General features: G+C 69.2%; 44 protein-coding genes (2 of these 44 only partly in view). 18 read left to right on the top strand and 26 right to left on the bottom strand.

The window, feature by feature from the left end; all coding sequences use genetic code 11:
- The 3 genes in view from ACWGE0_RS04745 to ACWGE0_RS04735 are tightly spaced (at most 30 nt apart) and all read left to right on the top strand, a layout consistent with a single transcriptional unit that may run on beyond the window.
- Positions 1-791 carry the 3' portion of an Nramp family divalent metal transporter gene (locus tag ACWGE0_RS04745; RefSeq protein WP_452259549.1) on the top strand. It extends 703 nt beyond the left edge of the window, so only the last 791 of its 1,494 coding nucleotides appear in the window; its start codon lies off the left edge, out of view; the stop codon is at positions 789-791.
- A 1-nt stretch (position 792) separates the two neighbouring features.
- Positions 793-1,227 (top strand): hypothetical protein, encoded by a 435-nt coding sequence (locus ACWGE0_RS04740; protein ID WP_452259548.1) that lies wholly within the window; start codon positions 793-795, stop codon positions 1,225-1,227.
- 30 nt (positions 1,228-1,257) lie between these two features.
- A complete protein-coding gene (locus tag ACWGE0_RS04735) occupies positions 1,258-2,271 on the top strand; it encodes a TerC family protein (protein ID WP_452259855.1) in 1,014 nt (337 codons plus the stop codon).
- On the opposite strand, the gene ACWGE0_RS04730 is transcribed toward ACWGE0_RS04735, so the two are convergent.
- Together ACWGE0_RS04730 and ACWGE0_RS04725 are read right to left on the bottom strand one after the other, a co-directional pair.
- Positions 2,262-2,462: a hypothetical protein gene (locus ACWGE0_RS04730; RefSeq protein WP_452259547.1), complete on the bottom strand. Its 201-nt coding sequence runs from the start codon at positions 2,460-2,462 to the stop codon at positions 2,262-2,264. The genes ACWGE0_RS04735 and ACWGE0_RS04730 overlap by 10 nt on opposite strands.
- A 270-nt stretch (positions 2,463-2,732) precedes the next feature.
- The gene (locus ACWGE0_RS04725; protein ID WP_452259546.1) at positions 2,733-3,458 is read right to left on the bottom strand and encodes a GntR family transcriptional regulator; all 726 of its coding nucleotides are present in this window, start codon (positions 3,456-3,458) and stop codon (positions 2,733-2,735) included.
- 97 nt (positions 3,459-3,555) lie between these two features.
- Here ACWGE0_RS04725 and ACWGE0_RS04720 point away from each other — a divergent pair, with 97 nt between their 5' ends.
- From ACWGE0_RS04720 to ACWGE0_RS04705, 4 genes are read left to right on the top strand one after another with little or no spacing between them, the layout of a single operon-like run.
- The gene (locus ACWGE0_RS04720; protein WP_452259545.1) at positions 3,556-4,533 is read left to right on the top strand and encodes a 2-dehydropantoate 2-reductase; all 978 of its coding nucleotides are present in this window, start codon (positions 3,556-3,558) and stop codon (positions 4,531-4,533) included.
- Between the two features lies 1 nt (position 4,534).
- On the top strand, positions 4,535-5,452 hold the full coding sequence (locus ACWGE0_RS04715) for a LysR family transcriptional regulator (protein ID WP_452259544.1): 918 nt from the start codon (positions 4,535-4,537) through the stop codon (positions 5,450-5,452).
- 56 nt (positions 5,453-5,508) lie between these two features.
- Complete coding sequence (locus ACWGE0_RS04710) at positions 5,509-6,666, top strand: NAD-dependent formate dehydrogenase (protein WP_452259543.1); 1,158 nt, start codon at positions 5,509-5,511, stop codon at positions 6,664-6,666.
- A 48-nt stretch (positions 6,667-6,714) separates the two neighbouring features.
- Positions 6,715-7,350: a hypothetical protein gene (locus tag ACWGE0_RS04705; RefSeq protein WP_452259542.1), complete on the top strand. Its 636-nt coding sequence runs from the start codon at positions 6,715-6,717 to the stop codon at positions 7,348-7,350.
- A gap of 3 nt (positions 7,351-7,353) precedes the next feature.
- On the opposite strand, the gene ACWGE0_RS04700 is transcribed toward ACWGE0_RS04705, so the two are convergent.
- Positions 7,354-8,244, bottom strand: a complete 891-nt coding sequence (locus tag ACWGE0_RS04700; RefSeq protein ID WP_452259541.1) for an AraC family transcriptional regulator — start codon at positions 8,242-8,244, stop codon at positions 7,354-7,356.
- Between the two features lie 112 nt (positions 8,245-8,356).
- On the opposite strand from ACWGE0_RS04700, the gene ACWGE0_RS04695 reads away from it, so the two are divergent.
- The 8 genes from ACWGE0_RS04695 (at position 8,357) to ACWGE0_RS04660 (ending at position 18,669) form a co-directional block, all read left to right on the top strand.
- On the top strand, positions 8,357-9,424 hold the full coding sequence (locus tag ACWGE0_RS04695) for an aldo/keto reductase (RefSeq protein WP_452259540.1): 1,068 nt from the start codon (positions 8,357-8,359) through the stop codon (positions 9,422-9,424).
- Between the two features lie 2 nt (positions 9,425-9,426).
- On the top strand, positions 9,427-11,010 hold the full coding sequence (locus ACWGE0_RS04690; protein WP_452259539.1) for a CocE/NonD family hydrolase: 1,584 nt from the start codon (positions 9,427-9,429) through the stop codon (positions 11,008-11,010).
- Positions 11,011-11,167: 157 nt separating this feature from the next.
- Positions 11,168-13,105, top strand: coding sequence for a molybdopterin oxidoreductase family protein (locus ACWGE0_RS04685; protein WP_452259538.1), 1,938 nt, complete (start codon positions 11,168-11,170; stop codon positions 13,103-13,105).
- Positions 13,106-14,890, top strand: coding sequence for an NAD(P)H-dependent oxidoreductase subunit E (locus ACWGE0_RS04680; RefSeq protein WP_452259537.1), 1,785 nt, complete (start codon positions 13,106-13,108; stop codon positions 14,888-14,890).
- Entirely contained in the window at positions 14,887-15,810 is a 924-nt protein-coding gene (locus ACWGE0_RS04675; RefSeq protein WP_452259536.1) for a 2Fe-2S iron-sulfur cluster-binding protein, read from the top strand. Before ACWGE0_RS04680 ends, ACWGE0_RS04675 begins: the two co-directional genes overlap by 4 nt.
- Before the next feature lie 24 nt (positions 15,811-15,834).
- On the top strand, positions 15,835-17,376 hold the full coding sequence (locus tag ACWGE0_RS04670) for an aldehyde dehydrogenase family protein (RefSeq protein ID WP_452259535.1): 1,542 nt from the start codon (positions 15,835-15,837) through the stop codon (positions 17,374-17,376).
- A gap of 14 nt (positions 17,377-17,390) precedes the next feature.
- On the top strand, positions 17,391-18,359 hold the full coding sequence (locus tag ACWGE0_RS04665) for an acyl-CoA dehydrogenase family protein (RefSeq protein ID WP_452259534.1): 969 nt from the start codon (positions 17,391-17,393) through the stop codon (positions 18,357-18,359).
- 25 nt (positions 18,360-18,384) lie between these two features.
- Positions 18,385-18,669: a hypothetical protein gene (locus tag ACWGE0_RS04660; RefSeq protein ID WP_452259533.1), complete on the top strand. Its 285-nt coding sequence runs from the start codon at positions 18,385-18,387 to the stop codon at positions 18,667-18,669.
- Positions 18,670-18,685: 16 nt separating this feature from the next.
- On the opposite strand, the gene ACWGE0_RS04655 is transcribed toward ACWGE0_RS04660, so the two are convergent.
- Positions 18,686-21,370: a BTAD domain-containing putative transcriptional regulator gene (locus tag ACWGE0_RS04655; protein ID WP_452259532.1), complete on the bottom strand. Its 2,685-nt coding sequence runs from the start codon at positions 21,368-21,370 to the stop codon at positions 18,686-18,688.
- Between the two features lie 310 nt (positions 21,371-21,680).
- Positions 21,681-22,400, bottom strand: coding sequence for a YqjF family protein (locus ACWGE0_RS04650; RefSeq protein WP_452259531.1), 720 nt, complete (start codon positions 22,398-22,400; stop codon positions 21,681-21,683).
- A gap of 73 nt (positions 22,401-22,473) precedes the next feature.
- Between ACWGE0_RS04650 and ACWGE0_RS04645 the strand changes: the two genes are divergently transcribed.
- A complete protein-coding gene (locus ACWGE0_RS04645; RefSeq protein WP_452259530.1) occupies positions 22,474-23,772 on the top strand; it encodes a nucleobase:cation symporter-2 family protein in 1,299 nt (432 codons plus the stop codon).
- Here the strand turns inward: ACWGE0_RS04645 and ACWGE0_RS04640 are convergent.
- From ACWGE0_RS04640 to ACWGE0_RS04630, 3 genes are read right to left on the bottom strand one after another with little or no spacing between them, the layout of a single operon-like run.
- Positions 23,744-24,028: a PASTA domain-containing protein gene (locus ACWGE0_RS04640; protein WP_452259529.1), complete on the bottom strand. Its 285-nt coding sequence runs from the start codon at positions 24,026-24,028 to the stop codon at positions 23,744-23,746. The two genes, ACWGE0_RS04645 and ACWGE0_RS04640, sit on opposite strands and share 29 nt — an antisense overlap.
- Positions 24,029-24,034: 6 nt before the next feature.
- The gene (locus ACWGE0_RS04635; protein WP_452259528.1) at positions 24,035-24,670 is read right to left on the bottom strand and encodes a TetR/AcrR family transcriptional regulator; all 636 of its coding nucleotides are present in this window, start codon (positions 24,668-24,670) and stop codon (positions 24,035-24,037) included.
- A gap of 8 nt (positions 24,671-24,678) precedes the next feature.
- Positions 24,679-27,006 carry a glycoside hydrolase family 3 C-terminal domain-containing protein gene (locus ACWGE0_RS04630; RefSeq protein ID WP_452259527.1) on the bottom strand — a complete coding sequence of 776 codons (2,328 nt, stop codon included), beginning with the start codon at positions 27,004-27,006 and terminating at the stop codon, positions 24,679-24,681.
- Positions 27,007-27,157: 151 nt separating this feature from the next.
- Between ACWGE0_RS04630 and ACWGE0_RS04625 the strand changes: the two genes are divergently transcribed.
- The gene (locus ACWGE0_RS04625; RefSeq protein WP_452259526.1) at positions 27,158-27,859 is read left to right on the top strand and encodes an AfsR/SARP family transcriptional regulator; all 702 of its coding nucleotides are present in this window, start codon (positions 27,158-27,160) and stop codon (positions 27,857-27,859) included.
- A gap of 352 nt (positions 27,860-28,211) precedes the next feature.
- On the opposite strand, the gene ACWGE0_RS04620 is transcribed toward ACWGE0_RS04625, so the two are convergent.
- From ACWGE0_RS04620 to ACWGE0_RS04590, 7 genes are all read right to left on the bottom strand, one after another.
- Positions 28,212-30,422, bottom strand: a complete 2,211-nt coding sequence (locus ACWGE0_RS04620) for a hypothetical protein (protein ID WP_452259525.1) — start codon at positions 30,420-30,422, stop codon at positions 28,212-28,214.
- A 143-nt stretch (positions 30,423-30,565) separates the two neighbouring features.
- On the bottom strand, positions 30,566-30,931 hold the full coding sequence (locus ACWGE0_RS04615; RefSeq protein WP_452259524.1) for a hypothetical protein: 366 nt from the start codon (positions 30,929-30,931) through the stop codon (positions 30,566-30,568).
- A 10-nt stretch (positions 30,932-30,941) separates the two neighbouring features.
- Entirely contained in the window at positions 30,942-31,595 is a 654-nt protein-coding gene (locus tag ACWGE0_RS04610) for a hypothetical protein (RefSeq protein WP_452259523.1), read from the bottom strand.
- A 69-nt stretch (positions 31,596-31,664) separates the two neighbouring features.
- Positions 31,665-32,249, bottom strand: coding sequence for a hypothetical protein (locus ACWGE0_RS04605; RefSeq protein ID WP_452259522.1), 585 nt, complete (start codon positions 32,247-32,249; stop codon positions 31,665-31,667).
- Positions 32,236-33,843 (bottom strand): substrate-binding domain-containing protein, encoded by a 1,608-nt coding sequence (locus ACWGE0_RS04600; protein ID WP_452259521.1) that lies wholly within the window; start codon positions 33,841-33,843, stop codon positions 32,236-32,238. Before ACWGE0_RS04600 ends, ACWGE0_RS04605 begins: the two co-directional genes overlap by 14 nt.
- A 23-nt stretch (positions 33,844-33,866) precedes the next feature.
- Positions 33,867-35,009 carry a toxic anion resistance protein gene (locus tag ACWGE0_RS04595; RefSeq protein ID WP_452259520.1) on the bottom strand — a complete coding sequence of 381 codons (1,143 nt, stop codon included), beginning with the start codon at positions 35,007-35,009 and terminating at the stop codon, positions 33,867-33,869.
- A gap of 1 nt (position 35,010) precedes the next feature.
- Positions 35,011-36,084, bottom strand: coding sequence for a hypothetical protein (locus tag ACWGE0_RS04590; protein WP_452259519.1), 1,074 nt, complete (start codon positions 36,082-36,084; stop codon positions 35,011-35,013).
- 187 nt (positions 36,085-36,271) lie between these two features.
- Between ACWGE0_RS04590 and ACWGE0_RS04585 the strand changes: the two genes are divergently transcribed.
- Entirely contained in the window at positions 36,272-36,598 is a 327-nt protein-coding gene (locus ACWGE0_RS04585; protein WP_452259518.1) for a YciI family protein, read from the top strand.
- On the opposite strand, the gene ACWGE0_RS04580 is transcribed toward ACWGE0_RS04585, so the two are convergent.
- The 11 genes from ACWGE0_RS04580 to ACWGE0_RS04530 all read right to left on the bottom strand — a co-directional run.
- Positions 36,584-36,970, bottom strand: a complete 387-nt coding sequence (locus ACWGE0_RS04580) for a VOC family protein (RefSeq protein ID WP_452259517.1) — start codon at positions 36,968-36,970, stop codon at positions 36,584-36,586. The two genes, ACWGE0_RS04585 and ACWGE0_RS04580, sit on opposite strands and share 15 nt — an antisense overlap.
- Before the next feature lie 23 nt (positions 36,971-36,993).
- Positions 36,994-37,947, bottom strand: a complete 954-nt coding sequence (locus tag ACWGE0_RS04575; RefSeq protein ID WP_452259516.1) for an alpha/beta hydrolase-fold protein — start codon at positions 37,945-37,947, stop codon at positions 36,994-36,996.
- Positions 37,944-39,635 (bottom strand): ABC transporter ATP-binding protein, encoded by a 1,692-nt coding sequence (locus ACWGE0_RS04570; protein WP_452259515.1) that lies wholly within the window; start codon positions 39,633-39,635, stop codon positions 37,944-37,946. Before ACWGE0_RS04570 ends, ACWGE0_RS04575 begins: the two co-directional genes overlap by 4 nt.
- On the bottom strand, positions 39,622-50,466 hold the full coding sequence (locus tag ACWGE0_RS04565; protein ID WP_452259514.1) for an amino acid adenylation domain-containing protein: 10,845 nt from the start codon (positions 50,464-50,466) through the stop codon (positions 39,622-39,624). Before ACWGE0_RS04565 ends, ACWGE0_RS04570 begins: the two co-directional genes overlap by 14 nt.
- Before the next feature lie 29 nt (positions 50,467-50,495).
- Positions 50,496-52,292, bottom strand: coding sequence for an ABC transporter ATP-binding protein (locus ACWGE0_RS04560; protein WP_452259513.1), 1,797 nt, complete (start codon positions 52,290-52,292; stop codon positions 50,496-50,498).
- A 238-nt stretch (positions 52,293-52,530) separates the two neighbouring features.
- Positions 52,531-53,559, bottom strand: a complete 1,029-nt coding sequence (locus ACWGE0_RS04555) for an iron-siderophore ABC transporter substrate-binding protein (RefSeq protein ID WP_452259512.1) — start codon at positions 53,557-53,559, stop codon at positions 52,531-52,533.
- A gap of 83 nt (positions 53,560-53,642) precedes the next feature.
- Positions 53,643-54,485, bottom strand: coding sequence for an ABC transporter ATP-binding protein (locus ACWGE0_RS04550; protein ID WP_452259511.1), 843 nt, complete (start codon positions 54,483-54,485; stop codon positions 53,643-53,645).
- Positions 54,486-54,514: 29 nt separating this feature from the next.
- On the bottom strand, positions 54,515-54,934 hold the full coding sequence (locus ACWGE0_RS04545; protein WP_452259510.1) for a DoxX family protein: 420 nt from the start codon (positions 54,932-54,934) through the stop codon (positions 54,515-54,517).
- 27 nt (positions 54,935-54,961) lie between these two features.
- Positions 54,962-55,840, bottom strand: coding sequence for an RNA polymerase sigma factor SigJ (sigJ, locus tag ACWGE0_RS04540; RefSeq protein ID WP_452259509.1), 879 nt, complete (start codon positions 55,838-55,840; stop codon positions 54,962-54,964).
- Between the two features lie 10 nt (positions 55,841-55,850).
- Entirely contained in the window at positions 55,851-56,945 is a 1,095-nt protein-coding gene (locus ACWGE0_RS04535; protein ID WP_452259508.1) for a FecCD family ABC transporter permease, read from the bottom strand.
- Positions 56,942-57,671, bottom strand: partial view of a FecCD family ABC transporter permease gene (locus ACWGE0_RS04530; protein WP_452259507.1) — the 3' portion only. It continues 335 nt past the right edge of the window; only the last 730 of its 1,065 coding nucleotides appear in the window; its start codon lies beyond the right edge, outside the window; its stop codon occupies positions 56,942-56,944. Before ACWGE0_RS04530 ends, ACWGE0_RS04535 begins: the two co-directional genes overlap by 4 nt.

Raw genomic sequence — 57,671 nt, 5'->3', positions numbered from 1 at the left:
GACCGTCCGGCATGCAGCAGATGTGGTACACGCTGCACCTGCGGGACAGCGGGGCCGGCATGGGCGCGCACATCCCGAAGGTCCGGGGGCTGCGGCACGCGGGCGAGGAAGAGCAGATGCCGGCCCGCGGCTTCATGTTCGACACCGACGACAAGGCGGAGCTGGCCAAGTGGAAGGGCTGGCGCCGCTGGGTGACGTTCGACGCCCTGTTGTTGTTCTGGGGCATCACGATGCTCGTCACGGTTTCTTTCACGGTCCTCGCGCAGTCGGCGAGTCGCACGAGTCCGGACGTCAAAGCACTCATCGAGTCCGGTGAACGGGAGGCGGCACTCAACGCCATGTCGGACGCCTTCGCGTCAGCCGGCGGACCGGTGCTCGGTGCGGTGTTCCTGGGGTTCATCGCGTTGATCGGCCTGAACGCCACACTGGGCCTGTTCGACTCGTTCTCCCGCGGCCAGGCGGACATGACGTACCACTTCGTGAAGGGCGCGAAGAGGTTCCGCATGTCGCACCTCTACGCGGGATTCCTCTGGGGTGTCATCACGTTCGGCATCCTGATCCTGTTGTTCGGACCGGCCGACGGACCGGGCGCGATCCTCGACGTGCTCGCGTTCCTGTCGACGTTCGCCATGGGCGCCTACTGCGTGGTGCTCCTGCTGGTGAACAACCGGATGTTGCCCAAACCCATCCGCCCCAAGCTGATCACGAACATCATCATCGGCTTCGGCGCGGTGTTCTACCTGGGCATGCTGTTCTTCAGTCTCGTCAAATTCGGCGTAGTGGTGGGCTGAGATGCAGATCCGCGAAGGCTTTCTCAAAGAAGCGGTGCCCGGCGCGTTCGTCGGTCTCGCCGCGGGGCTCATCGCGGGAGGGCTGGCCGCGCTCGTCGGCCAGCCGCTCGGGTGGGCTCTCGTCACGATGGTGGCGCTCGGACTGCCGCTGGGCGCGTTCGGTGGCGGTTTCGGCCTGCTGGTGGCGGCAGGCCGGCTCCCGGCCGGCCGGTTCGCTCCGGTGGCTCTCTACTGGCTCGTGGCGTTCCCATTGGCCAGGCTCATCCACGAGACCACTGTGAGCCTCGTGCTCACCGGTCAGGTTCGACTGCCCTCGGACCTGGCCGGTTTCCTCGCCTACCAAGGGATCGTGAGCTTCGGCTGGGCCATCGGTTTCCTGTGGCTGCACGAGCGCATCTCGATGCGTCTCCGTGCGCGAGCCACCGCCTCCCGCTGACCTTCCCTTCCGCCGAAGGAGCCAAGGATGTTGGATCTGCCCGTCTGGGTGTGGCTCGCGACCATGGGCGGCATCGCCGCGGTGATCGCGTTCGACTTCTATCTGGTGGCACGCAAACCGCACGAGCCGTCGTTCCGCGAATCGTTGTACTGGGTGCTCTTCTACGTCGGCCTGGCCGTCGTGTTCGGACTCGGCGTCACGTTGTTCGCCGGGCCCGGCCACGGCGGTGAGTTCTTCGCCGGCTGGATCACCGAGTACTCGCTGAGCGTCGACAACCTGTTCGTGTTCGTGCTCATCATGGCCAGGTTCGCGGTGCCGCGGGAGTACCGGCAAAAGGTGCTCATCGTCGGCATCATCCTGGCGTTGTTGCTGCGAGCCGTGTTCATCGCTCTGGGTGCACAGGCGATCTCGCGGTTCGACTGGCTGTTCTACCTGTTCGGCGCCTTCCTGATCTTCACCGCGTGGAAGTTGTTGCGGCAGGAGGAGACCGAGGAGGCCGAGTTCTCCGAGAACGCCGCGTTGCGCGCGGTGAAGAAGGTCGTGCCGGCCACGACGACCTACCACGGTGCCGCGTTGACGGCACGCATCGACGGCAAGCGCGTCGTGACGCCGATGCTGATCGTGATGGTCGCGGTGGGCACCACGGACCTGCTGTTCGCGGTGGACTCGATCCCGGCGATCTTCGGCCTCACCAAGGAGCCCTACCTGGTGCTGACCGCCAACGCGTTCGCGTTGATGGGCCTGCGCCAGTTGTTCTTCCTGGTGGGCGGCCTGCTGGATCGCCTGGTGCACCTGAGCAAGGGCCTTGCGGTGGTGCTCGCGTTCATCGGGTTCAAGCTCATCTTCGAGGCGATGCACCACCACGGTGTCTCGTGGGCTCCGGAGATCCCGATCGTGGTGTCTCTCGGGGTCATCGTGGCCACGCTCGCCGTCACCACGGTGTGGAGCCTGCACACCTCACGGCGGGCCGCCCGGTCCGCGGTGGAGGGTGCGGAGAGTGCACAAAGGAGCGAGGACGCTCCGGTGAAGGACAATCAGCCGTGAATCGTGTGGCCCTCGGCGCCCTTCCCCTGAGAGTCGGGGCGCAGCGTCTTGGCCACGGCCGCGACGGCCTCGGCGTCCCTGCGCTGCTCGTTCAGCGCGGTGGACAGTCCGAGGCCGATCGCGCGGCCGTCGGCGGAGGCACCCGCGCGCGGCTGGGTGAGCGAACGCGCGAAGTTCTTCAAGCGGGACATGGTGTTCCTCCTGTCGATGGTCGTGGCTCCCGGGGCGCGCAGAAGCCCAACAGGCTCTGTGGCACGGGAGGAGCAGGGGTGCGGCCGGGGTCTTGTCCACCGGCTGCCCATTGCGTGGGTACCCGGTGGGAAACCTCTTGCGGGTCTCCGTTGATCCCGCCCCTGCTGACATTCAGCATACTGCGTTTTGTATGCAATCCACTGCCATCGTGTCGCGGATCACCCGTGCGGCACCAAATGACCGATTTCGGGTGATCTGCGCGTAATGACTCAGTCGCTCTCCGTGGTGTTCTCGGACGTCCTGCTGTCGTGATACGTCTGCCTGGTCTGCTCCGCGTGGCGGTGCATGACCTCGCCGGCTCGCTCTACGTCACCATCGGCGATGGCGGCGACCAGGTCGGCGTGCTCGTTCCACGAGTCGTGGCTGCGCGGGCGGGCGATCGGGGTGTAGTACCAGCGCACCCGGCGGTCGACCAGCCCGATCATCTCGGACAGGACCTTGTTGCGGCCGATCGCCGCGACGGCCGCGTGCAGATCGGCGTTCGCCTTGACCAGGCGTTCGACGTTCGCCGTGACGAGTGCCTCCTCGCCGGACCGCTGCAGCTTCTTGAGGATCTTCACGTCGGACGCGGTGGCGTGTTCGGCGGCGAGCTTGGCGGAGTAGGTCTCCAGCACGCTGCGCACGGCGAGCAGCTGGTCGGCCTCCTCCTCGGTCGGGGTGTGCACGAAGGCGCCCTGGGCGGGGCGCAGGTCGACCCACCCGTCGGTCTGGAGTCGCTGCAGGGCCTCGCGCACCGGCTGCCTGCTCACGCCCAGGTACTCGGCGAGCTCGGCCTCGACCAGGTGCTGGCCGGGTGCGAGGGTGCGGTTGATGATGAGCTCGAGCAGGGCGTCGTAGACGGCTTGACGCAACGGTGCGGGCCGTTCTACCCGGCGGCTGGCCGCGGCGCTGAGCGAGCCGCGGGCGGCCCGGCGGCCACTGGGTGGGGAAGTCATGCCGGACAGAATACAGCTTTTGGTATGCAAAAAGCACTTCTACCGCTGTGGCCGTGTTGTCCGTATACTGTATGCAATCTTTGGAGCGGGGCGTGCTATGAAGATCGCTGTTCTCGGAGCTGGAGCGATCGGTGCCTACGTCGGTGCGGCCTTGCATCGTGCGGGCGTGGAAGTCCACCTGATCGCGCGTGGAGCCCACCTCGCCGCAATGCGGGAGCACGGCGTTCGGGTGCTGAGTCCGCGTGGTGACTTCACCGCGCGGCCACATGCGACGGACGCACCGTCGGAGGTGGGCGAGGTCGACTACGTGTTCCTCGGCCTGAAGGCGTACTCGTACGCTTCCTCGGGCGATCTGCTGGCACCGTTGCTGGGGCCGGACACCGCCGTGATCGCGGCGCAGAACGGGATCCCGTGGTGGTACTTCCACGGCATGACCGGCCACCCCCTGGAGGGGCAGCGGATCGAGGCCGTGGACCCCGGTGGCTCGGTCACGGCCGTGCTGCCCATGGAACGGGCGATCGGCTGTGTCGTCTACTGCTCGACCGAGATCGAGGCACCCGGTGTCATCCGGCACCTGGAAGGCACCCGGTTCTCCATCGGCGAGCCGGATCGGTCGATCTCGCCGCGCTGTGTGGCGTTGAGCGAGGCGATGATCGCGGGCGGGCTGAAGTGCCCGGTGGAGAAGGACGTCCGCGAGGACATCTGGATCAAGCTGATGGGCAACGTGGCGTTCAACCCGTTGAGCGCCCTGACCCGCGCGACCATGGTGGAGATCTGCGAGCACGACGACAGCCGTGACCTGGTGGCCCAGATGATGGCCGAGACCCTGACCATCGCGCGGGCCGCGGGCTGTGATCCGCAGATCTCGATCGACAAGCGCATCGACGGCGCCCGGCGGGTCGGGCACCACAAGACGTCGATGCTGCAGGACCTCGAAGCCGGCAAACGGCTGGAGATCGACGCGATCATCGGCGCCGTGGTGGAGATCGCCGAGCTGACCCGCGTGCCGGCACCGACGCTGCGGCACGTCTACGCGGCGATCGACCTGCTCTCGCGCACGTCGCTGGTGTCCTGAGTTGCTGCTGCGACAGCTGGAATACCTGGTCGCCCTGGCCCGTGAACGCCACTTCGCGCGCGCCGCGGAGGCCTGTCACGTGTCCCAGCCGTCGTTGTCGGCGGCGATCAGCAAGCTCGAACGCGAGCTCGGGGTGCCGATCGTGTCCCGTGGCCGCCGGTTCGAGTCGCTGACGCCCGAGGGGGAACGGGTCCTGCTGTGGGCACATCGCATGCTCGCGGACCGCGACGCCTTGCAGCAGGACCTGTCACGCATGCGCGAATCCCTGTCAGGCGTTTTGCGGATCGGCGCCATCCCGACGGCGTTGCCGGCCGCGCCGTTGCTGACCACGCCGTTCTGCGAGCGGCATCCGCACGTGCGGATCACGCTGGAGTCGTTGTCGTCGCGCGAGATCGTGCGGCGGCTCGACGAGTTCGAGCTCGACATCGCGATGACCTACGTCGACAGCACGGTTCGCGCGATGCCGTTGTACGAGGAGCGCTATGTGCTCCTGACACCTGCCGACGAGGAGATCGCCTCTCGTCCGGTGGCACGGTGGGCTGACGTCGCCGCGCTGCCGTTGTGCCTGCTGACGTCCAAGATGCGCAACCGCCGGATACTGGACGGCATCTTCGCGGACGCCGGTGTGCAGCCCGTGCCGGTGATCGAGGCGGACACCGTGGCGACCCTGTACGCCCACGTGGCAACGAGGAAGTGGTCGAGCGTCATCGCGCACGCCTGGTTGCAGATGTTCGGAACGCCCGAGGGCATGCGCGTCGTGCGGATCGAGGATCCGCAGCGCGTGCCGCAGATCGGCCTGGTAGTGGGTGAGCAGGTCTCGATGCTGGCGCGGGCGATGCTCGGGCTCACGCGGGGCCTGGACGTGCGCGGGGAGCTGGAACGCATGCTGCACAAGCATCTTGATAGACGCGACCTATGACCGCATAGGAACTTTCGCTTGGACGCCAAGGGTGTTCGGCGCCGATGCTCGAGGGCATGAAGATTCTCTGCGTTCTCTACGACGACCCGGTGTCCGGCTACCCGAAGACCTACGCCAGGGACGACCTTCCGGAACTGCCCGGGTATCCCGGCGGCCAGACGTTGCCCACTCCGTCCTCTGTGGACTTCACGCCCGGTCACCTGCTCGGCAGCGTGTCCGGTGAGCTGGGCCTGCGCTCGTTCCTGGAGTCCCAGGGCCACGAACTGGTCGTCACCTCGGACAAGGACCGCGACGGCTCGGAGTTCGACCGCCACCTGGCCGACGCGGACGTCGTGATCTCCCAGCCGTTCTGGCCCGCCTACCTGACCGCCGAACGCTTCGCCCGCGCACCTCGGCTCAAGCTCGCGCTGACCGCCGGCATCGGTTCCGACCACGTCGACCTGGACGCGGCCATCGCGCACGGCGTCACCGTCGCCGAGGTGACCTACTGCAACAGCATCAGCGTCGCCGAGCACGTGGTGATGTCGATCCTCAACCTGGTCCGCAACTTCGTTCCCTCGCACCAGATCGTGCTGGACGGCGGCTGGAACATCGCCGACGCCGTGGCTCGCTCGTACGACGTCGAGGGCATGCACGTCGGCACGGTCGCGGCCGGCCGCATCGGGTTGGCGGTCTTGAAGCGCTTGGCGCCGTTCGACATGCACCTGCACTACACCGACCGGCACCGGCTGCCCCGAGAGGTGGAGGAGGAGCTGAACCTGACCTTCCACGCCTCGGCCGCGGACATGGTGCCGCACTGCGACGTCGTGACGATCAACGCGCCGCTGCACCCCGAGACCGAGGGTCTGTTCGACGACGAGCTCATCGCGACGATGAAGCGCGGCGCCTACCTCATCAACACCGCACGGGCGCGGATCGCCGACCGGGACGCGGTGGTGCGTGCCCTGCAGAGCGGCCGGCTGGCCGGGTACGCGGGCGACGTGTGGTTCCCGCAGCCCGCGCCGTCCGACCACCCGTGGCGCACGATGCCGAACCACGGCATGACACCGCACATCTCGGGCAGCTCGCTGTCGGCGCAGGCCCGGTATGCCGCGGGTACCAGGGAGATCCTGGAGTCGTTCTTCGCGGGCACGCCGATCCGTGACGAGTACCTGATCGTCGACGGCGGCAAGCTCGCGGGTACGGGAGCCCACTCCTACGCCGTCCGCGGCTGACCTGGTTGAATGCCTCCAGATTCAGGTTTCTGGGGGAGCAGGGTGAACATGAGGATTTGTGCTGCCGTCATGGCCGTGGTGGCTCTGACCGCGGGGTGCGCGACGGTGGCGCCGGTGACGCCAACGGCGCCGCCGCCGACCACCACCAGTTCGGTGGTCCCTCCCACGCCGGCCGAGCTGGATCAGCGTGCCAAGGTGGCATTGGCCCCGCCCGGCGCGTTCGACGCACTCGGGGGCAAGGTGGACGACACCGGCGCCCTGGACGACGTGCCAGTCGTGGTGCAAGGCCAGGCGATCGGCGAAGTCTGCGGCACCCTGCCGCGCGTGGACAAGGGCACGTCGGCGGCGCGGAGTCGCTCCTGGTCGGGCGCCGTGTACCTGTTCGAACGGGTCCACGTCACGTCAGAGCTCCCGGCGAGCGCGCTCGTGTCGACGGTGCGGCAGCGGGCGCGCGAGTGCGCATCGGACGCCGAGGTCGCGCTGACCAAGCCGGAAGGCGTCGACGAGTCGTTCGCGTACTGCGAGCAGAACGATCCCGGCGCCATCCCGTGGTCGTGTCAGGTGTCGCTCGCGCGGGGCAACGTGTTCGCGCTCGTGGCGGTCAACGGTCAGACCGAGGAAGCCGCATCGGCGCAGCTCACGGCCGTGTTGCCGATCTTCGTGGAGTCGCTGGTCAAGGCGTGAAAGTCACTCCTGGACGATGGACGCGTTCTGCAGCCGGAGCGCGTCCTGTCCGGGAGGCGCTCCGAACATCCGCCGGTACTCGCGGCTGAACTGCGACGGGTTGTCGTACCCGACGGAATGGCCGACCGCGGCGACGTCGTGCGGTGCGGACACGAGCGCGACGCGGGCTCGTTGCAGCCGGATCTGCTTCTGGTACTGCAGCGGGCTCATCGCCGTGACGGTGCGGAAGTGCCGGTTGAGCGTCGAGACGCTGGTGCCGACGTCGGCGGCGAGGTCGTCGATGCGGATCACCTGGTCGAACCGGTCCTTGATCCACGCGATGGCGCTCGCGACCAGCGCCAGCCGGCTGTCGGCCGTGCCCGCCTGCCGCATCAGCGCCGCCTGTGGGCTGTTGAGCAGCCGCCAGTGGATCTCACGCCGCACCGACGGGCCCAGCACGCGCAGGTCACGTGGCTCGTCGAGCAGCCTGAGCAACCGCACGAGGGCGTCGAGCAGCTTGTCGTCCGCATCGCTGATCGCCATGCCGGGGCCGTCGTGCGGGCGGATCGGCGTGGAGCCGCCGTCGACCAGCAGTTGCGCGATGGTGGCGGGTTCCAGCTTGAGGCCGAGCGCCAGGAACGGCTTGGACGGGCTCGCCTCGGTGATGTGGCCGGTCAGCGGCAGGTCGACGGTCACGACGGAGATCTTGCCGGGGCCGTGTTCGAAGACGTGGTCGCCGAGCATCGTGCGTTTGCGGCCCTGGGCGACGAGGGTGAGGACCGGTTCGGTGACCGTGCCCATCGGTTCGGTCACCCGGTCGGAGACGAACACCAGCACGCCCTCGGTCCACAGTGGATGACCGTAGGGCCCGGCGTGCCGGATGATCCGGCGGCCGATCTCGTCCAGGAGGGTCATGGCTCGCAGTCTGGCACGGGTGTGCGGCGATCGAGGCGAAGTTGAGCGGATCGTGCAACAGGTCGAGCCCATCGGTCTAGGCGATCATGCTTATGAGGCCTTGAATTGAGTTATGTCGCTTGATTCGTACATCACCCTCGGCCGGTCAGGCCTGCGCGTCAGTCCGTTCACCCTCGGCACGATGACCTTCGGCGAGGACCACGGCTGGGGGAGCAGCCCCGAGGAGTCGGAGAAGATCCTCGAGTCCTATGTGGATCGAGGTGGCAACTCGATCGACACCGCCAACCTCTACACCAACGGCCACTCCGAGAAGATCATCGGCGACTTCCTCGCCGGCCGGTCCTCCCTGCGCGACCGCGTGGTGCTCGCCACGAAGTTCTTCGGCAACCTGCACGCGGGCGACCCGAACGGCGGCGGACCCAGTCGCAAGGCGCTCGTGCACCAGCTCGAGGACTCGTTGCGGCGCCTGCGGACCGACTACGTCGACGTCTACTGGCTGCACAACTTCGACCCGGCCACGCCCGTCGAGGAAACCCTGCGCGCCCTGGACGACCAGGTGCGTGCCGGCAAGATCCGCTACATCGGCTTCTCCGACATCCCCGCCTGGGCCACGGCACACGCCGCCACCCTCGCGCAGTGGCACGGCTGGTCGCCGATCATCGCGTTGCAGCTGGAGCACTCGCTGCTCGAACGCACTCCGGAAGGCGAGCTCATCCCGATGGCACAGGCGATGGGCATGGGCGTCATGCCGTGGTCACCTCTGCGCGGCGGCTTCCTGTCCGGCAAGTACACCTCCGGCGCCGCTCCGGCTTCGGAGCGCGGACGGGTGCCTTCCGCGGCCGAGTTCGTGGTGATCGACGCGGTCAACGCGGTCGCCGCGGAGCTCGGTGTGCCGGCGGCCCAGGTCGCACTGGCCTGGTTGCGCGGACGGCCCGGCATCAGTTCGGTCGTGATCGGCGCCCGCCGGCTCGACCAGTTCGAGACGAACCTCGGCGCGCTGGACGTGACCCTCACTGAGGCGCAACGGGCCAGGCTCGACGAGGTCTCCGCGCCTCGCCTGAACTTCCCCGCCGAGAACAACCGTGAGCTGGCCCCTCATCTGCAGTTCGCGGGAGCCACTGTGGACGGACGGCCGTCCGCCGCGCTGCCGATGTTCTTCGAGCCGGGTACGAGGTACTGATCATGAGCATGGCGAGTGCGGTGCTGGGCCGGATGTGGGGACTGCCTCCGCGGCGCAACCGGGTGCGGGTCGAGCGGGCGGTCGAGGTGCCGATGCGCGACGGCGTGCGGTTGCTCGCCGATCACCACGTCCCGGTGACCGTTGAACGCGCGCCCACGATCCTGGTGCGCTGCCCGTACGGCCGCGGCGCTCCGTACTCCCTGCTGCAGGCGCGCCTTTACGCCGAGCGCGGCTACCACGTGTTGTTCCAGAGTTGCCGCGGCACGTTCGGCTCCGGCGGCGTTTTCACACCGGGCGTCGACGAGGCCCAGGACGCGCAGGACACCGTGGCGTGGCTGCGCACGCAGGACTGGTTCGACGGCAGGCTCGCGGTCCTCGGCGGCAGCTACCTCGGGTTCACCGGCTGGGCGCTCGCCGTGGATCCACCGCCGGAGCTGACCGCGATGGTGGTGATGATCGGCGTGCACGACCTCGGCGCCGCCATGTACCGCCAAGGTCCGCTGGAGCTCTACAACGGGCGTTCGTGGGCGGATCTCGTCGCCAACCAGGAATCCACGGGGCCGCTCACGGGCCTGGTCAGGACGCTGCGGGCGGAACGCAGGCTGGCGGACGAGATGGCCCGGCTGCCGTTGAACGGCACCGGCGTGCCCTGGTACGACGACTGGGCCGGTCGGCCGGACCTGACAGCGCCGTACTGGGACCGGTTCCGGGTCACCGAGGCGCTGCGCCGGACCGAGGTGCCGACGCTGCTCATCGGGGGATGGCACGACTTCTTCCTCAACCAGACGATCGAGCAGTACGAAACCCTGCGCGCACGAAACGTCGACGTCGCGATGACCGTCGGGCCGTGGACGCACCTGAACGTGGACAACCGGATTTCCCTGGCGGAAGGCATTTCCTGGTTCGACGCGCACACCGCGCGCCGGGCTCCGGTGGGCCGCGAAGCTCCGGTGCGCGTGTTCGTCGGGGGCGCCGGCTGGCAGAACCACGAGTCCTGGCCCCCGGACACCCGCTCCAGGACCTGGTACCTGCGTTCCGGGCAGCGGCTCGCCGAACTTCCGTCCACCGAGGACGACGGCGGTACCTCGTTCCGCTACGACCCGCGGGATCCCACGCCCTCCGTCGGCGGACGGCTGATGGCGCTGAGCGGTGGCGCCAAGGACAACCGGGAGCTGGAGGCCCGCCAGGACGTGCTCGTCTTCACCTCCGAGCCGTTCGCCACGGCCGTCGAGGTGCACGGCTCGCCCGTGATCGAGCTGCACGTGACATCGGACAACGCGAACGCGGACCTGTTCGCGAGGCTCTGCGACGTCGGCCCGTCCGGCAGGTCCACCAACGTCACCGACCAGATCGTGCGCCGCACCGGCCAGAACACGGTGCGCATCACCCTCGATCCCACGGCGCACCGGTTCGAAGCCGGTCATCGACTGCGCTTGCAGGTCTCCGGTGGCGCCTTCCCCCGTTTCGCCCGCAACCTCGGCACCGGTGACGACCCCGGCACCGGCACGGCGATGCGGCCGACGTCCCACGTCGTCCACCACGACGCGGGACGGCCGTCGCAGATCTCCCTGCCGGTCCTCGGTTAGCCGCGCAGGAAGGGCCTGGGGGCAGGGCCAGCCTGACGTCCGAAACGCCGCCAACGCGTTCCGGCAGCCTTTCCTCGCTGCCGTCGCGTGAAGAAACCTCAACAGGGGCTAGCGCATACCGAAGATTGCATACAGTATGGGCGTAGGAGGTGTCGTGATGAGCAGGCGGAAGAAGACCGAGCCCTACGTCCGGCTGACCCAGCCGTTGGTGCGCGACTCAGGCATCCTGCGCCCGGCCACCTGGGACGAGGCACTGGATCGCGCCGCAGAGGGTTTCCGCAGGAACGTGGCCAACGGGGGTCCGGACGCGTTCGGCATGTTCTCCTGTGCGCGGGCCACGAACGAGATGAACTACATGGCCCAGAAGTTCACGCGTGCGGTCATCGGTACGAACAACGTCGACTCGTGCAACCGCACGTGTCACGCCCCGAGTGTGGCCGGGTTGGCCAAGGTTTTCGGCAGTGGTGGTGGCACCTCCTCGTACCAGGAGATCGAGGATGCCGACCTCATCGTCCTGTGGGGCTCCAACGCCCGTGAGGCGCACCCGATCTTCTTCCAGCACGTGCTCAAGGCCGTCAACAAGGGCGCGAAGCTGTACGTGGTCGACCCGCGGCTGACCAGCACCGGCAGGTGGGCGCACAAGTGGTTGCGGCTCAAGGTCGGCACGGACATTCCGCTGGCCCACGCCATCGCGCGCGAGATCATCGCGTCGAACCTCACCAACATGTCGTTCGTCGAGCGGGCGACCGAGGGCTTCGCGGAGTTCGTGAAGGCCGTCGAGCCGTGGACGTTGCCGGTCGCCGAGCTGGAGACCGGGGTGCCGGCCGAGCTGATCCGCGAGCTCGCGCACGCCTACGCCAAGGCCGATCGCGGTCAGCTCAGCTGGACGCTCGGCATCACCGAGCACCACAACGGCACCAACAACGTGCTGAGCCTGATCAACCTGGCGCTGCTGACCGGTCAGGTCGGGCGGTACGGCGCGGGGCTGAACCCGTTGCGCGGGCAGAACAACGTCCAGGGCGGCGGCGACATGGGCGCCATCCCGGACCGGTTGCCCGGGTTCCAGGACATCACGGATCCGAACGTCGCGAAGAAGTTCAACGAGGCGTGGGGCTCGAACTTCAAGGCCGCCAAGGGGTGGAACCTCACCCAGATGCTCGAGGCGATGGAACGCGGTGACATGACCACCGTCTACATCATCGGCGAGAACCCGGTGCAGTCCGAGGCGGACTGCGAGCACACGATCAAACGACTGTCCAACTTGGACCACGTCGTGGTGCAGGACATCTTCCTCACCAAGACCGCGCAGCTCGCGCACGTCGTGCTCCCGGCAGCGGCGGCGTGGTGCGAGACCGACGGCACGTTCACCAACAGCGAGCGCCGGGTCCAGCGCGTCCGCAAGGCCCTCACGCCACCCGAGGGTGCGCGCGACGACATCGAGATCATGGGCGAGATCGCCACCCGGCTCGGCGCCGACTGGCAGCACAAGACCGGCCAGGACGTGTGGGACGAACTGCGCAGCCTGTCGCCGATCCACACCGGCATGACCTACCAGCGGCTCGAGGACCTCGGCGGCATCCAGTGGCCGTGCCCCGACGAGAACTCCCTCGAACCCAGCTTCCTGCACGGCCGGTTGTGGGAGGACGACCCGGTGAAACGCGGCATGCCCGCAAGCTTCTCGCCGGTGCCGCACAGCCCGCCCGTCGACGAACTGACGAGTGAGTTCCCGTTCCGGCTCACCACCGGACGCCGGCTCGACTCCTACAACACCGGGGTGCAGTCGGCCGGGTTCGAGTCGCCGCTGCGCATGGGCGAGACGCTCGACCTGTGCCCGCAGGACGCCGCGGCGCTCGGGGTCACCGCGGGCGAGGAGGTCCAGATCACCAGCAGGCGCGGGCAGATCCAGGCGCCGGTGCGGATCGACGACGGGCTCACGCCCGGTCTGGTGTTCATGACGTTCCACTTCCCGGACGAGATCGACGTCAACATCATCACCATCGAGGCGACCTGCCCGATCGCGGGCACGGCCGAGTACAAGGCCGCGGCCATCCGCATCGACAAGCTGCCGGTTCCCGCGGCTTCGGCGGTGGGCTGAGTGGATCTCAAACTGCTCGACATCGAGCCCACGGAAGCGGAACGCGTCGTCGTCGACCTCTTCAACGGCATGGGGCGCGACCAGCTGCTGCCCGCCCTGCACGCGGTCAACGACCGGGTCGGCTGGATCAGTCAGGGCGCGCTGAACCACATCTGCCGCGTCCTGCACGTCCCACCGGCCGAGGCGTACGGGGTGGCGAGCTTCTACTCGTTGTTCTCGCTGACCGAACGGCCGGCGAAGATCGTGCACGTCTGCGTCGACCTGGCCTGTCAGGTCAACGGCGCGAAAGCGTTGTGCGACAGGCTGACTGACGAGCTCGGCCCGGCAGGCGCGCGGAGCGGCTGGCTGCGCAGCCCGTGTCTCGGGGTGTGCGAGAAGGCTCCGGCGGCGCTCGCGTTCGAGGCGGGGGAGGTGGCGAAGGAACAGCTCCTGGCGCCCACCCACGCAGGCGAGGTGATCGCGGTGGCGGCCGCTGGTCCCTCCCACTCCGACGGTGGGCGCGCGGAGGTGCCGCAGGCCGGTGACCCCGGCCTGCGGCTGCTCAAGCGGGTCGGCGTCGTCGATCCGGAGTCGCTGGACGACTACCGGGCGACGGGCGGCTACACGGCGTTGCGGACGGCTCTCCTCCTGGGCCCGTCCGGGGTGATCCGCGAGATCTCCGACGCCAAGCTGACGGGCCGCGGCGGTGCGGCGTTCCCGACGGGACGCAAGTGGGACGCGACCGCCCGCCAGCCCGTCCGGCCGCACTACCTGGTGTGCAACGCGGACGAGAGCGAGCCCGGCACGTTCAAGGACCGGCTCCTCATGGAGGGCGACCCGTTCTCGGTGATCGAGTCGATGACGATCGCCGGGTTCGCCGCCGGGTGTTCGCGCGGCTACCTGTACCTGCGTGGCGAGTATCCGCTGGCGTTGCACCTGCTGCGCAACGCGATCGCGAAGGCGCGCGAGCGGGGCTACCTCGGCACGAACATCATGGGCCACGAGGGTTTCTCGTTCGACATCGAGATCCGCCGCGGCGCCGGCGCGTACATCTGCGGCGAGGAAACCGCGATCTTCAACTCCATCGAGGGCTTCCGCGGTGAGCCGCGGTCGAAGCCCCCTTTCCCGGTGGAAGTAGGGCTCTTCGGCAAACCGACCGTGGTCAACAACGTGGAGACGCTGGTCAACGTACCGGTGATCCTCACGGAGGGCTGCGAGGCGTACACCCGGATCGGCACCGCCGGTTCCACGGGGTCGAAGCTCTTCTGCCTGTCGGGAAACGTGAGTCGTCCGGGCGTGTACGAGGTGCCGTTCGGCACCACGCTCGGGGAACTCCTCGATCTGGCGGGTGGCGTGCCGCCAGGCCGGGAGCTGCGAGCGGTACTGCTCGGCGGGGCGGCAGGCGGGTTCGTCCGCCCGGACGAGCTCGACCTGCCGCTCACCCTGGAGGACGCGCGCGCCGCCGGCACCACCCTCGGCTCCGGTGTCGTGCTGGTCCTCGACGACACGGCCGACCTGGGCAGCTTCCTGTTGCGCATCGCCGCTTTCTTCCGCGACGAGTCGTGCGGGCAGTGCGTGCCGTGCCGGATCGGGACCGTGCGGCAGGAAGAGGCGCTGCACCGGCTCGTCGGCAAGCGTCCGCTGAGCACCAGCGCACAGGATCTCCAGCTGCTGCGCGAAGTCGGGCAGGTCATGCGCGACTCGTCGATCTGCGGTCTCGGGCAGACCGCCTGGAACGCCATCGAATCAGCCCTCGACCGGTTGGGCCTTCTTGAATCATTTGGGCAAGAGGAGGCAGCATCGTGACCATCGTCGAGATCGGGCTTCCGAAGCGGCTGGTCGAGCTGACTTTGGACGGCGAAAGCGTTCGCGTACCAGAAGGTGCGACGATCCTGGACGCCTGCACGGCGTCCGGGAAGTCGATCCCGACCCTGTGCTACGGCGACACGTTGAAGCCGGCAAACGCTTGCCGTGTCTGCATGGTCGAGGTCGAGGGTTCACGCACGCTGGTGCCGTCGTGCTCGCGCAAGGTCGAGCCCGGCATGGTGGTGCGCACCGATTCCGAGCGCACGACGCACAGCCGCAAGCTGGTGCTGGAACTTCTGGGGTCCGCCACGGACCTTTCCACCACGCCGCACGTGGACGAGTGGATGTCCGCGTGCGGCGCCGACCCCTCCCGCTTCGGGCCGCCGGCACCGCCGTCGACAGACCGGGACGACCGCCGGGCGGGCGAGCACGAGGAACCCGACGGCCAGACCGCGGCCACCGTGCGGCAGCCGACCAAAGTGGACAATCCGCTGTACGTCCGCGACCTGGGCAAGTGCATCATGTGTTACAAGTGCGTCGACGCTTGCGGCGACCAGTGGCAGAACACCTTCGCGATCTCGGTGGCCGGCCGCGGCTTCGACTCGCGGATCTCCACGGAGTTCTCCACTCCACTGCCCGAAAGCGCTTGCGTCTACTGCGGAAACTGCATCGAGGTCTGTCCGACCGGTGCGCTGAGCTTCAAGCGCGAGTACGACAAACGCGAAGACGGCACCTGGGACGAAGAGGCCCAGACCCAGACCACGACCATCTGCACGTTCTGCGGCGTCGGCTGCAACCTGACGCTGCACGTGCAGGACAACGAGATCGTGAAGGTCACGTCTCCGCACGAAAGCACGGTCACGCACGGAAACCTGTGCATCAAGGGCCGATTTGGCTGGCAGCACGTGCAAAACCGCTGATCAAAGCACCGGGAGGGCGCTCCGATGTCGTTGATCCTCAAGCCCGGAACTTCCTGGAACGACGTGTATTCGCAGTGCGTGAAGGTCGCACCCGAGGCGTTCCACGACGATCGGCTGCTCAACCACTTCGGCGGCGGGTGGAGTCGTGCCGGCGAACCGATGCCGGCCACCACCCCCGTCGACGGCTCCACCATCGCGGGCCCGCCGTTCCTCGACTTCGACGTCGCGGGCCGCGCGGTGGTCTCCGCCGTCGAGCAGCACATGGAGTGGCGTGAAGTGCCTCTCGCGGAACGCAAAGCGCGCGTTTCGGAGGCCCTGGACGCGATGGCCGAGCACCGCGACCTGCTGTCGTTGCTGCTGGTGTGGGAGATCGGCAAGCCGTGGCGGCTCGCCACGGCCGACGTCGATCGCTGCATCGAAGGTGTGCGGTGGTACGTCGAGGAGATCGACGGGATGCTGGCCGGCCGGACGCCGTTGAACGGCCCGGTCAGCAACATCGCGTCCTGGAACTACCCGATGAGCGTGCTGATGCACGCGATGCTGGTGCAGGCGTTGGCGGGCAACGCCGTCATCGCCAAGGCGCCGACCGACGGTGGCGTGAGCTGCCTGACGCTGGCGACCGCTCTGGCCGTGCGGTCAGGGCTGCCGTTCACGTTGGTCAGTGGCAGCGGGGCAGAGCTGGCGCCGGTGCTGGTCGGGTCGTCGTTCCTGGGCTGCGTGTCCTTTGTGGGCGGTCGGGACGTCGGCAGCGCCATCGCGACGCGGCTGGTCGACAGCAACCGGCGGCACGTGCTGGAGCAGGAGGGTCTCAACTGCTGGGGCGTCTGGGAAACCGACTCCTGGGACATGCTCGGCACGCAGATCCGCAAGGCTTTCGACTACGGCAAGCAGCGTTGCACCGCCTACCCGCGGTACGTCGTGCAGCGGTCGTTGTTCGACAAGTTCCTGAACGTCTACCTGCCCGCTGTGCGGGACGTGAAGTTCGGGCACCCGCTCGCCGTCACTTCGCCCGACGACGAGCTGCCCACCTTGGACTTCGGGCCGTTGATCAACGACGCGAAGGCCAAGGAACTCGGTGACGTCGTGGACGAGGCGATCCGGGCCGGTGGCGTGCCGCTGTACCGGGGATCGCTCGAGTCCGGCCGGTTCCTGCCCGGCCAGCAGACCGCCGCCTACCTGGCACCAGTCGCGATCCTCGACCCGCCACGTTCTTCGGTGCTGCACCACGCGGAGCCGTTCGGACCGGTCGACACGATCGTGCTGGTCGACACCGAGGCCGAGTTGCTGGCCGCGATGAACGCCTCGAACGGTGCGCTGGTCGCGTCGCTGGCCTGCGACGACGAGGCAACGGCACGGCGGTTGAGCGCGGACGTCCAGGCGTTCAAGGTGGGCATCAACAAGCCGCGGTCCCGGGGTGACCGGGACGAGGTGTTCGGCGGTCGCGGTGCTTCGTGGCGCGGAGCGTTCGTGGGTGGTTCGTTGCTCGTGCACGCCGTCACAGAAGGTCCGCCCGACGAACGGCCGTACGGCAACTTCCCCTCCTACTCGCTCTACCCGCCAACGTGACGTACCGCGCGGACTTGCTCCGCATCGTGCAGAACGTGGTGGCGCCGTCCGCCGCCGATGTGGATCAACAGGCCAGATTCCCGCGCGCAGCCCTGAACTCGTTGGGCGCGAGCGGGATCCTGGGAATGACGATCTCGCGCACGGTCGGCGGGGGAGGGCAGGACCTGCGCTCGGCCGGGCGGGTCGTCGAACACATCGCACGCGTCTGCGGCGCAACGGCTTCCGTCCTGCGATCGCACTACTCCGCGGCCGCCGTGCTGGACCGCTCCGGCCCGCACTGGTTGCGGGCGGAGATCGCGGCAGGCCGGCATCTCTCGACCCTGGCGGCGTTCGGCTCGTCCGGTGCGATGTCGGTGCACGGTGATGTGGTCCAGGTGCGGGCGCGCAAGAGCTGGGTGATCGCGGCCGGCGAGGCGGACAGCTACGTCTGGTCGTGCGGCGCGGCGTTGTGGCTGGTCCCGGCCGAGGCGCCGGGACTGTTGGTGCCGGCCGACCACGCCGGGATGGGCTTGCGCGGGACCGTCGCCACGTGCGTGGAGGCGGATCCGGTGCGGGTACCGGCGTCGAACCAGCTGTGGTCGGAAGAGCTGGCGTTCCCGTGGTTCCTGGTGCTGGGGGCCGCGGTGTCGCTGGGACTGATGGAGGGCGCGCTGGCGGCAGCGCTGGGACATCTCGGCGGTGGTGATCCGCGCACACGGGCCGACCTGGTCCGGATGCGGTTGCGCACCGACTCGGTCCGGGTGCTCTACAACGACACCCTGTCCGCGGTCACCTGGCATCCGGAACGGTCGGTGGACAGGGTTCGGCTGCTGGCGGTCACCGCGACCGAGGCCGCCGTCGCGGTCACCGACCTCGCGATGAAGGTGTGCGGGGACGCGGCGTTCCGCCGGGACCTGGGCATCGAGCGCAGGTTCCGGGACGCGCGGGCGGCCGCCGCGATCGAGCCGACGGTCGACGCTCTGGTGGATTCAGTGGAGATCTAACTTTTGGTTGGCTAGGGTCGCGGGCATGTCCTACGGACCTTCTGCCCAGACCACCAAGGGGCCCGCGCTGGGGTTGCTGGCGCTGGCTCTCGGAGTGGCCGGGGTCGTGGTGCCCCTCCTGCCGATCAACCTCGACGGTGTGCGCCCCTACCTGGCGTGGGTCTTCGGGTTGCCAGGATTCGTGGTCTCGATCCTCGCGCTGGTCGGACCCCGCCAGGGCAAGGTCTTCGCGGCGATCGGCACGTTGCTGTCGTTGCTGGCGGTGCTCATCGGCATGATCACGCTCGCCAACCTCACCGGCATGCTGTGACGCCGGCGGACCGGGCCTAAAGACGTCCCCGCACCTCTTCTGCCTTCGGTTCGCCCAGCTCCTCGAACAACGTCACGGACTCCAGCCAGCACTTCTCCGCGCCCCGCCGGTCGCCGAGGCCGTCCAGCGCCAGCCCGAGGTTGTCCAGCGACTCGGCCTGCCCGTACAGGTCACCGATCGCCCGGAACGTCCCCAGCGCCCGGTCGACGTACGACACGGCCTCGGGGAAGTCGAGCAGCCCCCGGTACACCTCGCCGATGTTGTTGAGCAGGATCGCCTCGCTGTACGGGTCCTTGATCTCCTGCCGGATCTCCAACGCCCGCAGGTAGTGCGACAGCGCGACGTCGAACCGGCCGGCGTCGGCGTGCAGCAGGGCGATGTTGTTCAGCATCACCGCTTCCGAGTGCAGGTTGCCCAGTTCACGGGCGATCTCGGCCGCCTGCTCGTAGCACGACAACGCGTCGTCGACCCGTCCCAGCACCATGTACACGATGCCGAGGTTGTTCAAAGTCGGTTCCTGGCGCGACTTGTCGCCGATCGCGCGGAAGATCGCCAACGCCTGCTGGTAGCAGTCGATGGACTCGTCGTGCCGCCGGACCTCGCGCAACGCGATGCCCAGCGTGATCAGCATCCGTCCCTCGGCGCTGCGGTCGCCCACCGAACGGGCCGCGGCGAGCGCGACGCCGTGCGTGTCGATCCAGTCGGCCCAGTGCTTGCGCAGGTTGAAGAAGTCCCACAGGCACTGGGCGAGACTCCACGAGTGCTCTGGCAGACCGTGGTCGGCCGCGTCGCGAACGGCCGCCACGAGGTTCGCGCGTTCGGTGTCGCACCACGACAACGCGGCGTCGCGGTCGGCGAACGCGCGCGGGTGCACGGCCGGGTCCGCGGTGCCGATCTCCAGCTTGCGCTGGGGATTCAACTGCTGCGCGCCCCGCCACGACGTGTGCACGTACCAGTCCAGCACCCGCCGCCGGGCCAGCGAACGGGCGGGCGGCGGTTCGGTGGCCGTGACCTGCTCGACGGCGTACGCGCGCAACAGATCGTGCAGGCCGTAGCGGCCAGGTGTGTGCTGCTGGAGCAGGTGCTCGTCGAGCAACGTCTCCAGCAGGTCCTCGGCCTCGTACGGGGTCAGCCCGGCGAGAGCGGCGGCGGATTCGGCCGTGAAGTCCTCTCCCGGGTGGATTCCGAGGAGTCGAAACAGACGCCTCTGGTTCTCCGGCAACGCCTGGTACGAGAGGTCGAACACGCCCCGCGCACCGAGACCGCCCCCTCTTTCCAGCTGTGCCACGAGGTCCAGCACAGTCCACTGTGGACGTCGAGCGAGTCGTTTCGCGGCCAGTGCCACGGCGATCGGCAGGTGCCCGCACAGCTCCGCGACCCGTTCGGCCGCCTCACGGTCGGCGTGCACCCGGTCCTCGCCGGCGATCCTGGCGAGCAACGCGATCGCCTCACCGGGCGTGAAGACGTCCAGCGAGAGCGATTTCACGCCGTCCAGCATCAACAACGTGCGGCGGCTGGTGATCAGCACCATGCACGACGCACCGCCGGGCAGCAGCGGCCGGACCTGGTCCTCGCCCGCCGCGTTGTCCAGCAGCACCAACGCGCGTTTGCCCGCCAGCCGGTCGCGGTACAGCGCCGCGCGTGACTCCAGCGATTCCGGAATCTGCCCGCCCGGCACGCCCAGCAGACGCAGGAAGCTCTCCAGCACGGCGGCCGGGTCCGCGGGCAGCTCGTCCGCGTCGAACCCGTGCAGATCGGCCCACAGCTGCACGTCCGGATACCGCGAGACGAGCTGATGTGCCGCCCGCACAGCCAGCTTCGTCTTGCCGACACCGGCCATGCCCTCGATCGCGGAGATCACGACCGTCGAGTGCGGCCCGGGCTCGCACAGCCGCCGCAGCTCGGACTCGCGCCCGGTGAACTCGGCGATGTCCATCGGCAGCTGCCGGTGCGCGCTCAAAGCCGCGGGCGAGGGCACCCGGCTTTCGAGGATCACCTGCTGCAACTGGCGCAGTCGCGCACCCGGCTCGACACCGATCTGCTCGACCACGTGCTTGCGGGCGGTCGCATAGGCCTCCAGCGCCTCGCTGCGCCGGCCTGACCGGTCCAGGGCCATCATCAGCTGCGCCCACAGCTCCTCGCGCAACGGGTGCTGTGCCGTCTCCCGCCGCAGCCGGTCGATCACGTCGTCGAACCGGTTCAGCTCCAGCGCGGCCTTGGCATACCGCTCGACCGCGGTGAGCCGCCGTTCCTGCAACCGGGTGAACTCCGCGCGCAGCAACGGTCCCGCCGACAGCTCGGCGCTCGGGATGCCGCGCCACCTGGCCAGCGCCTGGGCGAACAGGTCGGCCGCGGCCTCGGTGTCGCCGTCCGCGCCTGCCTCCTCGCCGGACCGCACCAGCTGCTCGAACTCGTCCAGGTCGAGCTCACCGGGCTCGACGACGAGTTGGTAGCCGTGACCGGACCGGGTGATCAGCCGGTCGCCGAGGACCTTGCGCAACCCGGCCACGTACGTGCGCAGGTTCGACTCGGGCGACACCGGCGGTGAGTCCCAGACCGCCTCTGTCAGCTGTGCGACGCTGACCGCCTCGTTGGCGTGCAGCAACAACATCGTGAGCACCGCGCGTTGCCGGGGCCCACCAAGCTCCAGCGGTGTGCCCGTCCGCCGTACCGCCAGCGAGCCGAGCAGCAGGAACTCCACAGGTGCATTTCTCCTCGATGATCGCGATCGTTCGGATCAAGCCATCCTCGCGCACAAGGTGGCCGTCTGTGCACGGCCTGGGCGAAATCTGTGCGCACCACCTGACACCTTTGTACCCAGATCCGGTACCTGCGCCGCCAGGTTCGAGAACACCTGGACCCAGGGGGTCGGCACAGTTACCGGATCTGGTTCCCCCAAGAACCCGGCCGACGTGTGAAAGTCACCGCGCACGTCGGCCACCTACCGCAAGACCGGTGGCCCGGACGGGTCCCCCAGACTGGAACCGGGCCACCACCCTTGCTGTGAACTCCTAGTGCGACGGCACGCCGAACCGCACTGGTACGCCGGGGGAGTGCAGGACGCTGACCGGCGGTCCCATCACTTCCAGACCGGACGCGGCGACGAGTTCGTCGTCGAGCTCCAGCAGTTCGGCTGTGTGCAGCCCCCACTCCGGATGGTCGTTGGGCAGGTAGATCGTCCTGCCGTACCAGGACACGTGCAGGCCCCAGCGGGCGGTGAGGAAGCGGCTCAGCTCGTCGGGCTCGACGGCGGACCCGACCCGCACCACCACCTTGCTCGACGCGCCCCGTGGCTCAGGCCAGATGCGCCGGCAGGTGTAGGTGATCACGTCGCCATCGCGCTTCAACCGCATCGACGACCACTTGTACGGCAACCGTGAGCTGATCCGGGCGCCCATCACCGGCACGACGCGGCTCGCGTCGAGGGACAGGAACACGACCCCGCGGCGGCCGGCCTCGTCGACCGAGTACAGGCGGACGTTGGTCTCGCAGAACGCGCCGACGTAAGGCAGCCGCGGCCCGACCCTCCCCCCGATCGGGTGCATCCGGAACGGCACCAGGCCGATGTAGGTGAGCCCGTTCAGCGTGTCCGGCCGGGTGCCCGCCGGCAGGAATCCCGCGACCGACTCGGGTGGCACGGCCCAGTGCAGGAACGTCACGTCGCGCCACCACTGCCCGACGGACGCGATCCGCACAGGCCGCGGGGTCAGCGGCGTCACCGGCTCGGTCATGGTCTCGAAAGTACCGCTGAGCGGGCGAGTTCTCCCGCGTGTGATGCCGTCGCAACGATCAAGCACTACACAGATGGGCATGGCTCTCAAGCATCCGGTGGACCAGGTACTGCCACCTGCGCGGCTCGGGCTGCTCGGTTTGCAGCACGTCCTCGCCATGTACACCGGCTGTGTGGCCGTGCCGCTCGTCTTCGGCGCCGCCGCCGGGCTCGACACCCACACCATCGGCCTGCTCGTGAACGCCGACCTGCTGGTCGCCGGACTGATCACGCTGCTGCAGTCGCTCGGTGTCGGCACCGTCCTGGGCATCCGGCTGCCGGTCGTGGCCGGGGCGACGTTCACCGCAGTCACGCCGATGATCCTGATCGCCGGCCAGTACGGACTGCAGGCCGTCTACGGCTCGATGCTCGCCGCGGGCGTGTTCGGCGTCCTGATCGCGGTGCCGTTCGCCCGTGCCGTCCGGTTCTTCCCGCCCGTTGTGACCGGCTCGGTGATCACGGTGATCGGGTTGTCGCTGATCGGCGTCGCGGCCGGGTTGATCACCGGCCAGGACGGGGCGGGCTCCGGGAAGGAGCTCGCGCTGGCGTTCGGGATCGTGCTGGTGATCGTGCTCGTCGGACGGTTCGCGCGTGGTCTGCTCGGCCAGCTGGGCGTGCTGATCGGCCTGGTCGGTGGCACGATCGCGGCGATCTTCCTGGGCATGACGGACTTCTCGAACGTCGGTGACGCGGCGTGGCTGGGCATCGCCGCGCCGTTCCACTTCGGCGCGCCCCAGTTCCCGCTGGCCGCCGTGATCTCCATGTGCGTCGTGATGCTGGTGACCTTCACCGAGTCCACCGCCGACATGCTCGCGGTCGGCGAGATGACGGGCCGTCCGGTCACCTCGAGCGATCTGGCGCGCGGGCTGGCGGCCGAGGGCGTCTCCGGCGTGCTGGGCGGGATCATGAACGGGTTCCTGGACACCGTTTTCGGCCAGAACGTCGGCCTGGTCGGCATCACGAAGGTGCGCAGCCGGTACGTCGCGGCGGTCGCCGGCGCGATTCTGGTGCTGCTGGGCCTGATCCCGAAGCTCGGCGAGATCGTCGCCGCCCTGCCCGGTCCGGTCGTCGGCGCGGCCGGACTGGTCATGTTCGCGACGGTCGCCGCCGTGGGCATCGGGATTCTGGGCAGGGTCGACTTCGAGAACACCGGGAACCTGCTGATCATCGCCGTGACGATCGGTGTCGGCCTGCTCCCGGTGGTCGCCCCGAAGATCTACCAGTCGTTCCCGGCCTGGGCACAGGTGATCGGCGGCAGTGCCATCACCAGTGCCGCCCTGACCGCGTTCGTGCTCAACCTGCTGTTCAACCACACTCGTCGAAGTACTTCGTAGCTTCCCGGTGCAGGGGCAGCGGGCGACGCGGCTCGCGCACACCGCTGCCGTCACCGCCGCCCTCGACCCACACGGTCACCACACCCCAGCGTTCGACCCGCGTGCCCGCGGCAGGACGCTGCGCCACGACGACGCCGTTCACCAGGGGATGGGGACTGTCCGGATCGGGACCCTGCAGGAGCAAACCCGCGTCATGGCCGACGAGCCACGCGTCGAGCGCCTGCTTTCCGTGGAAGTTGGGAACTACCACTGTCACATGACTTCACCCGGAGTCGACGGTACTCCAGCGCGCCCGCAGTGTCCCGGCAAATGCCTCGAACTCCGCGGCCATCGACACCTCACCTGGTTGCAGCAACCACTGCTGCTGCAGCCCGTCGATCACCGCGACCGTCGTGCGCACCACGGTGCCGACCGGTGCGTCCGCCGCGATCTCGCCGCGGTCCTTGCCCGCCTGAACGGCCTCGGTCAGCCAGCCCCGGATGCCCGCGTAGTGCTGCTGCACCCACGCGTGCGCCGGATGTGACGGTTCGATCGCCTCCGCGGCCAGCCGCACGAACAACCCCACCAGGTGCGGTCGCGTCGAGTTGCGGGCCACCAGAGCGGTCAGCGAGTCGAACGCCGCCCACCCCAGCGGTGGCGCGGTGGTGCCGGTGAGGAAGTCGCCGTCCTGCCGGTCGCGTTCCTCGAGCACGGCCGCCAGCAACGCCGCCTTGCTCGGGAAGTGGTGCAGCAGACCGGATTGCGAAAGGCCGGTCTTCGCCGCCACGGCCGCGACCGAGGTGCCCTTGAAGCCCGCCGTCGCGAACAGCTCGGTCGCGACGGCCACCGCCTTCGCCCTGGACTCCTCACCCGAGAGGTCCACTCGCGACTTGGCCCGGTACCTGGGCGGGAACGACACCGCTCACCTCACTCCTGATCGGCCGGCAGGACAAGCCGGACGTCGCCGAGCCCGCGGGCGATCAGCACCTCGCCGCCCCGCAACGGTTGCCAGCCGTCCGCCCACACCCGCCGCACTCGCGCCGAGCACGGCACCTCGACCTGCACGGTCTCCCCGGCGGCGACGTCCGCCACCGCCCAGCCCATCAGGCGCACCGGTTCCCCGGCAGGGCGGAGGTAGACCTGCACGACCTCGCGACCGGGCCGGGAGCCGGTGTTGGTGAGCCGCACCGACACCGTTTCGTCCACAAAGGATGCTTCACCGTACTCCCACGTGGTGTAGCCGAGACCGTGGCCGAACCAGAACAACGGATCGGACGCGCCGCGGTACCCGATCGCGGTGCCTTCCTCGTAAGGCAACGCGCCGTTCGTCGGCACCGGCGTCAACGCGTCGGAGTCCGCCCGCGGGAACGTGGTGACCAGCCGCCCGGCCGGTTCGATGTGCCCGAGCAACGCCGCGGCCACCGCGTCACCGGCTTCCTGGCCGGGCAAACCGGCCCACAGCACGGCGTCGACCTCGGCGAGCCACGGCATCAGCACCGGCGTTGCCGCGTTCACCACGACCACCGTGCGCCTTGCGGCCGCTGCCACGGCCGCGACCAGTGCGTCCTGCTCGCCCGGCAACGCCAAAGTCGTCTTGTCGAAGCCCTCGGTCTCCTGCTCCTCGGTCAGGCCGACGACCACGACAGCCACGTCCGCCTCGCGTGCGGCCCGCACCGCGGCACCGATCACCTCGGCGGGAGGCCGGGGGACCGGTTGCGTGATCAGGCCGACCAGCGCGGCCGCCTCGCGGACCCGTGCCGTGATCCGGTCGCCGGGGGAGAGCAGCACCTCGGTGGTCCAGTACGGCGGCTTCAGCAGCGCTTCCTCCACGATGCCGTCCGCCCAGGCCAGGCGGGTGGCGTGCGACTCGCCGGCGACCTCCAGCGTCCAGTCGCCGAACCCGCGCACGCCGACCAGCAGCCGCGTGGGTTCGGACAGCACGACCTCGCCGGACACCTCGATCGACGCGGCACCCTGCGCCCACCCGCCGTACGCCGCGAGTTCGGCGATCTCCATCTCGCGTGACGCCAGCACCTCGCCGGACGAGTCGAACGTCGTGGCCCGGATGTCCCGCAGCACCCCGGCACCGGGAGCGGCGTGCCGGAACCGGACCTCCACGCCGTCCACAACGGACACACGGTCACCCAGCAGCGACGTCAGGCCGTCGGCGATGCTGATGACGTGCGGCGGGCGCACCCCGGCCGAACCACCGCCCTGCGCGACGGTCTCGACCGCGTGCCGGCCGATCAGCGCGATGGCCGGCGAGTCCAGCGGCAGCACGCCGTTGTTCGTCAGCACGGTCATGCCGCCCGCCGCGAACCTCCGCAGCTGTTCCCGGCGCACCTCGCTGTCCGGCGCGGGCAGGTCGGACGGCCACGAGCGCTGCTTGCCGAACGCGCCGGTCCGTGCGGCGAGAAGCAGCAGGCGGCCCAGGTGGTCGTCGATGGTCGACTCGGCGACCTCGCCCGCCTCGACGGCCGCGACCAGCTTGTCCTCCCACGGCCCGCCAGGACCGGGCATCACCAGGTCGAGGCCGCCGTTCGCGCTCCCGGCCGTGGACTGGGCGGCGAACCAGTCGGACATGATCAGGCCGTCGAAGCCCCACTCGCCCTTCAGCACGCCCTCGACCAGCTCGGTGTGCTCGGTCGCCGGGACGCCGTTGACCTTGTTGTAGGCAGCCATGATCGCCCACGGCGCGGCGTCCTCGACGACGATCTCGAACGGCAGCAGGTACACCTCGCGCAACGTTTTCTCGTCCAGCTCCATGCTCGCGGTGCGGCGCTCGGTCTCGGACTCGTTGGCCACGTAGTGCTTCGGCGTCGCGGCGATGCCCTTGCCCTGCAGGCCTTGGACGTAGGCGGCGGCGAGCGTGCCGGTGAGCAGCGGATCCTCGCTGTAGGCCTCGAACAGCCGGCCACCGAGCGGCGTGCGGTGCAGGTTGATCGTCGGGCCGAGCACGACGTGCACCTGCTGCGCGGCCGCCTCGTCTGCCAGCACCTCGCCGACCTCGTGGGCCAACGCGGTGTCCCAGTGCTGGGCGAGCAGCGTGGCGTTCGGCAGCACGCAGGCGATCGTGCCGCCCCTGAGTTCGGCGCCGCGCACCCCGGTCGGTCCGTCGGACAACTTCAGCGACGCCAGCCCGATCTCCGGCTCCGCGTACAGCGCGAACAGCGCGGAACCGGTCAGCAGCCGCACCTTCCGGTGCAGGTCGAGACTCGCCGCCAGATCCCTGATGGCTGCCTTCTCGATGTCCATCCGCCGAGCCAACCACCGGTACCGACCGAGTGGTCGGTCGGTATGCGGGCTGAGATCTGCTCGTTATCTTGAGGTTATCTGTGGCGATGTGCCACGGCGCGGCACACCCGCGGCACGCCTCTTCTTGTGTCCAAGGGGAGGGGAATCGGTGATGAGGGTTGAGGTGCGGCTGCTCGGGCCGCTGGAGGTTCGCGGACCGGCGGGCCCTGTGCATTTCAGCGGGGCACGGCGGCGCGCGGTGTTCGCGATGCTGGCGCTGAGAACCGGCCGGCTGGTGTCGAGATCGGCACTGGTCGACGGCCTGTGGGGCGAGGACGTGCCGCCGACGGGGACCAAGACGCTGCAGGGGCACGTGGCGAAGGTCCGCAGGGCGCTCGAACTGGCCGGGGCGGACGGCGTGGTGATGACTCGCGAACCCGGCTACCTCCTCGACGTCACGCAGGTCGTCGTCGACGTCGAGGAGTTCGACGAGCACCTGCGGTGTGGCCGGTACGCGGAGGCGCTGCGGCTGCACCGGGGAGATCCGCTCGCGGACTGCCCCGTCGAGGGCTGGGCGTTCGCGGAGATCGTGCGGCTGCGGGAGGCGCTGGCGTTCGCGGAGGAGAACCACGCGGCGGCGCTGTGCCTCGACGGCCGGTACGCAGAGGCGATCGGGCAGCTGGAACGGCTGGTCGCGCTGTACCCGTTGCGGGAGTCGTTGTGGGACCTGCTGATGGAGGCCCAGCACCGGGCAGGGCGGCCGGGTGACGCGCTGCGGACGTACCGGCGGGTGCGGGCGCTGCTCGTGGAGGAGTTCGGCATGGAACCCGGCGATGCGTTGCGCCGCAGGGAAGCCGCGGTCCTCGCCGGGTAGCCGGGACAGCCGGAGGCACCGAGGCCCGTGTCGGGGGTGCGAGCCTCGGTGCCGGATCGGGATGCGCGGCGGCCCGCACTGGGGTAGCGAGCCGCCGCGCTGGCCGTGCGACCGGGCGATGCCTCCCCCTCGGAGGCACCGACCGGAAGTGGATCACCCTGGGGGAGCGATCCGTGTTCTGGCTGGAACGGGCTGTGCGGTTCCTTCGACTTGAACGTCCGACGTCACTGTCATGACGGCGCGAGCCGCGGGCCCTGGCCACGTGTCTCCCTGTGCGATGCCGGCGCCCACCCGTGCCCCCTCGCACCGAATACTGCCGAGCCCTGGTGGCGAACCGGCTGCCGTGCGGTGGTCAAGATCCGCCAGGCCGGTACGAACAGCGGTAGCCCGTGGTCACCCCGTCGCGCAGGGCGTCCGCCGTGGACTGTTCGGTCGCCGCGATGGTGTCGATGGCTCGGCGGATCGCCTTGCGCACAGCGGTTCTGGCGCGTTCGGCAGGGCCGGCGAAGTTCCTGCTGCGGCCACCGATCCCGCTCTCGCGTTCCAGGTGGCTGAGCAACGCCTCCAGCTCGGCCTCCAGCTTCGGCGACGGATTCTCGTCCAGTCGCGCGCGGAGGTCGCGGATGCGCGCGAGGTAGGCGGAGCGGGCCTCCTCGTCGAACACGGGCTGGTTGCCGTTGTCCTCACCGCCGACGAGCTCCAATGCGGCGACCTCGACACCGGGCTGTGCCACCAGCCGGGCGAGATACCGCATGCCCACGAGGTCGTCGACGCGGATGTCCTTGCCGTGGTGGGAGACGACCCACCACACGTTCTCGCGGCGGATGGAGATCCGGCCGGCCAGCCCGTCGCGGTCCCTGGCCCACGTCACGGCGCGCGCGTCCATGCCGATCGCGGTCGCGTCCGTGATGGCGATGTCGAACAACGCCCGGCCCCGTTCGCCACCGACGGTCTGCGCGAGGGTCGCGCGGGCGTAGGCGGTCATCGGCCGGTTGCCCAGCCGGATGTTGGTGGTGACCGCGCGGTCGAGGTGTTCGGCGGCCAGGTCGTTGTCGCCGAACGTCGTCGCGGCGATGCCCAGCAGCAGTTCGGTCGAGCCGAAGCAGACGATCGCGGTGGCCGGCACGACCGGCTGGTTCGCGAACGGTTCGAGCAACCGATAGGCCTCACGGGCGATCGCCGCGTCACCGAGCCCCGCGGCGACGTGCACCACGCAGAACATGCAGGTGATCCAGGTGCTGGACAACGGAACCGCGCTCAGCCCGTTGATCGTCAGCCGGTGCAACGCCGAGCGCGCCCGGTCCCGTTGCCCTGCCTCGAAAGCCAGCAACGCGAGCGCCGCCTCGAAGCTGAACTCCAGGTCTGGCAGCGTGGGGGAGTGCGTGACCTGCTCGGCGAGGTCGACCAGCTCGGCGCCGCGGCCCTGCAACCACCGGATCGCGAACAGGTGCGTGCTGTGGAACGTCTCCGCGTCCACGTCACCCACTTCCAGGCCGATCCGCAGGCAGGCCAGCGACTTCTGCTCGGCCTCGGCGAACCGTCCGGCGCGGATCGTCCGCATGACGTCCATCGCGGCGTGGAAGAACAGCACCGCCGGATAGCCCGCCGCTCTTCTGGCCAGCTCGACCTGCGACCGTTCCGCGTGCGGGTCACCGAGGCAGAACAGGTCCATCGTGCGCCGGCACAAACCGCTGAGCGCCAACAGGTCCAGCCCTGCCGCCGACGCCACCGCGATCAGCTCGCCGGTCAGCGCGAGCCGTTGTGCGTTGTGCTCCGGCGACCACAACGCGTGATGTGCCAACGACAAGGCCTCGGCCAACGTCAATTGGTCACCGGTGTTTCTGGCCTGCTCCAACGCTTCCAGCACGCACGCGGTCTCACGCCGGTCGTACGCCTGCTCGGCCGCGAGCCGCACGACCAGCCGGGTGCGCAGAGGTTCGGCCGGTTGCGCCGCCAGTGCCTCGTGCAACCGGGCGATCGCCAGTGCGCGGTCGGCCCGGCCGCGGAACTTGTTGACCCACATGCCCGGCAGGCCCAGCGCTGCTTCCGGATCGCCGTCCCTGGCCGCCTGGTCGAGCAGGTCCCGAGCCTCGGTGATGCGTCCTTTCGCGAGCACGACGTGCGCCCGTTCGACCAGCCGGACGGTGTCGTCGAGCGCGGTGGTGCCGGTGGAGGTGACAACGATGACCACTGGCAGGTGATGAACACTCCCCGCCACGAACTGGGTGAGCTGGAACGCCTCCTCGCCGGCCAGGTCGATGTCGTCGATCATGATCAACGCAGGTGCCTCGCCCAGCACGTCGACGACTTTCTGGGCGCAGACCTCGGGTTCGGCGTCGAGCGCCGCCGCGTCACCGCCCAGCCCGGCCAGGACGGCGTGCCACGGCCAGTACCGGGGTGCGTCCGCGCGGCAGCCGACCCAGGTGACGGCGAACCCGTGTGTTCGAGCCAGTTCCGCCGCCTGGATCAGGTACTGCGTCCGTTCGGCTCCCGGCGGCCTGTTGACCGCGAAGAGCTGACCGGTTCCCCGTGTGGCCCGTTCGAACGCCGATTCCGGCAGCACTGCTTCACCCTCGAATGCACTTCCTCGACCAGGACTCGGAGGAACCTAGCGGAGTCCGGAGACCGCCACGTACGTGGTCGACACGCATTTAAGGACGAAGGTTCTGGTTCATGGATGCGAATGGCGGAATGGGGCCGTTCGGGTTAGTGGGGAAACATCGCGAACGACAGGTCGTCCGTCAGCGGGGTGGACATGTGGCCTTCGCCCTCGGTGTCCTCAAAGGACAGCAGTGAGCCAGGGCCGAACTCTCGGCGTTCCCCGTTGGACACCGTGACCGCGGCCTTGCCGGTGAGCACGATGAGCCATTGCCTGCGCGGGGCCACGTGGAGCTCCCATTCCGGCGTGCCTTCATTTGGTTGCTCCACGACCAGCATCCCGGTCGCCGGGAACGGGCCGGACACCAGCAGCGGAGGCACACCTTCGACCGTGACCGTTGGTGTGCCGTGCACCTCGACGTCCTCGAAGGCCGATTTGCCGTTGTCGTCCGCGAAAACCCGCACGTAACGCATGATCCCGAGGCTACCGGGACCGCCACACCGCGCCGGTGAGCAGGACGTCCTCGATCTCGCCGTCGGCGTTCGTCCGGTAGTCGACGCGGATGGCACCGACGAGGCCGTCACGGGTCTTGACGCAGAGATGCGTGCCGGACGGGAGCTGCGCGCCGAGGAGGTAGGGACCCGCGTTGTTCAGGTGCTCGCACTGCGCGGGATGTGGTGGCCTGCTACCCGTGTGCGTGATCCCGGAGCCGTTGCCCGCCGCGAGCAGGCCGTGCGTGACGGTCAGATCGGCGACGGGGCCGAGAGACCAGTTGCCTTCCTGCCGCAGGGAAAGCCCCCACGTGTGCTCGACGGACAGCAGCAGCGAGCCGGAGCTGTGCACGCCGGGATCTTCCGGTGCTTTCGAGGACGCCACGGTTCCGACGGCCGCGACGGAGGGCAGCGGCGGACCGGTCGTGCGGGGTGGCGGGGGCGGTGACGTCGAGGGCGGGATCACGGCCATCACGTTGATCGAGGCCAGGGTGCTCAATCGGGTCGGTGGCAGGCTGACGGAGATGGTGATGAGTGCGCCGATCACGGCGATGACGCCCGCACGCTGTCCCGTACTCGGCTTGCGGGGCGGGGCAGCGTGCTCCACGGCCGGGCGCGGCGGCCTGTCGAGGTGGACAGGTGGCATGTGCACCAGAATGGGGCCGAACGGCGGATCCCGCCGTTCATGTCCATGAACTGGCCGTCTTTTGCCCGCTCAGTCGCGATCTTCCAGGTAGCGGGTGTGGTCGGTCTGCCGTTGCGCGTCCGCCGCGTGGAACCGTTCGGCGACCCGCACGGCGTCGGTCTGGAGCAGGTCCAGCTGCCGCACCAGTTCCGCGCCCGATCCGCGCGCGGCGGCGTACCACCAGGGCAGGTTCAGGTAGGTCTGCACGGACAACGGCAGGTCGGTGCCGACGAGCCGGGTGACGGCGTGCAGGGCGTCCGGGTCGGCGCGCAGCTCGCGTGGACGGTCCAGCATGCCGCGCAGGACCTCGGCGATCTCCGCGACCTTCGGCGCGACCTCGCCGGGCACGCGGCCGCCGAAGCCGCGCACCCGTTCGACCAGCGCGTCCAGTTCGGTGCGGAGCTGGCTGGCCTCTTCCTCCGGATCGGTCACCAGGACGATCCGCTCGGGCGGCGCGGCGAGCGCGCCCACGCCGTAGAGACCGATCACGACGAGCACCCAGTAGCTGCCGGCGAGCCCGGCGAAGTGCAGCAGCAGGCCGGCGAGGCCGCCGGTGCAGCCCGCCAGGTTCTTCCAGGACGCCAGGTAGCGCAGCACCGGGTTACTGGTAGCCACGGATCTCCTTGAAGGCGGCGGAAAGTGAGCGGCTGCGGGCGTCGAACACCTTGCCGCCACTCATTTTCGCCACCCGTTCCATCTCGGCCGTGGCGCTCTCGCCGAACAGCACCGGGAAGATCGGGATGCCCTTGAGGTGCTGCGGCAGGCCCTGGTGGAACAGCTGGAAGTTGTCGATGCCCTCGCTGCCGGTGTTCTCGCCGTCGGTCATCAGCACGATGGAGGTGAACCGGTCCGGGTCCGCGTCGATCTGCTCGCGCAACACGTCGTACCCGCCGCGCAGGCTGCTGTAGATCGCCGTGCCGCCGGACGCGTCCAGTGACGTCGCGGTGTCGCGGATCTGGTCGAGGACCGGGCGCGGGTTGTCCGTCGGCACCTCGTACTTCAACGCCGGTCGCGCACTGCTGCTGAACGGCAGCAACGTCACCTGCTCACGCCCGTGGAACCGGTTGAACTTGCCGGCGAGCGTCTCGTCTGCCCCGGTCAGGCCCACCAGTGCCTGCCGGAGACTCTCGATGCGGTCACCCTGCATCGAGCCGGACGTGTCGAGCACGTAGAGCGTGCGCGACGGGCGGCGCAGCTGGTCGAAGTACGTGGTGATCAGACCGTCCACAGCGGACTGGCTACCCGGGAACGGCAGTTCGACGAGGTCCTTCACGGCGAACTTCGCGTCCAGCTGCACCTGCGGCACGGCCGGGCGGCGGTGCGTGGTGTCCATGATCTTGCGCTGGACGTCCGCGTTCTTCAGGTGGTCCGAGAGCTTCTGGTGTGCCTCACGGGCTTCCGAGCTCGCGGACGTGAGCAGCGTGAGCGGGTAGTCCGCGGTCACCACGCCGTCGCTCGGGTAGACCAGCTTCAACGGCGTCGTCTGGTTCTGCGACAACAACACCGACTCGTAGTTGATCAGACCGTCCACTTTGGCGCCGGGATCCTCGCCCCTGGCCCTGCGCTGGTAGGCCTCGGACAGCCAGCCGGACGACCCCGCGGACAGCGTCTGGGCCGAGAAGAACTGCTTGAGCTGCGGCGCGACCGCGTTGATCCTGTTCGCGTCCAGTGCGGAGCCCGAGCCGGACAGCGCCGCCGCGACCCCGACCAGCGCGGAGAAACCCGAGTTGGACGCGGACGGGTCCGTCATGCCGTAGGTGAACTTCTGTGCACCGGCGGCTTCGGCGATCTCGGCCCAGCCGACGCGTTTGGTGTCCCAGCCGAGCTCCTTGACCTTCGTCTCCGGCAGGCCGAGCACGACGGGGGAGGACATGACCTTGGTCGCGGTGCCGAGCCGTTTCTGCGCCTCCGGCACCAGCTCCAGGTAGCGGTTGGAGGAGAACCAGACCGCGTCGAAGCCTTGTTCGGCGGCGCCGCTCGCGACCTTCTCGGCGCCCTCGATGGTGCCGGTGAAGCTGAACTTCACGCTGATGCCGGTGGCCTTGGCGGCCTCGTCGAGGACGGGCTGGAGGTCGGCGAGCTCGCTGCCGGCCAGGACGCGGAGGACACCGGGTGCGGGGTCGCCGACCGGTCTGGACGGGTCGGCCTCGTCGGAACATCCCGCGAGCAGCGCCAGCGCGGCGGCCGCGGGGATGAGACGGCGGATCATGCTCGCTCCTGGGTAGTGGCGGGTCACTGCTGGTCTCCGGTCTCGCGGACCCGGCGCAGGTGGTCGTGGGCGCGCCGGATCTCGGCGTCCAGCGCGGTCACCGTGCTGGACATCGAGTCGGCCGCGCGGGCCTTGAACGTGTCGATCGCGTCGATCGCCGCGTAGATCTGGTCGAACGAGGTCCGAACCGCCTCGATGCCCACGGCCGGGGTCGAGGCGATGCGCTGGATGTCCTCGCCCTGCAACGACATCAGCGTCGCGTTCGACTTCAGGATCGAGTCGGTGAGGCCGCGCACGGCGTCGACCTGGTCGATCACCTCGCGTTGCCCGGCCAGGGCCGCCGCCACCGCCACACCGATCCGCAGGGCCGTGACGGTCGTGCTGACCGCGCGTTCGATGCCCTTGATCAGCTCGTCGTTGTTGCGGCGCACCACGTCCAGTGCCATGTACCCCTGCGCGCACACGGCGAGCTGGGTCAGCAGGTCCTGGTGCCGTTGCCGCAGACCGAACAACACGTCGGCGCGCAACGCCTGGGCACGCCCGGGATCGGTCAGGTCGAGGATCGCGACCTGCCGGTCCACCGCCTCGTCCATCTCACCGGCGAGCGCGGCGTCCTGCGAGAGCTTGGTCATGAGGTCCCACAACCGCTGCCGCTCGCCCTTGATGGCGGCGTTGTCGCGTTTCAGCGCGTCCTGGCCGGACCGCAGCCTCAGCACGATCCGGTTCACCGGCTCGTCGGCCGCCCGCAGTCGTGCGAGCAGGCCGCGCGCCGCGTTGCCGCCGGGGATGAACCCGAGGATCTTGCGGCCGGTCAGCTTGGACAGGTCCTGCGGGTCGAGTTCGCGCACCGAACGGCGCAGCTCCACCAAACTCGTCGACACCTGCGCGGAGTGCGGCGAGGAGACCGACGCGAGCGTGCGGTCCAGCAGCCGGCCCGCGATCTGGGCGGCCACCCGCATCTCCGCCTCGCCGAGCACCAGCGCCTCGTCGACGATCCGGCTGAAGTCCGGCGACTGCGGGTCGACCGCGTTCAACGCGTCGATGAACGCGACGGCCTGCGCCGAAAGCTCCACTTTGGACTCGTCGGAGACCGGGATCAGCCCGGCCGCGCGGGACACCGGCACCGGCTCGACGGGATCTGGTGGCGTCAGCACGAAATCGGTCATCTCAGTACTGCTTCGCGATCGCTTCGAGCAGCCGCTCCAGCGTCTCGTGCGCGGGCGGTTCGACGACGTCCACGATCGTCTGCGGCACGGTCAGGTTCTTCTCCTTCACGATGTCGTTGAAGTGCTTGGGATCGGCGGTCCGGAACCCGAACGTCGCCGCGAGCCTGCCCAGTTCGGCATCAGACGACAGCAGCTGCCCGACCCGGTCACCAGGCTCGCGCAACGGCACCAGCGTGTGCTTCGACAACACGGTCGGCGCCGGGTAGAGCAGCTTCATGTCCGGCCGGACCGTCGAATCGCCGCGCACCACCCGGTCGACGAACTGCGCCTCGTACGCCAGCACCAGCGGCGTCTTGCCCATGCCCGCGGACAGGTAGTCCTCGAACGGCCCCTCGCTGCTGCTCTGCGTGTAACCCTGGTCCAGGAACAACTTCGACACCGCCGGCAGCACCTTGGCCTCGGCGTCCTGCGACGACACCACCCCGCCGTTCGCGACGAACGACGTGATCGCCAGGTACATCGCGGCCGAGTTCGAGTCACGCGGATCGGTCGTGGTGACCAGCAGGTTCTTGCGCGCGGGATACGCGGTGTTGCCCGGCAACTGGTCCCAGCGCGTGCCCTTGGCCGCGAGCTCCAGGTACGCCTGTACGTCGAACGTCTGGTAACCCGGCCCCGCCTTGACCACGCCTGCCTTGGTCAGCAGGTCGACGATCGGGTCGAACGTGGCGATCACCATCGGCGACGAGAACGGCGCGTACGTCCGCGCGGCCTTGCGATCCCGCTGGATCTTCTCCGCCGCCGGTGCGGACGACGGGAACGCGAAGTCGTACGAGTTCAGGTCCGTGGCCGTCGCGATCTGCCGCGACCCCGCCGGATCCACCTCGACCTTGAGCCCGTGCTTCGCGAACACGTCCTTGACCCGCTGGTCGGCGAAGAAGGCGAGCTTCTCCGAGCCGATCACCCCGCGCACGGTCTGGAGCTGAGCCGATTCGCCGCCGCCCTGTCCCAGGACGATGGCCGTCACCACACCCACCAGCAGCACGACCGCAAGACCGATGCCGAGCGTTCTCTTCACGGAGCCACTTCTTTCTGGCCTACCTCTGCCGTAAAGCCCTGTCGGAGAAGAGATCTTTCGTCACTTCGACGCCGTATCAGGGTGGGTCGTCGCAATCGTGAGGTGAACAGTGGGTGAACGGGCCGATGAGTTTCGAGCGGCACCCGAGTCGGTATGGCTGAAGAGTCAGGAACGAGGAGGTTCAGCGATGAAGTTCGTGACGATCGGCTACGGCGCCCGCGAGGACTACGACCGCACCGACCAGGCCGTACGCGACGAAGCGCACGCCCACGACGAACGCCTGCGCGCGGCGGGAGTGGAGATGGGAATCGCCGGGTCGCCCGTACAGGTGCGCAACCCGGGCAACCTCAGGACGAAGGTGGAGAACGGGGCGTTCCAGACGTCCGCACTGCCGATCGCGGGCTTCGCGATCATCGAAGCGGGGTCGGTGGAAGAGGCGATCGAACTCGTTGCGAACACTCCGTGCGCGGTCGCTCACGGAGTGGTGGAGGTATGGCCGCTAGAGCAAGGGTGACCTGTCGCCCACAGACCACTTGTGGCCGAAGGGATCGGTGAAGCCGCCCTGCCGATGCGTCCCCCACGGCATCTGATGCTCCACGACCACCGATCCGGCGACGGCCCCGGCGGCGAGAGCACGCCCGACCAGACCGTCGGGGTCGTCGCAGAACAGCTCGACGCGCACGCTCGTGACCCCGCCCGGACTGTTCTCCGCCGGGTTGTCGGGGTTCACCTCGTGGATGAAGAAAGGTGCGCCGCCGATCGACAGACCGGCGACACCGCCGAGGTTCCACAGCTCCGTGGCGCCGAGCGCGGTCCTGTACCAGGTGACCGCGGCATCGGCGTCCGGGACGATCAGCATCACTGAGATCACCGCAGGCTCGCCCATGCTGGACAGCCTGCCCGATCAGCTCAGAGATCGCTGAGCAACCAGGCGACGTCGCGCACCAGCGCGTGCCGCCAGCCGACCCTGTCGTGCCCGGCAGGAGACCGGTTCACCCGCACGACCGCACCCGCCTGCGCGGTCAGCTCCTCCACGGCCTCGCAGTGCCGGTGCATCGCCGGCTCGTGCTCGCCGACGTCGAACGCGACCCGCAACCCGGACAGATCCGGAACCGAACGCAGGCGCTCGGCGGTGTCACCACCGGCCGGGCCGTCCAGCGCGAGCCCGGCCTCGGGCAGGTCGCGGGCGTACCAGAACGACCCTGACTGGCACGCCACCCGCGACACCAGCGAAGGGAAGTCCAGCGCGGCCTGGAATGCGCTGAACCCGCCCAGGCTCTGCCCCGCGACCGCGAACCGCGAGAGGTCCACAGTCACGCCGTTGGACGCCAGCAACGGCAGCAGCTCGTCCCGGATCGCCTCCCACAGCGCGGAAGAGCTGTACTCGGCATCGCGATCCCGTGGCGTGGGCAGGAAAACCAGCGTGGCAGGTGGCATCTCGCCGTTCTTCACCGCCGACTCGAACGCGGCCACCGCAGGATGCACGTACATCCAGTCGTCGCCGTCGAGCAGCAGCACGACCGGCTCGCCGCCCTGGTGCACGCGCACTGTCTTGCGCCCCAACGCACCCGTCCAGCGGATCCGCAACGACGGCACGTCCAGCACCTCGTCCGGCCCGACGACCGGCCAGTGCGGTTGCGGTTCCAGATCGGGCGTGGTGAAGATCGATCGGTTCGGCCCGGCACCGGCGGGGTTGGCCGGGTCGGCGTGCTCCTCGCCGTCGAAGAAGTGGTAGGTCACGCGCAACCGCGGCGGCATCTCGACCTCTGCCGACCACAGCGAACCTGATTGCCTGAACGGCACCGGGTCCAGCGCGCTCTCGAACCGCACCTCGCCGGGACCCGTCCACCGGAACGTCGTCATCGGGCCACCGCCAGAAGGTAGGAGGAGTCACGGCCGAGCAGTTCGCGGTGCGTGCCCTCGCCGGTCACCGTGCCGTCGGACAGCACGATCACCCGGTCGGCCACGTCGAGCAGCGCCGGGCTGCTGGTGATCACGATCGTCGTGCGGCCGCGGCGCAAGGCCGTGACGTTGCGGGCGATGAGCTGTTCGGTCACCGCGTCGACGGCCGTGGTCGGGTCGTGCAGCACCAGGATGTCCGGGTCCGCGGCCAGCGCGCGGGCGAGCGACAGGCGCTGTCGTTGCCCGCCGGAGAGGTTCGCGCCCCGGTCGCGCACGGCGTAGTCGAGGCCGTCGGAGTGCAACGCCACCACGTCGGTCAGCATCGCGGCGGACACGGCTTCCTCGACCGACGAGCTCGTCCCGGAAGGATCCACGTTGTCGCGCAACGTTCCCGCGAACACCTCGTGGTGCGACGGGTTCACCAGCAGAGCAGTCCGCACGCTCTCGATGGACAGCGACGCGATCTCCCGCTTGCCCACCCGGACGACACCCGAGTACGCGGAAGGCGGCACCTCAACGGAAAGCAGCGACGCCAGCTCGGCCGCCGCCTGAGGTTCGTAGGCCGCGATCGCCACGAACTCACCGGGCTGCACCGAGAACGTCAAGTCCCGCAACGTTCCGTGCGTGACAGCCGAGATCTCGAGGCCGCTCGACGGTCCGGGCACCTCGACACCGGGCGTCATCCGCGCGGGAGCGGCGAGGATCAGCGCCATCCGTTCGGCGGAGGCCCGCGCGATCATCACGTACTTGGGCATCTCCGAGAACAGCTTCAGCGGCTCGATCAGGAACTGCGCCAGCCCGACCACCATCACCAGCTGACCGATCGTGATGGAACCCTGGAACGTCAGCACGCCCGCCCACAACGTCACCGCCGCGGCCAGCAACGAGTTCAGCGCCAACGCAAGGCCGGCGTAGACGCCGTTGACCCGCGCCACGACGATCGACTGCTTCTTGGCCTCGGTGCTCACCCGGCGGTAGGCCTGGAAAGCCGCGTAGCTGCCGCCGAAACCGTGCAACGGCCGCAGACCCGCGATCAGGTCGGACACCTTCGCACCGGCCCGCGCGACCTTGGCCTGCTGCGTCTGCGTGCTCGCCCCGATCCGCCGCGACATCACGCTCAGCACGCTCAGGATCGCGGCGGTGCCGACGAACACCAGCACGCCGAGCGGCACGCTGATCACCGCCAGCACCACACCCGTGATCACCACCGACACCAGCGAGCTCACCAGCAGCGGCACCACCTCGATGATGTCCGCCGTCTGGTCGGCGTCCTCGGTGGCGATGGTGAGCACCTCGCCGGACTTGAGGTCGACGTCGCGCGCCACCGGCTGCAGGCCGTGGTCCGCGACCGCGACCCGCCATCGGTGCGCTTCCGTCGTGTTCGCCTTCTGCAGGATGCGCATGCCGAACCGCCACGAGTACGACACCGTGGCCATCACCAGCCCGAGCGCCAGCAACGCCAGCCCCAGCGAGCTGAGCTGACCGCCGCGCAACGCGAACTCGACGATCACGCCGAGCAGGATCGGCACGGCGGTCTCAGCGGCCTGGTAGGTACCCATCAGCAGGGTGCCGGAGGCCATGGCGCCGCCGTTGCGGCGGAGTGCGACCCGCAGGATGTCCCTGCCGGTCCGTACTTCAGTGTTCGTCAACGTGGCGCGCAATCGCTTCGGGGGTGGACAGGGCCAGGAGATCGCGGATCGTGACGACCGGGCCGAACTCGCGGCGGAGCAGGCCGATGAGCCGGACCGCGAGCATCGAGTGCCCGCCCAGGTCCGTGAAACCGCTCGCCATGCCCACCTCGTCCTCGTCGAGGTCGAGGGCCTCGGCGAACATCTCCCTGACCACGAGCTCGGTTTCGGTCAGCTCCCTGGCTTCCTGTTGGACCAGGGTGCCGAGCGGACGCGCCTCGGGCAAGGCCGACGTGTCCGCCTTGCCGTTGACCGTCAACGGGATCGCGTCGACCTCGGCGAAGTGCGACGGCCGCAGGTAGTCCGGCATCCCGGCACCGACCTCGGCCGCGATCGACGGGATGTCCGCACCTTCCGCCAGCACGAGGTAGGCCGCGAGCCGGTACGCGCCGTCGACCTGCGGGTCGGCCTGCGCGACGGCGGCGACGAACCGGACGCCCGGATGCGCGGCGAACCGCGCCTCGACCTCGCCCAGCTCCACGCGGTGACCGCGGATCTTGACCTGCTTGTCGGTGCGGCCCAGGTAGAGCAGGTTCCCGTCGGGCCGCCTGATCACCAGGTCGCCCGTCCGGTACATCCGCTCACCCGGCACCCACGGGCACGCCACGAACCGTTCCGCGGACTGCCCTGGCTGGCCGAGGTAACCACGCGCGATGCCCACGCCCGACACGTAAAGCTCGCCCGCGACCCCGTCCGGCACGTGCCGCAACCACGGGTCGAGCACGTAGACGTCGGTGTTGTCGATCGCCACGCCGACCACCGGGTCGACGCAGTCGAACGTGCCGACGCCCAGCGTGTTGATCGTGTACTCCGTTGGCCCGTAAAGGTTGTAGCCGATCGTGCCGGGAGTGTCGGCGAGCTGCTGCCACAGCGTCGGCGTCACGGCCTCGCCGCCCAGCAGCACCAGCGCCGGCTTGTGCTCGGCACCCAGCAGACCCTCGGCGACCAGCTGCTGCGCGTAGGTCGGCGTCACGTTGATGACGTCGATCTCGTGCTGGAGGCAGTACTCGACCAGCCCGGTCGCGTCGCGGCGCAGCTCCTCGTCGCAGATGTGCACCTCGTGGCCGTCGGCGAGCCAGAGCAGCTCCTCCCACGACATGTCGAAGGCGAACGACACGGTGTGTGCGATCCGGAACATCCGGTGCCCGTGCTCGGCCAGCACCGGCTCGAAGATCCGCCGCTGGTGGTTGACCAGCATGTTCGTCAGGCCCGCGTACTCGGTGACCACGCCCTTGGGCTTGCCGGTCGAACCCGAGGTGTAGATGGTGTAGGCCGCGTGCTTGAGCCGGTTCGGGTCGCCGGCCGCGAACGTGATCACCGGTTCGGCGTCCGGCCACGGCTCGTCGAGCCGGAACACCTCGCCCCGGATCCGCGGCGCCACCGCGCTGGTCGTGATGACCAACGACGGCTGCGCGTCGTCGATGATCGCGGCGATCCGCTCGTCCGGGTGGTCCAGCTCCAACGGCACGTACGCCGCCCCACACCGCAGGATTCCGAACAGCGCGACAACCCAGTCCAACGAGCGCGGCACCGCGATGGCGACCGACGTCTCGACGCCGATGCCCTTGCCGGACAACACCCCCGCGAGATGCCGGCTGCGGTTCCTGAGCTCCGCGAACGTCATCGTCTTGCCGTGCGCGACCAACGCGATCCGGTCCGGGTTGCGGTCGGCCGCGGTGTCGAACAGGTCGACGACGGTCTGGTCGCCGAAGTCGTTGGCGGGGTTGAGTTCCGGCTGCGGCCCGGTGCCGCGGATCGCGCCGAGAGGACCAACCGTGCGAGCCAGATCGCCGAGCACCCGCAGGTAGTCGTCGAACAACCGCTGGGCCAACGCGGTGTCGGTGACCTCGGGCCGGTACTCCAGCTTGACCGTGAGCTGCTTGCCCGGCGTCACCACCCACGTGAACGGGTAGTGCGTCGAGTCCTCGGACTCGTGGTCGATGATCCCGTTCGCGGTGTTCAGCTCGTCGAACGTGCTGTCGTCCAGGAAGTTCTGCAGCACGAACAGGTTGTCGAACAGCTGGTCGTGACCGCTCGCGCGCTGGATCTCGCCGAGCCCGACGTGCTCGTGGTCCATCGCGTCGACCCGCGACGCCTGCACGTTCGCGAGGAACGTCGCCGCCGTGTCGTCCGGCCGCGCGGTGATCCGCATCGGCACGGTGTTCAGCAGCACGCCGACGATCCCGTCCGTGCCTTCTTCCTCACGCCCGGACACCGTGACGCCGAACGTCGCGTCGCCGCGGCCGGTCTCGCTGCCGAGCAACAACCCGAGCGCGCCCGTCACGACCGAGTTCAGCGTGACTCCGTGCCTGCGCGCGGCTTCCCTGACCCGGTCCGTGTCCTCTGTGGACAGCGTCCGCACGATCTTCGTCGGCAGAGCGTCCGAAGTGGACCCGTCGCCGAGCAGCGTCGGGCCCGGCAGGTCCGCGAGGTAGCCGGCCCAGAACCGTTCGGCGGCTTGGGCGTCCTTGGCGTCGAGAGCGCGGGTGTAGCTCTCGAAGCTCGGCGTGGCGGGCGAGGAGTCGACCGGTTCGCCCGCGAGGAACGCCCGGTAGGCACCGAACAGGTCGCGCAGCACGATCTCGCGCGACCAGCCGTCCCACAGCAGCAGGTGGTAGCTGAACAGCAACGCGTCGCGGCCCTCCGGCAGCCGCAGCACGGTGAGCCGCACCAACGGCGGCGCGCCGAGGTCGAAGCCCGTGCGGCGGTCCTCGACGCGCAACGCGTCCACGGCGTCCTGGTTCAGCACGTCGACCGTGCGGACCTCGACCTGGCCGCCCGGCGTGAGTACCTGGACCGGCGTGCCGTCCTCGTCCTCGAAGCCCGCGCCGACCACTGGGTGCCGGGCGATGACGTGCGCCATCGCCTTCTCGAGCGCACTGGTGTCGAGCCGGCGGTCGAACGTGAAGTAGCTCTGCGCCACGTAATGCCCGGTGTCGCCCGCCAGCTCGGCCTGGAAGTACAGACCGCGCTGCAACGGCGAGACCGGCGCGGTGCGGCGCGCGTTCACCGAGGCGTCCGCGATCCGTTCCAGGGCGAGCAACCACCGTGCGGCGATCTCGTCGGACACGTCCTCGGTGAGCGCGAACGTGGCCCGCAGACTGCCGGTCGACGTGTCGACCCAGGAGTTGACCTCCACCGCGTACGGGCTCGGCTGCGACCCGGCGTCGACGTGCAACGCCTGCGCCTCACTGCCCCGGCCGAGGTAGTTGAACAGCACCTGCGGCCTGGGAAGCGCCGCCAGCACCGGCGCGGTCTGCGGGTTGAGGTACCGCAGCTGCCCGTATCCGACGTGCTGCCGCTCGTCCGGCTGGCGCTTGCCCAGCTCCCGTGCCGCCTCGACCGGATCGGTGTGCGGGCTGAGCTTCACCGGCGCGATGGAGGTGAACCAACCGACCGTGCGCGTGTAGTCGTGGTGCTCGAGCACCGGCACACGGCCGTGCCGCTCCAGCTCGATCACCAGATCCGTTGGCGTGCCCTGGATCTCCGTGAGCGCGGTGCGCAGCGCACCGCACAGCAACTCCGTCAGGCCGACGCCGAGCGCGGTCGGCGCGGTCCGCACGACGCGCTCGGTGATGTCGGCCGCCAGGTTGACCGTGACCTCGCGCTGGTCGCCGATCTGCTGGGTCAGGACGGGGGTGTCCAGCACCTCGATCCACCGGCGCAGGTCACCGCCGGTTTGTGCGCTGAGGATCAGCGCGTTGGTGTAGGCGGCGAATGACGTGGTCGCGGGCGCCAGGTCCTCGCCGCGCAGGGCCGCGGAGATGTCGTCGAGGAGGATCAGCCAGGAGACGGCGTCGACGGCGAGGTGGTGCACCACGACCACGAGGGTCCGGGTGGACTCCAGCCACGTGAACGCGGCCATGACGCCGGCTTCGGGGTCGAGGCGGTGAGCGGCCTCGTTCGCGGCGACCTGCGGATCGTCAGAATTGTCAGACCCGTTTGAGACGATAGGAGTGGGGACCCGATCCCCCCAGGGGGCCTGCGAATCGGGATCGATTCCGAACGCCCACACCCCGTGCTCGACCCGCAGCCGCATCCGCAGCGCGGGGTGAGCGTCGATGACAGCCTTGGCCGCCCGTTCGATCTCCTGCAGCTCAACGCCCTCGGGCACCTGCAGCTGCCGAGCCTGGGCGAACAACCGAAGCTCGCCGCCCAGTTCCCGTTGCCGCAGCACGATCGGCGTCGGCACCACCGGCCCGTCCGCAGCCTCGACCACGGCCGGTGCCGCCACCGGCGCGACCGCGAACCGATCGGCCAAGGCGCGCGGCGTCTTGTGCAGGAACAGGTCCCGCGGCGCGATCTGCAACCCGAGCGCACGCGCCCGGTTGACCACGCCGATCGCGATGATGCTGTCCCCGCCGGCCACGAAGAAGTCCGTGTCCGCGTCCACAGTGGACCCCGGCAGCACGTCCGCGAAGATGCTGACCAACGAGTCCAGCGCCGGCGAGTCGCCGGCCACGACAACGTCCTCGGACGAGCGGGCGCGCTCTTCCAACGCCTTGCGGTCCAGCTTGCCGTTCACCGTCAGCGGCAGCGCGTCCAGCGGAATCACCCGCTGCGGCACCATGTGCACCGGCAGCTTCGACCCGAGGAAGACCCCGATGTCCGTGGCAGGCGTGCCCACGACGTGCGCGACGAGGTGGTCGGCGGTGTCGGCCACCGTCACGGCCACGTCGACGACACCGGGCACCGAACGGATCGCCGACTCGACCTCGCCCAGCTCGATCCGGAAACCCTTGAGCTGCACCTGGTTGTCGGCGCGGCCGACGAACTCCAGCTCGCCGTCGAGGTTGCGGCGCGCGAGATCACCGCTGTTGTACATGCGCGAACCATCGGCGGCGAACGGGTCCGCCACGAACCGGCTGGAGGTGAGGTCCGGCCGGTTGTGGTAGCTGAGCGCCAGCTGGGAACCCGCCACGTAGATCGCGCCCACCTGACCCGGCGCGACCGGCTGCAGCCGGGAGTCCAGCAGGTACGTGCGCAGGCCGGGGATCGGTCCGCCGATCGGGCTCACCTCACGGCCGGACGTGAAGTCGGCGTCGTCCAGCACCCGATGCGTCACGTGGACCGTGGTCTCGGTGATGCCGTACATGTTGACCAGCTCGGGACGCTCGGTGCCGTAGCGCTCGACCCAGCCGCGCAGGCGCGAGAGTTCCAGCGCCTCGCCGCCGAAGATGACGCGGCGCAACGCGGGCAGCGGCTCGGCCAGCCGGTCGGCCTCGATGAACTGGTAGAACGCCGACGGCGTCTGGTTCAGCACGGTGACGCCACGCGCGCGGACGAGCAGGTGGAAGTCGACCGGCGACCGGGTCAGGCCGTGGTCGGGCACCAGGAGTTCGCCGCCGTACGCCAGCGCGCCCCACAACTCCCACACCGCGAAGTCGAACGAGTACGAGTGGAACTGCGTCCACACGTCGTCCGGCCCGAAGTTCATGTCCGGCTGGGTGTTCGCCAGCAACGACACCACGCTCGCGTGCGGCACGACGACGCCCTTGGGCTTGCCGGTCGAGCCGGACGTGTAGATCACGTACGCCGGGTTCTGCCAGTCGAAGGCCGGCAACTCCGCGTCGCCCGGCACCTGGTCGCCGTAGACCAGCACCCGCGCCGGAACACCGGCGTTCAACAGCAGACGTTCGAAGCGCTCCCGGTGTTCGCGCTCGACCAGCACGACCTGGGGCACGGAGTCGGCGAGAACGTACTCGAGCCGCTCGTCCGGGTACGCGAGGTCCAGCGGGACGTACGCGCCACCGGCCGACACGATCCCGACCAGGGCGACGACCTGCTGCAACGATCGTCCGATCGCGACCGCGACCCGTTGCTGAGGCCCGACGCCCGCGTTGACCAAGGTCCGGGCGAGCCGGTTCTTGGTGTCGGCGAGCATTCCGTAGGTGAGGCCTTCGGAGCTGCCGTCCAGGTGGCACATCGTCACGGCGCGCGCCGACGGGTCGCGCTGGGCGGCCGCGTCGAACAGGCCGGCCAGCGTGACGGGCTCGATCTCGGCAGCGGCCCGCACGGTCGTGAGCGATGGCGTCGGCACAACACCGCCGCTGAGCAACGAGTCCACCGTGTCGGCGAACGCGCGCAAGATCGTGCGGGCGCCCTCCTCGCGGACGACGACGGTGTCGTAGATGAGGTTGAACCGCAGCGTGCCGTCGTGGTGGCGCTGAACCTCGATGGTCAACGGGTAGTGCGGCGCGCCCTCGTTCACCGCGTCGGCGATCTCGAACCCGGTGGCCGAGCCGAGCGCGGTCACGTCCGTCGCGATGTCGAACACGACCAGCGTGTCGAACGCCGACCCGTGCGGTGCCTGCCGCCCGATGCGCGTGAGCGAGACGTGCTGGTGCGGCAGCACAGCGGTCTGGTGGCGCTGCACCGACGCCAGCAGCTCGGCGGCGGTCGTGTCGGCGGACCACCTGGTGCGCACCGGAATCGTGTTGATGAACAGGCCGACCAGCCCGTCGATGCCCGGCACGTCGGCGTCCCTGCCGGACACCGTGGAGCCGAACACGACGTCCTGCCTGCCGAGGATGCCGCCGAGCGTCACACCCCACGCGCTGTGCACGGCGACGCTGAGCGACACCCCTGCCGCCCGCAGCTTCTCGTCGAAACCAGCGGGTGCGTCGATCGCCGTGTCGGTGAAGCGTGCCGACGGCTCGTGCCCCTCCACCGTGAGCGACGGACCGGGCAGGCCGGCGAGCTCCTCGGCCCAGACGCGGTCGCTCTCCGCGGCGTCGGCCTGCACGAGCCAGCGCACGTAATCGGCGTAGCTGCCCCGCACGTGCACCGAGCCCGGCGCGTCGTACTCGGCCAGCAGCGCGCGCCACATCGGCGGCACCGACCAGCCGTCCGCGATGATGTGGTGCACGGTCTGTACGAGTACATACCGGCCGGGAGCGGTGCGGATCAGCGTGAAGCGCATCAACGGCCCACGAGCGAGGTCGAACCCGGCGACGCGGTCCTGCTCGGCGAAGGCCTCGATCTCCTCCTCGGTCATGCCCTGACCGTCCACAGTGGAGAACTCCGGCCGCACACCGGACTCCAGCACCGAGACGACCCGGCCGTCCGGCAGGCCGACGAACCGCGCGGCGAGGTTCGGGAACAGCTCCAGCACCCGCGTCGCGGCGGCTTCGAGCTTCGCCGCGTCCACCGCACCGGTCAGCGTCACCAGCTGCTGCTCGACGTACCGGTGCGCCGACTCGTCGTCGAACACCGAGTGGAAGTACAGACCCTCCTGCAACGGTGTCAGCGGCAGCACGTCCCGCAACGCCGGCGAATCCAGGGAGTCGACGTCGGCCTGGGTCAGCGGCAGCAGGTCGAAGTCACTGGGGGAGTGACCGCCCTCCGTCAACGCAGCCAAGCCTTCCAGCGCGGCCACGAAGTACTCGCCGATCTTCGCTGTGTCGGAGTCGGTGAACACCCCGGACGGCCACGACATGACCGTGACCAGTTCCAGTTCACCGTCGGCACCCGGCTCGGCGGAAGCGTTGAACTCCAGCGCCCGCGGCAGCCGCATCGCCGGATCGCGCTTCTCACCGAGCTGGCCGGCGTTCTCCGCGAGCTGCCAGTCGCCGGTGGTGCCACCGCTGAACCGGCCGAGGTAGTTGAACAGCACCTGCGGCCGTCCGACACCGAACTCGTTGCGCCCCAGGTACTTCAACGCGCCGTACGAGACACCGTTGCTCGGCACCCGCGCGAGGTCTTCCTTGACTCGCTTCAACGCAGAAGCCAGGTCGTCCGCACCCGGATCCACCGTGACCGGGAACAGCGTCGTGAACCAGCCGACCGTGCGGGACAGGTCCGGGTCGAGCGGCACGAACCGGCCCTCGCGGCCGTGGCCCTCCAGCTCGATGTGCGCGAACGTCTGGTCCTGGCCGTTGTCCCGGCGCCACCGGGCCAGCGCGACCGCGAGACCGGTCAGCAGCACGTCGTTGACCTTGGCGTGGAACAACGCGGGCACGTCACCGAGCAGCGCGGCCGTGGCACGGGAACCGACCGTGACCGTGCGGACCTGTTCGCCCGCAACGACGTCCTCGTCGGTGAGCTCACGCCGGCCGAGCAGTTGATCCACACCCGGCAGCGCACGCTGGTAGTACTCGCGATCCGCGTCGAACCCTGCCTTCTCGAGCAGCTGGGTCCAGCGGCGGAACGACGTCCCGACCGGACGGAGTTCCACGGGAGCACCGGAAGAAACCTGCTGCCATGCCTGGGCGAGATCGTCGAACAGGATGCGCCACGACACGCCGTCGATCACCACGTGGTGGATCACGATCACGAGTTGGCGCGCCTCGGAACGCCACACCGCGCGCAGCATGATGCCCGCGTCCGGGTTGAGCCCCTCGGTCGCGGCGGCCACGCACTCGTCGAGCGGCGCGTTGCTCTCCTCCCACAACGCAGGCCCGTCGGCCGGGATGTCGAACGACCACCGCTCGCCCCGGACCAGCTTGGCGCGCAACATGTCGTGCCGCTCGACCAGCGCGTCGAGGATCTCGGTCAGCTGGGCGGCGGTGAGCGCCGCGGGCGTGTTGAGCACGACCGACTGCACGAACCCGTCGATGGCGTCCGTGGTCTCGCCGAGCCACTGCACGATCGGCAGACCCGCCACCGGACCGGTCGGCACGTCGTCGTGGTCCACCGTCGAAGCGCCGTCCCGCGACGCGACGGCGGCCAGCGCGCGCGGGGTGCGGTTGAGGAAGATCTGGGTGGCCGTGACGAACACGCCCTCGGCGCGCAGCGCGGACAGCAGCGAGATCGCCAGGATGCTGTCGCCGCCCAGTTCGAAGAAGTCGTGGTCGGCGCCGACCTGCTCGACCCGCAGCACCGACGCGATCGCGGCGCAGATCACGGCCTCGTCGTCGTTGGCCGCGGCGGTGACCGGCCCGGTCTCGACGGTCGGCTCCGGCAGCGCGCGGCGGTCGAGCTTTCCGTTGGCGGTCAACGGGAACTCGTCCATCACCACGATGTGGGTGGGCACCATGTACTCGACCAGGTGCTCGGTCGCCCACTGCTTCACGGCGTCCGAGGTCAGGCTCTCGACGGACGGCACGACGTACCCGACGAGGTAGTTGCCGCCCACGGAGTTCTTCCTGACCACGACACAGGTGTGGCGCACCTCGGGGTGCTCGGCCAGCGCGACCTCGACGTCCTCCAGCTCCAGCCGCATGCCGCGGATCTTGACCTGGTTGTCGACGCGGCCGAGGAAGTCGAGTGACCCGTCCGGCGCGAACCGCGCGAGATCACCGGTGCGGTAGAGGCGCGACCCGTCAGAAGCGAACGGGTTGGCCACGAACCGGGACGCGGTCAACCCCGGTGCGTTCACATATCCACGGCCCAACAGGAAGCCGCCGATGTACAGCTCGCCGCCGACACCGGGAGGGCACGGCCGCAGCTGCTCGTCGAGCACGTAGAGATCCGTGTTGGGGTTCGCCTTGCCGATCGACGTCGACAGCCGCTCCGCCTCGCCGCGGTAGATCACGTGCGAGACGCCGATCGTGGCCTCGGCCGGGCCGTAGCCGTGGTACATCGGGATGTCGAGCTGCGTGCGGAACCGGTCGTACAGCTCGGGAGTCAGCACCTCGCCGCCGCACCACACGTGCCGCAGGCTGTCCAGCTCGCCGTCGCCCGCGATGTTCAGCAGCACGTCCAGCATCGACGACACCAGGTACACGAACGTCACGCGGTGCTGGGAGATCGTGCGCAGCAGGTGGTGCGGGTCGCGTTCGCCGCCGGACCGCACGACGACCGTGCGACCACCGCACACCAGCGGCAGGAAGATCTCGTTGATGGAGATGTCGAACGACAGCGGCGCCTTGAACAGCGACGCGTCGGAGTGTCCGAAGTGGAGGATCTGATTGACCTGCCACAGCAGGCGTTCGCTGATCGCCTCGTGCCGGATCATCGCGCCCTTGGGGCGGCCGGTCGAGCCGGACGTGAACATCACGTACGCCAGCTGAGCACCCTGGATCGTGACGTCCGTCGGTTCACCCGAGCAGTCCGCGAAACCCCAGTCGGAGAGGTCCACGGCGACCGCTTCGGGCTCGCCCTCCTGGCCTGTGCCAAGAAGTAGGACGACCTGGGCGTCGGTGATCACGGACTCGCGCCGCGACGCCGGCCACTGCGGGTCCAGCGGCACGAACGCGGCACCGGCCTGCAGCACGGCGAGCAGGCTGATCACCATCTCGGCCGAGCGGTCCAGCGAGATGCCGACGACCTGCTCCGCGGCCAGGCCGCGGTCGAGCAGGTGGCGGGCCAGCTGGTTGGACCGGGTGAGCGCCTCGCCGTAGGTGAACGCGCGCTCGCCGTCGTTGATCGCGACGGCGTCCGGGCGCTGGCGGGCCTGCTCGCGGAACAGCTCGACGATGCTCGGCCGGTCGCGCGGGAACTCGTTGTCGTTCCACCGCGCCAGATCCGCGAGCCGTTCGTCCACGGTCTGCGACGTCAGCGTGCCGATCGCGCGGTTCGGGAACTCAGCCAGGTCGTCCAGCGCCCGCTGCGCCTCGGCCGGATCGACGCCCTCCGGCAACGGGATCAGCCAGCCGTCAGGCCGTTCCACGACGTCCGACTGCTGGCCCTTGTCCGCCCAGACGAGCAGATCGCTGAAAAGCGTGGCAGCGGTGAGCTCTAGTCCATCGACCCTGAAACCGGGGTTCACCCAGTGGGTCAGCGCGACGGCGCTCGCGACGGCGATGGTCCGCTGAGGGTACTCACCGGCACGGCGCCGAATGGAGGCGATCCGGGCGGTCGAAAGAAGTACGTCACGCTCGGCCATCAGTTCCATCGACGACTCAGCCATCCCTTCACGATCGGTGAAGGTAGCCTAACCTAAGTATTTGCGGATCCGAATCGCCAAGCGGCCCAAAGTGCTGCGTAACGCCCGTCACGCGCAACAAGTTCTTCATGTGTGCCCTGCTCGATGACACGTCCTGCGTCGAGCACGGCGATCCGGTCCGCCGCGATGGCCTGGGTCAACCGGTGGGCCACCAGAAGCGTCGTACGGCCGCGACAGGCCGCCAGAGCCGCCCGTTCGAGCGCCGCGGCACCCTGGCTGCCCGCCTCGGCCGTCGACTCGTCGAGCACGACGACGGGGGAGCGGCCGAGCACGAGCCGGGCCAGCGCGATCTGGGCGATCTTGGTCACGTCGAGGCGTTCGCCACCTTCGCCGACGTCGGTCTGCAGGCCTTGCGGCAGCGCTTCGACCCACGAGTCCGCGCCCACCGTGCGCAACGCGTCCATCAACTCGTCGTCGGTCGCGTCTGGGGCCGCCAGCCGCAGGTCTTCTGCGAGCGGACCGGCGAAGACGTGCGCTTCCTGGGTCAGGATGCTGACCAGCGCGCGGGAACCCGCCTCGTCGAGTTCGGCGAGATCGGCCTGCCCGATGTGCACGGACCCGGTCTGCGGTGTGCCGGTACCGGCGACCAGCGCCGCCAGCGTCGTCTTGCCCGCGCCGGTCGCGCCGACCAGCGCGAGTGAGGTGCCCGCGGGGATCTCCAGGTCGATGTCCTGCAACACGTCGTGCTCGGATTCGGGGTAGCGGAAGGAAAGTCCGCGCACCGTCACCGGAAGCGGTTCGGCGAACGGATCGACGGCCACCGCGCTGCGGACGAGTTCGTCGCCGTCGGATTCGGTGAGCACGCCGACCAACCGCGTCAGCCCGGCACCGGATTTCTGCGCCTCGTCGAAGAACGCCATGATCAAACCGAGCGGCACGAACAACTTGTGGAACAACAGCGCCGCGACGGAAACCTGGCCCAGCGAGGATTCCCCGTTGGTCACCAGGAAGTAGCCGACCACGATGATCAGCCCGAGACCGATGAACTCGGCGCGGTTCTCCCTGCCGATGAACCGGCCGAAGAATCGGAAGACGTCGATGCCGATGTTGCGCACCCGCCACGACTCGGCGGTCACCTTGTCCCGGAACGCGCTCTCGAGACGGTAGGCGCGCACCGTTTCGATGCCGTCCAGCCCGCTGATCAACGCCTGGGCGCGGTCGGCCTGAGCCTCGGAACGCGCGCGGTAGAGCGGTTGCGACCGAGGCAGGTACCAGCGCAGCGCCAGCCAGTACGCGGGCAGCGCGCAGGCTCCGGCGAGACCGAGCCGCCAGTCGAGCCCGAACATGCCGGCGGTGGCGATGACGACCAGCACGACCGCGGAGAAGATCGTCGGGATCGCCGTGCGGAAACCCTTGGAGATCACCGCGACGTCGTCACCGACGCGGGACAGCACGTCGCCGCGGCCGACCTGCTCGATCCGCGCGCTCGGCATCCCGAGCACCGCGCGGACCGCGCCTTCCCGCAGCCGTGCCAGCATTTCCGCACCGACCCGGCCGACCAGGTACGTCGAGACCGAGGTCATGGCCGCGCCGAGCAACGCCGACACGACCGTGGCGATGCCGATCGACCACAGGATCGACGCGTCACGCCCTTCGACGACGCCGTCCACCACGGTGCCCAGCAGGAACACCGGGATGATCTGCAGCACCGCCCCGGCCACCGTCGCCACCACGGTGGCGATCGGCAGGCCGGGAGCGTTGCGGCAGTGGTCGAGCACCCAGCTCAGGGCCTCACGTCCGGTCGCCGTGCGCAGGATCTTCGCGGACGTGCCGGACACGCTCGTGGTCACGAGGAGACAGACCTTTCGCTGGGTTGTGCTGCGCTAGTGGGCGCGACCCGGAACGCCGGCCGCCTGGCTGGGCATCTGCAAGTACCACCAACCCATGATCGAATCACCGGTAACCACACCCAACCTGAAACCAGCCTCCGCGACACTGGCTGTGTGCGGATGAGTTGGTAGTAGGAATGTGCTTGTTGATGTTGAGTTGGTGGTACTTGCAGACGCCATCAGCGACGGCCTTGCTGGATCAGGCGACCGACTTGGACGCCTTCACCAGCTCGTCGATCGCGTAGGGCATGGACGCCAGGGTGGCCTGCGAGATCGCGGCACCGACGGCGGGACCCTCGCTGTCGAGGATCCAGTGGACCTTGCCGGCCTTGACCGCGGGCAGGTTCGCGAAGAGCTGGAAGTTCTTCAGCGACTTCTGGTCCGCCTCGTCGGCGATGACGAAGATGCGGTCGACGTTCATCAGGTCGATGTGCTCGGGGGACAGCGACACGTAGAACTTGCCGCCCGCGATCTCGTCGATCTTCGTGTTGCCCTTGAAACCGATGCCCGACACGACCTGGCCACGCACGTCAGTGGTGGTGAACGGCGCGACGGCGTCCTTGTACCAGGACGTGACGACCGCGGTCTCGTTCGCCCACGCGGGGTTCGCCTTCTTCGCCTCGGCCATCTTGTCGTCGATGCCCTTGATCAGCTTGGCACCCTCGTCGCCCTTGCCGAGCGCCTTGGCGACCTGCAGCGCGTTGTCCTGCCACTTGGCGGAGAAGGGCTCCTTCTCCTCCTTGGTGCGGCCGACCGTCGGAGCGATCTTGCTCAGCTTGTCGTACCAGGCCTGGTCGGCCTCGGAGTACACCGCGACGATCAGGTCGGGGCGCAGCTGGGCGATCTTCTCGTAGTTCGGCTCGGTGTCACCGTTCTTCATGACGACCTCGGGCGTGGTCGAACCCCACTTGTCCTTCACCCAGGCCCACTGGGTGTTGATGTCGGGCTTCTTGCCCTCGGGGTTCGGGTACTGGTCGACCATGCCGACCGGCACGGTGCCCAGCGCGAGCATCGTCTGCTCGTCGGTGTAGCCGAGGGAGACGACGCGCTTGGGCGCTTCCTTGATCTCCGTCGTGCCGAAGAAGTGCTCGACCTTGGTCGGGAACGTGCCACCGGAGGCGTTGTTCGCGTCAGGGGTCGTGGCAGGCGTGGAGGAACCGCACCCGGCGAGGACGCTGGCACCGACCACCACGGCTGCTGCCACAGCGGTCAATCGCTTCCAGGTCATGGTCGTTCTCTGGCCCATTCGGCACCTCGTTCTTCGCTGCCCACGCGGCGGGGGAAATAGGACAGGCGAACCTTATCACCCGGTTAGGGCAGGCTAACTTGTGTTTGGTCACTCTTCGATACCACGTGGGTCCGGCCGATGGGCACGATCAACGGCCGCTCGCTCACCGGGTCGTCGATGACTTTCGCCTGCAGGCCGAACGTGTCCAGCAACAACTCGCTGGTGATCACCTCGCTGGGATGTCCCTGCGCGACAATGGATCCCGACTTCATCACGATCAGGTTGTCGCTGTAGCGAACGGCCAGGTTCAGATCGTGCAGCACCATGACGATCGTGCAGCCGCCCTCGTGCAGGTCGTCGACGAGGTCGATCACGTCGATCGCGTGCGCGAGATCCAGATAGGTCGTCGGCTCGTCCAGCAACAACAGATCGGTGCCCTGGGCGAGCGTCATGGAGATCCACACCCGCTGCCGCTGCCCACCCGAGAGCGAGTCGACCGGCCGGTGCGCGAGATCGGCCACGCCCGTCATCCGCAGTGCCTCCGCGACGACCCCCGCGTCGTCGCTCGACCACTGGCGCACCCAGCTCTGGTGCGGGTGCCGGCCGCGCGCGACCAGGTCGGCGACCGTGAGCCCCTCCGGCGCGATCGGGGTCTGCGGGAGCAGGCCCATCCTCTTCGCGACGTCCTTGGTCTTCAGGCGCGCGATGTCGTGGCCGTCCAGCAGCACGGTTCCCTGGCGCGGTTTGAGCAGCCTGGACAGCGTGCGCAGCAGCGTCGACTTGCCGCAGCCGTTGGGCCCGATGACCGTGGTGATGACACCGGTCGGGATGGAGACGTCGAGGTTGTCGAGCACGACCCGGTCGGCGTACCCGACCGTGACGCCCTCGGCCCCCAGTCGGGCGGCATCGTTGCGCAGCGCGGTCATAGGGCAACCTTACTTAACTGAGGCATACCTCAGGCCGCGTGGTGCGCGAGGTTGACCGCGAGTGCGGCCAGGGCGAGGCCGAAGAAGAGTGCCCAGCCGCCGAGCCGGAAATTGCCCGCCCGCACATGTGCGCCCAGCGCGCCGAGGAAGTACAGCACCAGACCGGCCGCGGCGAGCACGCCCACGACCGGCACGACGAACCCGGCCAGCAGGCCGAGCGCGCCCGCGCCCAGGAGCAGTCCCAACGGCCGTGTCCATGACCGGGGGATCCGATTGCGGTCCGCCTCCTTCTTCGGGTACTCGTGGCCGATCAGGTTCGCCACGGCGGCCGAACCGTTGAGGGCTGAGGCGAGCAGGGTCACCGTGAGGTAGAGGACGAACATCGACGTCTCCGTGTCCGTGAGAGCGGTGGTTGACCAGTCGCTCACGGACGAGACGGTGACCCTCATGTGTGACACCGTGTCGCGTGTCCTGCGTCACAGCGCGATGGCTGTCAGCTTCCGCGGATTGCTGACGACGTGGATGTCCTGAACCAGGTTGTCCGCCAGGTGCAGCGTCATCGCCAGCACCGGTGTGCTGCCACACCGGACGACGACACCGGGGCCGCCGTTGAGGTGGAGCACCTCGGCCGTCGAGCCCACCGGCTGTTGCCGGGACAGGACGACGATGGCGCGGGCCACGAGATCCGCACCGTGGACGGGCTTGCGCGGCGCACCGGTGAGGCCGCCGCCGTCGCTGACCATCGTCACGTCCGGCGCCAGCACCTCGATCAGCGCGGTGATGTCACCGCCGGAACAGGCGGCCAGGAACCGCTCGGTCACCTGCTGCCGAGTCACGAGGTCGCTGTCATACCGGCGCCGGCGGCTTTCCACCGACTTTCTCGCCCGGTGCGCGAGCTGCCGCACCGCCGGCTCCTCACGTCCTACGAGCCGCGCGATCTCTGCGTACGGGTACCCGAACGCCTCGTTCAGCACGAACACCGCGCGTTGCAACGGGGACAACGTCTCGAGGACGAGCAGCAGCGCGGTGGAGACGGAGTCGGCGAGGACCGCGTCGGCGGCGACGTCCGGTCCGGTGAGGACGGGCTCAGGCAGCCACGGTCCGATGTAGGACTCACGCCGCGCACGGGCGCTGCGCAGGTGATCGATCGCCAGCCGGATGGTCACCCTGACCAGAAAGGCCTCGGGGTCCACGACGGTCGCCGGTTCGACGCGGGTCCACCGCAGCCAGGCCTCCTGCACCACGTCCTCGGCTTCCGTGACGCTGCCGAGCACCCGGTACGCGACCGCGTACAACAACCCGCGGTGCTTCGTGAAGTGCGGCTCGTGCTGGTCACCTGGCACGTTGCCGGTCACCTGAACCACCTCAGGCCGCGCGCTTCACGTTCGCGCGCACCAGGAGGTAGACGAGGAACGGTCCGCCGATCATCGCGGTGACGATGCCGACCGGCAGATCGTTGGGCAGCACCAGCCGTGCGAGGAGGTCCGAGCCGATCAGCAACAGCGCGCCGAACAGCCCGGAGGCGAGCAGCGGCGGGACAGGGCTCTTGAGCAGCCGCATGGTGATCTGCGGCGCGACCAGGGCGACGAACGGCACCGGGCCGGCGGCCGAGACTGCGACGCCGGCCAGCAGAACGCCGCACAGCAGCAGCACGGCACGCACGGCGCCGTAGCGGACACCCAGACCGGCGGCCACGTCGTCACCGAAGTGCATCGGGCGGAGCTGGAAGGAGATCACCAGCACGACGAGGACGAGCGCGATGGTGACCCACAGCGTCGTCCACACCTGGGTCCACGACCGCGAGTCGAGCGACCCGACGAGCCAGACCTGCGCGCGGGCGACGTCCCGGATGTCCGCCAGCACCAGCAGCCACGTCGTGATCGCCTGCATGACCGCGCTGACCGAGACGCCGATGAGGATCAGCCGGAAGCCGTCGATCCCCTTGCGCCACGCCAGGAAGTAGACGAGCAGGCCGGTCAGCAGACCGCCGGTGAGCGCGGCCGCGGGCAGCCCGATCGAGCTCGTGATCGCCGCGCCGCCGCTGGCCGTCACCAGGAACACCGCGGTGGCGCTGGCGCCGCCGGTGATGCCGAGAACGTCCGGGCTGGCCAGCGGATTGCGTGCGATCGACTGCGTGAGCGCGCCGGAGATCCCCAGCGCGGCGCCCGCGATCAGGCCGACGAGCGCGCGCGGCATCCGCAGATCCATGATCACGAACTCGTCGACCCGCTCGCCCTGGCCGATCAGCGTCTTGAAGACGGCACCGAGGTCGATGGTGAAGTCGCCGATCGCGATCGACACGCAGAAGATCAGGAACGTCGCCGCCGCGAGGAGCACCGTGACGAGCACGATCCACGGCCGCCAGACCCAGGACCAGCCGCCGACGCGGACACCGGCGTGCATCTGTTCGGGCTGGGTCTGTTCTGGGTGCATCTCTTCTGGCTGCGTCTGGGTGCTCATGCCTGCCTGAACTTTCCGAGCCAGACCAGCGCCGCGAAGAACGGTGCGCCGATGAGGGCGATGACGATGCCGGCCTGCAGTTCGGCCGGTCGCACGACCAGCCGTCCCAGGATGTCGCCGCCGAGCAGCACGACCGCGCCGAGCAACCCGGCGTACGGCACCATCCAGCGGTAGTCAGGGCCGGTCATCCACCGGGCGATGTGCGCGACCATCAACCCCAGGAACGCGATCGGCCCGCACGCCGCCGTGGCCGCGCCCGCCAGCAACGTGACCGCGACGACGCCGACGGTCCGGCCGACCGCGATGTTCACGCCGAGCCCGCGCGCCACGTCGTCGCCGAGGTTGAGCAGGTTGAGCGTGGGGGAGTTGAGCAACGCCAGCACCAGCCCGACGCCGACGAACGCCGTCGCGACCCAGATGACGTCGAACCCGACGCCCTGCACCGACCCGGCGTTCCAGAACCGCAGCACGTCCAGCGACTGCTTGTCGGCCAGCGCCACCGCCGAGGTCATCGCGGCGAGGAAGATCGTGACGCCCTGCCCGGCCAGCGCGAGGGTGAGCGGGTTGCCCGACCCCCGGCCGAGACTGGACAGCCCGAACACGAGCACCCCGGCCGCCGCGGCGCCGACGAACGCGAACCACATGTACTGGACGGGGTTCTGCAGCCCGAACAGGTACACCGCGAGCACCACGGTGAACGACGCCCCGGCGTTGACCCCGAGCAGT

Source organism: Lentzea sp. NPDC054927, from assembly GCF_053610285.1.
The sequence above is the reverse complement of the archived record's forward strand: the minus strand, read 5'-3'. Positions and strand labels throughout refer to the sequence as shown.

Bases quoted from the DNA above. Each gene is read 5' to 3' on its own strand.
- ACWGE0_RS04740 (WP_452259548.1), top strand. From the start codon at position 793: ATGCAGATCCGCGAAGGCTTTCTCAAAGAAGCGGTGCCCGGCGCGTTC.
- ACWGE0_RS04730 (WP_452259547.1), bottom strand. From the start codon at position 2,462: ATGTCCCGCTTGAAGAACTTCGCGCGTTCGCTCACCCAGCCGCGCGCG.
- ACWGE0_RS04725 (WP_452259546.1), bottom strand. From the start codon at position 3,458: ATGACTTCCCCACCCAGTGGCCGCCGGGCCGCCCGCGGCTCGCTCAGC.
- ACWGE0_RS04720 (WP_452259545.1), top strand. From the start codon at position 3,556: ATGAAGATCGCTGTTCTCGGAGCTGGAGCGATCGGTGCCTACGTCGGT.
- ACWGE0_RS04710 (WP_452259543.1), top strand. From the start codon at position 5,509: ATGAAGATTCTCTGCGTTCTCTACGACGACCCGGTGTCCGGCTACCCG.
- ACWGE0_RS04705 (WP_452259542.1), top strand. From the start codon at position 6,715: ATGAGGATTTGTGCTGCCGTCATGGCCGTGGTGGCTCTGACCGCGGGG.
- ACWGE0_RS04700 (WP_452259541.1), bottom strand. From the start codon at position 8,244: ATGACCCTCCTGGACGAGATCGGCCGCCGGATCATCCGGCACGCCGGG.
- ACWGE0_RS04695 (WP_452259540.1), top strand. From the start codon at position 8,357: ATGTCGCTTGATTCGTACATCACCCTCGGCCGGTCAGGCCTGCGCGTC.
- ACWGE0_RS04690 (WP_452259539.1), top strand. From the start codon at position 9,427: ATGAGCATGGCGAGTGCGGTGCTGGGCCGGATGTGGGGACTGCCTCCG.
- ACWGE0_RS04685 (WP_452259538.1), top strand. From the start codon at position 11,168: ATGAGCAGGCGGAAGAAGACCGAGCCCTACGTCCGGCTGACCCAGCCG.
- ACWGE0_RS04670 (WP_452259535.1), top strand. From the start codon at position 15,835: ATGTCGTTGATCCTCAAGCCCGGAACTTCCTGGAACGACGTGTATTCG.
- ACWGE0_RS04660 (WP_452259533.1), top strand. From the start codon at position 18,385: ATGTCCTACGGACCTTCTGCCCAGACCACCAAGGGGCCCGCGCTGGGG.
- ACWGE0_RS04650 (WP_452259531.1), bottom strand. From the start codon at position 22,400: ATGACCGAGCCGGTGACGCCGCTGACCCCGCGGCCTGTGCGGATCGCG.
- ACWGE0_RS04645 (WP_452259530.1), top strand. From the start codon at position 22,474: ATGGGCATGGCTCTCAAGCATCCGGTGGACCAGGTACTGCCACCTGCG.
- ACWGE0_RS04630 (WP_452259527.1), bottom strand. From the start codon at position 27,006: ATGGACATCGAGAAGGCAGCCATCAGGGATCTGGCGGCGAGTCTCGAC.
- ACWGE0_RS04625 (WP_452259526.1), top strand. From the start codon at position 27,158: ATGAGGGTTGAGGTGCGGCTGCTCGGGCCGCTGGAGGTTCGCGGACCG.
- ACWGE0_RS04615 (WP_452259524.1), bottom strand. From the start codon at position 30,931: ATGCGTTACGTGCGGGTTTTCGCGGACGACAACGGCAAATCGGCCTTC.
- ACWGE0_RS04610 (WP_452259523.1), bottom strand. From the start codon at position 31,595: ATGCCACCTGTCCACCTCGACAGGCCGCCGCGCCCGGCCGTGGAGCAC.
- ACWGE0_RS04600 (WP_452259521.1), bottom strand. From the start codon at position 33,843: ATGATCCGCCGTCTCATCCCCGCGGCCGCCGCGCTGGCGCTGCTCGCG.
- ACWGE0_RS04595 (WP_452259520.1), bottom strand. From the start codon at position 35,009: ATGACCGATTTCGTGCTGACGCCACCAGATCCCGTCGAGCCGGTGCCG.
- ACWGE0_RS04585 (WP_452259518.1), top strand. From the start codon at position 36,272: ATGAAGTTCGTGACGATCGGCTACGGCGCCCGCGAGGACTACGACCGC.
- ACWGE0_RS04580 (WP_452259517.1), bottom strand. From the start codon at position 36,970: ATGGGCGAGCCTGCGGTGATCTCAGTGATGCTGATCGTCCCGGACGCC.
- ACWGE0_RS04575 (WP_452259516.1), bottom strand. From the start codon at position 37,947: ATGACGACGTTCCGGTGGACGGGTCCCGGCGAGGTGCGGTTCGAGAGC.
- ACWGE0_RS04565 (WP_452259514.1), bottom strand. From the start codon at position 50,466: ATGGCTGAGTCGTCGATGGAACTGATGGCCGAGCGTGACGTACTTCTT.
- ACWGE0_RS04555 (WP_452259512.1), bottom strand. From the start codon at position 53,559: ATGACCTGGAAGCGATTGACCGCTGTGGCAGCAGCCGTGGTGGTCGGT.
- ACWGE0_RS04550 (WP_452259511.1), bottom strand. From the start codon at position 54,485: ATGACCGCGCTGCGCAACGATGCCGCCCGACTGGGGGCCGAGGGCGTC.
- ACWGE0_RS04545 (WP_452259510.1), bottom strand. From the start codon at position 54,934: ATGAGGGTCACCGTCTCGTCCGTGAGCGACTGGTCAACCACCGCTCTC.
- ACWGE0_RS04535 (WP_452259508.1), bottom strand. From the start codon at position 56,945: ATGAGCACCCAGACGCAGCCAGAAGAGATGCACCCAGAACAGACCCAG.